Source organism: Enemella dayhoffiae (genome assembly GCF_002250625.1).
In the GTDB taxonomy this organism is placed as follows: domain Bacteria; phylum Actinomycetota; class Actinomycetes; order Propionibacteriales; family Propionibacteriaceae; genus Enemella; species Enemella dayhoffiae.
Genome location: NZ_NMVQ01000002.1, coordinates 55,726 through 111,337, shown reverse-complemented (window position 1 = coordinate 111,337; position 55,612 = coordinate 55,726). Strand labels below are relative to the sequence as shown.

Sequence of the window (55,612 nt, the reverse complement as noted above, 5' to 3'; positions counted from 1 at the left end):
GCGACCTGGCCGGTGTCCGCAGCCGGGCCGAACCGGTTGACGGCGGTTTCCGGGTCAGCGGGCAGAAGACATGGAGCACCCGGGGCGCGTTCTGCACCCACCTGTTCGGGCTCTTCCGCAGCGACCCGGAATCGCAGCGGCACAAGGGATTGACCTATCTGATGCTGCCGCTGGACGCCGACGGCGTGGAGGTGCGCGGCTTCGAGCGGCTGGACGGCGACGAAGGGTTCGCCGAGGTGTTCCTCGACGACGTGTTCGTCGGCTCCGACGACGTGATCGGCGAGGTCGGCCGCGGCTGGCAGGTAGCGATGGCGACCACCGGTTCGGAGCGGGGGCTGACCCTGCGCTCCCCCGGCCGGTTCCTGCAGGCGGCGGACCGGCTGATCACCGCCGCCCAGCAACACCCGGAGCTGCTCACCGCCTCGCTGGCCGAGAAGATCGCCGACGTGTGGTCCGACGCCCAAGCGTACCAGCAGTTCACGCTGCACCAGGTGACGCACATCGCCGACGGCACGCAAGTGGCCGCGGAATCCTCACTGAACAAGGTGTTCTGGTCCGAGATGGACGTGCGGCTGCACCAGGTGGCCCTCGAGCTGCTGGAGTCCTCGGCGGTCATCGACAACTCCTGGAGCCGCGGGTTCATGTTCTCCCTGGGTGGCACCATCTATGCCGGCACCAACGAGATCCAGCGCAACATCATCGCCGAGCGCGTGCTCGGCCTGCCGAGGAAGTGAACCCAGATGTACTTCGAGCTGACCGAGGAACAGCGCGAGCTCGCCGGCCTGACCCGCGAGGTGCTGAGTGACCAGGCGGGACCGGAGCTGTTGCGCCGACTTGACGGTGAGGACGGCCCCGCCGCTGCCGAGCGCCTGTGGCAGCAGGTGGTCGAGGTCGGGCTGACCGGCCTGCTGCTGGCCGAGGACGAGGGCGGGTTGGGCGTGGACGAGGTGTGCCTGGTCGCCGTGGCCGAGGAGTTCGGTCGCAGCTGCCTGCCGCTCCCGCTCACCGAGACGATCGCGCTGGCCCCCGAGCTCGGTGACGGCGAGCCCGCTCCTGCTGCCTGGGCAGGAGAACCGCGACCGGGCCACGGCGCCCTGACCGCCTGGCCGAACCTGGTCAAGCAGGTGGTGATCGACGATCGTCGGCACGACGCCGCAGCCGGTTCGTTCTCCCCCACCGCCTCGGTGGACCGGACCAGGCCACTGGCCGAGTTCACCCCCGGCTACGACGGCGTGGCCCTCGACGACGGGCCGCTGGCCAGGGCGCGGGCGACCGTCGGCACCGCCGCAGAGTTGATCGGCCTCTCCCGCGCCATGTTGGCGTTGGCCTGCGACTACGTGCCGCAACGCCAGCAGTTCGGCGTACCCATCGGTTCTTTCCAGGCGGTGAAGCACCACCTGGCCGACTGTCGGATTGCGATCGACTTCGCCGCACCCGCGGTCAACGAGGCCGCCTGGCTGCTCTCCGCGCGCGGCCCCGGCGACCCGCGGAGCCGACTCATCCTGGCCCAGGCCAAGCAGCGCGCCAACGAGGCCGCCCTGACCACCGCGCGCTGGGTGATCCAGTGCCACGGCGGGATGGGTTACACCACCGAATATGACCTGCACTTCTTCGCCAAGCGGGCCTGGGCGTTGGCCGTGCACCACGGCAGCTCCCGGCGGCACCGCCGCACCATCATCGACCACCTCGGGCTGGCCGGCGCCGGCCGCAACCTGGAAGGAAGCATCCGATGAGCGACACCGTCCTGCTGGAGAACCGTGAGGGCGTCTCCTGGATCACCATCAACCGTCCCGACAGCATGAACGCGCTGGATCCCGCCACCCACGAGAAACTGCGCGGGGCACTGCAGGCTGCCGACGTCGACCCGGACACCCGGGCGATCGTGCTCACCGGTGCCGGACACAAGGCGTTCTGCGCCGGCGGTGACGTGAAGGGGATGGTCGGCGAGACCAGTTTCGGTGGCGCGGACCGGGTGCTCTCGGTGGGTCGCGACCTGATCGACATCCTGACCCGGTTGGAAAAACCGATCATCGCCGCGGTGAACGGGGTGGCGGTCGGTCTCGGCGCGACCATCGCACTGATGTGCGACATCACCTATCTGGCCGACACCGCACGGATCGGTGACCGGCACGTCAACGTCGGGCTGGTGGCCGGGGACGGTGGAGCGGCGATCTGGCCGATGCTCATCGGTCCCTCGCGGGCCAAGGAGTTCCTGATGACCGGGCGGCTGATGCCGGCCGAGGAGGCCGAGCGGATCGGGCTGGTGTCGCGGAGCGTGCCCGCCGCCGAGCTGCTCGACACCGTCGCCGCCCTGGCGGGTGAGTTGGCGGCGTTGCCGCCGTACGCCGTGCGGGCTACCAAGCTGTCGATCAACAAGATGATGCAGCTGCAGGTGGCCCAGTTGATGGACCTGTCGCTGGCCTACGAACACCTGTCGATGAAGTCCGCCGATCACCAGGAGGCCCTGCAGGCGTTCCTGGAGAAGCGCCCAGGCACCTACACGGGGCGCTGAGAATGACCGACCCGGCCTCGCTGGCCCCCCTGCTCACCGCCCGGGCGATCGCCGTCGTGGGCGCCTCGGCCAATCCGTACAAGCCGTCGGGGCGGACGCTGCGTTACCTGCGCCGCTACGGTTTCCCCGGCAAAGTGTTCGGGGTGACCCGAGCCGGCGGGAGGTGCACGGCTATCCCTGTTTCAACTCGGTGGCTGAGCTTCCTGGGCCCGTGGACGTGGCGGTGATCGCCCTCCCCGCCGGGTGGGTGGCGGCCGCGATCGCCGAGTGCGGCGGGGCCGGGATCCCGGTGGCCGTGGTCTACGCCTCCGGCTTCGGCGAGGTGGGTGCGGCCGGTGCGCAGCTGGAACGGGAGCTGGCCGAGGCGGCGCGGGCAGCCGGCGTACGCCTGGTCGGCCCCAACTGCAACGGCGTGATCGTGGCCTGCAAACGGATGCCGCTCACCTTCATGTCCGGGGTGGACGACCCGGATCTCGAGCTGCGGGACCACGGTGCCGCCTTCGTCACCCAGAGCGGGGCGATGGGCGCCTTCGTGCTGCAGCAGGCCCAGGCCGCGGGGTTCGGGCTGGGCACCTTCGTCAGCACCGGCAACGAGACCGACACCGGCACCCCGGAGCTGATCGAGCTGCTGCTGGACCAGCCGGGGACCGAGGTGGTGCTCAGCTATCTCGAGGGCATCGAGGACCCGCCCGCACTGGCCGCCGCCTTCGACGAGGCGTCGCGGCGCGAGGTGCCGGTGGTGGTGATGAAGGTCGGTCGCAGCGCGGCCGGGGCCGCCGCGGCCGCCTCGCACACCGGTGCACTGGCCGGCGCCGACGAGGTGGTCGACGGGTTTCTCTCCCAGCACAGGGCGATCCGCGCCCACGATCTCGACGAGTTGCTCGACCTGGGCCGCATCTTCTGTTTCGCTCCCGCGCTGCGCGGGCGCCGACTGTCGGTGGTCACCCTCTCCGGCGGTGCCGGGGTGCTGGTCACCGACGCGGCCGAGGAACACGGCCTGCGGGTGCCCGGATGGTCCGCCGACTGGCGGGAGCGGATGGCGGCGGTGCTGCCGTCGTTCGCCTCCACCGGCAACCCAATCGACGTGACCGGCGCCCTGCTCGGTGACACCACGTTGCTGGCCAGGTCGCTCGACGTCGCGATCTCCCACCCCGACACCGACGCCGTCCTGGTCGTGCTCGGCAACATGCAGACCGAGGAGGACGAGGCCTGCGCGATGATCGCCGACGCCGCCCGGCGGACTGACAAGCCGGTGGTCACGGTCTGGGTGGGCGGCACCGGCCGGGTTCCCGGAATCCTCGCAGAGGCTGGACTCCCCGCCTTCACCGAGCCGGTTCGGGCGGTCCGGGCGATCGCCGCCCTGGCCGAGTGGCACCGACTACCCGCGCTGCCCGGGGCCCGGCGTACCCCCGCGGACGCCCCGGGGGCCGCGCCGGTCCAGCTGGACGAGGTGGCGGCCAAGCAGCTGCTGGCCGACGCGGGGATCCCCACTGCGCGGGAGCGAGCCGTGCACACGGTCGATGAAGCGATCACAGCCGCCGAGGAGCTCGGATTTCCCGTGGTGGTGAAGTTTCTCTCCGCCGAGGTGGGCCACAAGTCCGAGCTGGGACTGGTTCGGGTCGGGCTGCCTGATGCGGCGGCGGTTCGCGAGGCGGCCGGCCAGGTGCTGGACCGTGCGCCGTCGGACGTGGCCGACCGGCGCCTGTTGGTGCAGGAAATGGTGCTCTCCGACACCGAGCTGATCCTCGGCATGAAACGGGATCCGGTGTTCGGGCCGGTGGTGCTGCTCGGTATCGGCGGTGTGCTGACCGAGGTGACGGCCGACGCTCAGGTGCGGGTGCCGCCGCTGTCGGAGGCCGACGCCCACTCGATGATGGATTCGCTGGCGCTGAGCGCGCTGCTCGACGGCCCGCAGGGGCGTACGCCGGTCGACCGGGCGGCGCTGGCGCAGGTGTTGCGCCGCTTCGCCGACCTGGCCGCCGGCACCGATCTTGCCGCCCTGGAGGTGAATCCGCTGCTGGTCCGCGCGGACGGATCGGTGGTTGCGGTGGACGCGCTGGCGGTGATCAGGGAAGCTGGGTGATCATGTCCCGCCTGCCCAAAGCCTCCGATGTGGTGGTCACCGCGATCCGTGACCGGATCCTGCGGCAGCGGCTGCCGGTCGGGCACCGGTTGCCCTCCGAGGTCGAGCTGGCCGCGGAGCTGGGCGTGGGCCGGGTCGCCGTCCGCGAGGCGTTGCGGCTGCTCGAGCGCGACGGCCTGGTCGAGGTGCGCCGCGGAGTGACCGGTGGCGTCTTCGTCCGTCACCCCGAGCTGGGTCAGGTCAGCGACGTTATCTCGCTGCTGTTCGCGACGCGATCCACCACGATCGCCGAGTGGGTGGAGTTCCGGCTGCTGCTGGAGCCGACCGCCGCGGAACTGGCGGCCCGGCACGCGACCGCTGAGCAGCGGGAGGTGTTCGCCGTCCACGCCGCCGCGGCAGGAGTCGACCTGGCCTACGTGCCCGACCTGCATCTCGCGGTCGCGGAGGCGAGCGGCAACTCGGTTCTTGCGGTGTCGTTGGAATCCCTGCGCCGACCGTTCACCGAACACTTCCGTCCCCGGCTGATCTCCGAGGCCGACCTGGAGGCGACCTCCGCCGCCCACATCCGAATCAGTGAGCGGATCCTCGCGGGCGATGCTCCCGGAGCCCGGCGGGCGATGACCAGGCACCTGACCGGTTATCGCGACTACATGGAACAGCGGGGGTTGATGTCGGCGCCGCTGATCAATCTCGACCAGCGGTGAGCGCGCCCGTTTCGTTCAGCGGGGCAGGTTGCGCAGGTTGGAGCGCGCCATCGACACAGCCTCGCCCGCGCCGCCGTTGAGCACGATCCGACTCATCGCGGTGGCGAACCCGAAGATCTGCGCCGAGGTGATCTTCGGCGGCAGGGACAACGCCATGGGATCGGTGATCACGTCGACCAGTGCCGGTCCCGGGTGCGCCAACGCCTGCCTGAAGGCGGCCTCCAACTTCTTCGGGTCGTCCACCCGGATCGAGTGCCAGCCCATCGCCCGGGCGATCCCGGCATAGTCCACCGCGGGGACGTCGACGCCGAAGTCGGGCAGCTTGTCGACCAACATCTCGAGCTTGACCATGCCCAGGGTGGAGTTGTTGAATACCACCACGTTGAGGGGGAGGTCATACATCGCGACGGTGAGCATTTCCCCGAGCAGCATGGACAATCCGCCGTCACCGGACATCGAGATCACCTGGCGGCCCCGGTCGGCGAGCTGGGCACCGATCGCCTGCGGCAGGGCGTTCGCCATCGACCCGTGCAGGAAGGATCCCAGCAGCCGCCGCGAACCGAGCGGGTTGATGTAACGCGCGCTCCATACGTTGCACATCCCGGTGTCGGCGGCGAACACCGCATCATCGGCCGCCACCTGATCCAGGACCGAGGCGGCGTATTCGGGGTGGATCGGCTTGAGCTTCTCCACCTTGCGGGTGTAGGCGCCGACCGCCTTGTTCATCAGTTCGTCGTGTCGCTTCAGCGTCTTGTCCAGGAACCGACGGCTCTTCTTTCGCTGCACCAGCGGCAACAGCGCCCGCAGGGTGGCGCCGACGTCTCCGTGCACGGGCAGGTCCACCGAGGTACGCCGGCCGATCACGCTGGCGTCCCGGTCAACCTGCGCCGTGGTGACCTCGGGCAGGAACTGGTCATAGGGGAAGTCGGTGCCGAGCATCAGCAGCAGCTGGGCGTCCTCCATTCCTGCCGCCGCCGCGCCATAGCCGAGCAGACCGGTCATCCCGACGTCGAACGGGTTGTCGAACTGGATGTGCTCCTTGCCACGCAGGGAATGCCCGATCGGCGCACCGATCAACTCGGCCAACGCGACAACCGCGTCGTGTTCACCGGTGATGCCGGCCCCGACGAAGAGAGCCACCCGGTCGACAGCGTTGATCGCGTCGGCGAGCTGCTGGACCACCTCGACGGGTGGGGTGAGGATCCCTGTGCGCACAGAAACATAGCGAGGCGCCCCGGCCGCCACCGGTTCGTCGGCAATGTCACCGGGCAGGGTGACCACGGCGACTCCGGGTTCCGCGACGGCGTGCCGGATGGCCGAGTTGACGACCCGGGGTGACTGGGTCGGCGTGGAGATCAGTTCGGAATAGACCGAGCACTCGTTGAAGATCCGGTCGGGGTGGGTCTCCTGGAAATAGGACTCACCGATCTGCGCGGTCGGGATGTGGCTGGCAATGGCGATCACGGGCGCTCCGGACCGGTTCGCGTCATAGAGGCCGTTGATCAGGTGCAGGTTGCCCGGACCACAGGAACCTGCGCAGGCGGCGAGCTCTCCGGTCAGCTGGGCCTCCGCACCCGCGGCGAAGGCGGCGGACTCCTCGTGCCGGACGTGGATCCAGTCGATGCCGCCCTTCGCGGAGCCGCCGGTGCGGCGTACCGCATCGACGACGGGGTTCAGACTGTCCCCCACGATGCCATAGATGCGGCGTACGCCGGCAGCGCGAAGTTGGGCAACTACCTGGTCTGCAACTGTTTCGGTCATGACTCAACTAGACACCAGGGGTCGGATCGTTCAACACCGGGGGCCTTGCTCAGCGCGGTACTCGACGGCCCAGGTAGGCCATGATCCGTTCGGTTTCGTTGGCGTCGGCGGGCGGCTCGGTCTCGGGGCCGAACATCCCCGGGGATCGCATCCGCTCCGGCGGGATCCGGGAAACCGTGCTGTGCAGGAAATCCCGCAGTTCCTCGGGGAGTTCGAGGCGTACGCCCTGGGATGCGGCCACGTCCCAGGCGTGCACCGCCAGGTCGCAGGCGGGTACGGCGAGCTGGCGCCCGACCGGCCCCCGGCCATAGGCGGTCTGACGCTGGGTCGTCAGGTCGGCCTCGGCCAGTGCGTCGTGCACCTCGCTGGCTCGCTGCCCCCAGCGCGCCATCATGGTGAGCGGGGTGAGTCCGGCGTTGGCCGGGTCCGCGGGCGCGCTCGCGACGTCGCCGTCACCGAGCAGGGCCAGCACCTTGCCCATCGTGCCCACCACATGGCCGGCAACGTCGATGGCCCGCCAGTTGTCGCACGGGGTGATCGCGTTCGGATCCGTGGTGTGGGCCAGCACCTCGGTGAACTCGTCCAGCGCCAGTTCCAGCATCTCCGCGGGTGTGCTCATGCAGCCACCCTAGATCCCCCACGCTGGCTGAGCCTGTCGAAGCCTGCAGGCGATCAACAAGCGTGCCCCGCGCAGCCTGCTGATGCTGCCGCTGCTGGGCTCCGCAGCCGGGGGCGCACTGGTCGGCGTGCTCGCCGCCATCGACCGGGCAAAGGGCAACCGTCCCCTGCTCATCCTCGGCGCGGGTCTGGCCGTCGCCGCCTTCACCGTCACGGCGGCCTACCACGTGCCCTGCAACAACCAGTTGGCCACCCTGACCGCCGGCTCCGCCGCCGCAAAGGACTACTGGCTCAGCTATGCGCGCGACTGGACTCGGATGAACCACGTCCGCGTCGCCCTGCTGCTCGCCTCCGGCGCGTGCCTGGTCGCCGGCGCGCTCAACGACTGACCCACGACACCAACTGGACTAGAGGTGCCGCAGGAACCGCTGCGGGTCACCCAGAAAGTTCCGCTCCCCGACCACCAGCTCCAGATCACCCCACTCGGCCTCGTGCCAGCCGTCACCGTCCAGCTCCAGCAGCGTCGCCCCCGGCAAGGCCGCCAGCACCGGCGAATGCGTCGCCAGCACCAACTGCACGCCCGGCTCGGCCAACAGGTCGATCAGCGTCGCCAGCACCCGCAGCGACGACCCGAACGACAGCGCCGACTCCACCTCGTCGAACAGGTACAACCCGGGCTGCGGTGCGCCCAGACGGTCGAAGCACCGCCCCTCGATCACGTCCAGGAACGATTCCCCGTGGCTGCGCCGGTGATAGTTCGCCCCGCCGGCCGACTCCAGATAGCTGTACAGCCCGTGCATCGTCTCCGCACGCAGGAAAAATCCCGCGCGACTCGCCCCTGCACCCCGCACCAGGTGCAGCTCCCCGGCCAGCGCCGACTCGGTCTCGCTGGTTCGGTGCTGGTGCCCGGTCGAGCCACCCTCCACGTTCAGCCCGTACGCCCCAGCGATCGCCTCCACGACGGTCGACTTGCCCGAACCGTTCTCCCCGACCAGCACTGTGGCCTGCCCCAGTTCCAGCCCGTCGGTGAGCAGACTTCTGACCGCCGCAATGGTGTGCGGCCAGACCCCACCGGGCCGCACCCCCTGGCGCGCCTCGATCCGGCGTACCGGACGGGGGACCTGCCAACTGACCACGGGCTAGTGCGCCGCCTCGTGCCAGGACCGCCCGGTGCCCACCGACACGTCCAGCGGAACCGTCAGCTCGACCGCGTGACCCATCTTGTCCCGGACCAGCTCCTCGACCCGCTCCCGCTCCCCCGGCGCGACCTCGAGCACCAGCTCGTCGTGCACCTGCAACAGCATCCGCGAGGCCAGTTCCTCCTTGCGCAACTGGGATTCCACGTCCAGCATCGCCACCTTGATGATGTCGGCGGCCGAACCCTGGATGGGCGCGTTCAGCGCCATCCGCTCGGCCATCTCACGTCGCTGCCGGTTGGAACTCATCAGGTCCGGCAGATAGCGTCGCCGGCCCAGGATCGTCTCGGTGTATTCGGTGCGCCGGGCCTCCTTCACCAACCCCTGAAGATAATCTCGCACTCCGCCGAACTCCTCGAAGTATTCCTCCATCAGCCCCTTGGCGTCGGACACCTCGATGCCCAGCTGCTGGCTCAGCCCATAGGCGCTCAACCCGTAGGCCAGGCCGTAGTTCATCGCCTTGATTCGGGCCCGCTGCTCGACGGTCACCTCCTCGGCCGGGGTGTCGAACACCTTCGCCGCGGTCACCGTGTGGAAGTCCTTGCCCGAACGGAACGCCTCGATCAACGACTCGTCCGCCGATGCGTGCGCCATGATCCGCATCTCGATCTGCGAATAGTCCGCCGTCAGCAGCGTCTCGAACCCCTTGCCCACAACGAAAGCCTCCCGGATCCGTCGCCCCTCCTCGGTGCGGATCGGGATGTTCTGCAGGTTGGGCTCGGTGCTCGACAACCGACCGGTCGCGGCGATGGTCTGCAGATAGGTGGTGTGGATCCGCCCGTCATCGGCGACCGACTTGAGCAACCCCTCCACGGTCTGCCGCAGCCGGATCGCGTCGCGGTGGGCCAGCAGGTGCGCCAGGAACGGGTGCTCGGTCTTGGCGAACAGACCCTGCAACGCGTCGGCGTCGGTGGTCCACCCCGACTTGGTGCGCCGGGTCTTCGGCATCTTCAGCTCGTCGAACAGCACCACCTGCAGCTGCTTCGGCGAACCCAGATTGATCTGCTTGCCCAGCACCGCGTACGCCTGATCGGCGGCGCTGGTCACCTGCGCGTCGAAGTGCGACTCGAGTGACTCGAGGTGGTCCAGGTCAACCGCAACACCGAGCCTTTCCATCGAGGCAAGGGTTTCCTGCAGCGGCAGCTCCACCCCCGCCAGCAGGTCCGACTGGTGGCGCTCCGCGAGCTCGGCGTCCAGCGCCTCGGCCAGGTCGATCACCGCGCGGGCGCGTACCATCGCCGCCTGCTGGGCCGCCTGATCGGCACCCGGGTCGTCGAACAGCGCCTCCTGGGCGTCGTCGTCGACCGCGCCGGTCTCCTCCACGCGGAGCTCCCGCTTCAGGTGCCGGATGGACAGGTCGCCCAGGTCGAAGGTGCGCTGGTCCGGACGCAGGATGTACGCCGCCAGCTGGGTGTCGCAGTCGAGCCCGCGCAGCTCCCACCCGCGGGACCAGATCGCCAGCCGCGGCCCCTTGGCATCGTGCATCGCCTTCAGTCGTTCAGAATCCGCGAGCCACTCCGCCAGCGCCCGCTCGTCGTCGGGGCCGAGATCGGCCACCTCGACCCAGGCCGCGGCGCCGTCACTGGAGGCCAGCGCCACCCCGACCACGTCCCCGCTGCCGCTGGCCCACTGACCCACCACGTCGACCCCGGTGCGCTTCTGGCCGGTGGTGTGCTCGGCCAGCCACTGGGCCAGCTCACCGGCCCCCAGCACCGAGCCGGCCAGCTCGAAGCCGCCCTCAGGCTCGGTCTCCTCCGGCGGCAGGGTTTCCAGCAGCCGATCCCGCAGCACCCGGAACTCCAGCGCGTCGAACAGCTCGTGGGTGGCCTCGCGGTCCCACGCCCGCCGTTCCAGCTCCTCGATCCCGACCGGCAGCGGCAGGTCGCGTTTCAGCGCGTTGACCTCGCGGTTGATCCGCACCTGCTCCAGATGCTCGCGCAGGTTGTTGCCGGCGACCCCCTTGATCTGGTCGGCGTGCGCCAGCAGGTTCTCCAACCCCTCCCACTCGCCCAACCACTTGGCGGCGGTCTTCGGCCCGACCTTGGGCACGCCGGGCAGGTTGTCGGAGGTCTCCCCGACCAGCGCCGCCAGCTCGGGATAGCGGGCCGGCGCGACCAGATATTTCTCCTGCACCGCGTCCGGGGTCATCCGGGCCAGGTCGGAGACGCCCTTGCGCGGATAGAGCACGGTCACGTGCTCGGTGACCAACTGCATCGCGTCCCGGTCACCGGTGCAGATCAGCACGTCCACGCCCTGCTCGGGGGCGGTGGTGGCCAGGGTGGCGATGATGTCGTCGGCCTCGTACCCCTCCACCTCCACGTGGGTGATGTTCAACGCGTCCAACACCTCCTTGACCAGCTGCACCTGTCCCTTGAACTCGTCCGGGGAAGCGCTCCGGTTGGCCTTGTAGTCGGCGTACACCTCGGAGCGGAAGGTCTTGCGGGACACGTCGAACGCAACCGCGATGTGGGTCGGCTGCTCGTCGCGGAGCACGTTGATCAGCATCGAGGTGAACCCGAACACCGCGTTGGTGTGCTGCCCGGTGCGTGTGGCGAAGTTCTCCACCGGCAGCGCGAAGAACGCGCGATAGGCCACCGAGTGACCGTCGATCAGCAGCAGCCGCGGGGGGCGCTCCGCCTCGGTCGGCGCATCCTTGGGTCCAGTCGTCGCAGCAGGCACACCCCAGAGACTACCGAGAACGACCGACGCACCATGCCGGTCGCCCCGAGGACACCGCAGTGGCGGCGCCGGCATCACGCCGCCGGTAGGCTGGCCCGGATCGAAGGAGAGCCACCATGACCCTGCCCGACTGGTACCACCAGATGCGCTGCGCGCTGGACGAGAAGCTGGGCCTCGAGGTGCTCGAGATCAGCCCGGAGCGGACGGTCGGGCGGATGCCGGTCGAGGGCAACACCCAGCCCGTCGGCTATTGGCACGGGGGCGCCACCTGCGTGCTGGCCGAGTCGTTGGGGTCGCTCGCCGCCACCGCACACGCCCTGCCGAAGGGGCGGATCGCGCTGGGGGTGGACATCAACGCCACCCACCACCGGGCGGCCCGCAGCGGCTGGATCACCGGAGTGGCCACCGCCCTGGCCCTGGGCGGTCGGGTCGCCACCTATGAGGTGGTGCTGACCGACGACCACGACCACCGGATCGCCACCGCGCGGATAAGCTGCCAGCTGGTCGACCACACGGGCGTACGCCGGTGAGCCGGCCCTTCCTGTTCATCGGCACCCGTGCCGAGGACGAGGTAGCTGACGCCGAATTCACCGCTGTGGAACGGTTTCTCGGGACCGGCAGCGGCCGGCTGGACTGGATCCGGCTGGAACGGGACCCGATGCCCGCCATAGATCTGGACCGCTACGCCGGCTTCATCACCGGCGGCAGCCCGTTCAACTCCTCCGATCCGGTCGGGTCGAAGTCGGCGGTGCAGCGCCGCGTGGAGGCCGAGCTGGCCCGGTTGCTGGACGCCCTGGTCGAGCGCGATCTTCCCTTCCTGGGTGCCTGCTATGGCATCGGCACCCTGGGCAGCCACCAGGGCGCGCTGATCGACCGCACCTTCGGCGAGCCGCCGGGCACCAGCCGGATCGAGCTGACCCCTGAGGGTGCCCGGGATCCGTTGTGTGCCGGACTTCCCGACAGCTTCGACGCGTTCGTCGGGCACAAGGAGGCGGTCCGCGAGCTGCCCCGCGGTGCGGTGCTGCTGGCCACCTCGCAGCGCTGCCCGGTGCAAATGTTCCGCGTCCGGCAGAACCTGTACGCCACCCAGTTCCACCCCGAGCTGGACGCCGCCGGGCTGATCGGGCGGCTGGGGGCCTACCAGCACCACGGCTATTTCGCTCCCGAGGACCTGGACCGGCTGGTCGACGAGGCACACCGCAGCGACGTCAGCCACCCGCACCAGGTGCTGGCCAACTTCGGCGCCCGGTACGCTTGAGGTAAAGCGACCTTGACACATCTGTCAAGCCAGCTTTACATTCTAGGGGTGAACTCCCCCACCACCCACACCGAACGTCCCGTACTCCCCTCGGCACCGCTGCTGGTGATCCTCGCGATGCTGCTGCTGCGCACCGGGCTGCTGTTCGCCGGCAACCTGCTGCTCACCCCGCTCGTCGGCGGCTACCACCGGGCGCTCGCCTGGTCCAACGTGACCATCGTCGCGGTGGACCTGATCTGCCTGATGGCGGTCCGGGCCCTGCTGCACCGCCAGGGACGCAGCGTCCGCGGCGTCCTCGCGGCCCGGGCGCGCGACACGGGCTGGGCGCTGCTGTGCTTTGTCATCCTGGCCGTGGCGTTCTTCGCGGCCACCTTCCTCGGCAACCTGATCGCCTACCAGGGTGCCCCGCCGGCACCCGCCGGATCCGGCCATCCCCCGCTGTGGCTGGGAATCTGGGCGATCAGCATCATGCCGGTGACCATCGCACTGGCCGAGGAACTCGTCTATCGCGGCTATGCGATGGACTCCCTGCAGGGCCGGTTCGGGGCCGCCGGCGCACTGCTGATCAGTGCCGCGTTCTTCGGCCTGCAGCACTCCGCGCTGACCGCATGGGATCCCCGCGCGCAACTGGCCCGCTTCGTCGCGACGTTCCTCGGCGGCGTCGTGCTCGGACTGCTCTTTCGCTGGCGCAAGCGGCTGTGGCCGGTGGTCGTGGCGCACTGGCTGCTGGACGTGCTCGGGCTCGGCGTACCACTGCTGCTGGGCGCCCTCGGCTAGGCTCGCGAACCCCACGAGGAAAGGAAGTTCCGATGTCTCGACGCCGGGCCGGTGTCGCCTACGGCTGGCGCTTCGCCGCGGCCGCGGTGGTCTATTCGGTGTTGGTGCTGACCATGCTGCCACTCGCCCGAGGTCTGCCGGAGGGTACGCCGCAGCGCTATCTGGTGGCGAGCCTGCCCGCCCTCGGCGTACTCATCGGAATCTGGGCGCTGTGGCGCTATGTCCGCGAGGCCGACGAGTTCCAGTCCCGGAAACTGCTGCTGTCGCTGGCGTTCTCGGTGGCGGGCACGATCCTGGTCAGCATGGTCCTCGGGTTCTGCCAGAGCGTCGGCGCCCCGGCCCTGGACTGGACCTGGGTCACCCCGCTGTGGGCGGTGTTGTTCGCCCTCGGGACCGCCTGGACAGCCTGGCGGCACCGATGAGGAACCGGCTCAAGGAGCTCCGCACGCAGCGGCGCTGGACCCAGGCCGACCTGGCCCGCGAGCTGGACGTCTCCCGGCAGACGGTGAACGCGCTGGAGTCGGGACGCTATGACCCGAGCCTCCCGCTGGCCTTCACCATCGCCGCGGTGTTCAACCTGCGGATCGAGGAGATCTTCTCCCCCGATTGAGATTTCAGACGTTCCCGTAGCGCTGCGTGCTGGACTCCGGCGACAAGAACCGCAGCGACTCGTCATTCAACCAGACCCGCGAGCCGTCGGCCCGATCCCAGACATGGCCCTGGCCTGTCTCCAGCTCACCGATCTGGGGGTCGCTGCCGAGCAGGGCCGTCACCAGGTCTCGAAGGTGCTCGGCGCCTTGGAAACTCAGGTCCCGCAGCTTGGGGTGATCGACCTTCCACGAGGTGTGCCAGACCGTGATTCCGAAAGTCGTCCCAGCGGTTCGGAGGACCGTGGCCAGCACCCCGGCGGGCAGCCGCAGGGAACGCCGCCCCACGCGCTCCCACCCGAAGCGATCAACGAGCAGTTCCTCGGTCGCTCCCTTGCCCGCGGCCCAGTCGATCACGGAGGTCAGCCGAGAGAGATCCCGAACCTGACCGTCATCCACTGCGGTCTGTGCGCCGTCGATCGTCATCGCTGCATCACTTCCTCACGCCGGGATGCCCAACGGGTCAGGAACCCGCCGGCTCACTGACCGGTGGCCAGGGTGACCGGCAGCTCGACGGCCTGCCCGTCGCGCGCCACCTTGAGCGTCACCCGTTCCCCGACGTTGTGGTCACGGACCTGGGCGATCAACGCATCCGAACCGGGCACCGCCTCACCGTTGATCGCCAGCACCACGTCCCCGGTCTTCAACCCGGCCTGGTCGGCCGGTGAACCGGCCACCACCTGGCGTAGGCCGGCACCGGAGAAGGTGGCCTGACCGACCTTGCCGGTGGCGTCGACCGCCGACACCCCGAGGTAGGCGTGCCGGGCCGCGCCCCCGGAGATCAGCTGATCGACCGTCGAGCGCACCTCGTTGGCCGGGATCGCGAAACCGATCCCGATGTTGCCCGACTCCCCCTGCCCCGAGCCGAGCGTCGCGATCGAGGAGGTGATCCCGATCAGGCGCCCGTTCACGTCGACCAGCGCGCCACCGGAGTTGCCGGGGTTGATCGCCGCGTTGGTCTGGATGGCGTTGGTCACCGACTGCTCGGCCGCGGTCCGGCTCGCCGCCCCGGCGGTACCACCGGACTGCTGGGTGATCACCGGACGATCCAGCGCCGAGATGATGCCGGTGGTGACCGTCTGCGACAGGCCCAGCGGATTGCCCAACGCCATCACCGGCTGTCCGACGGTGAGCTGCCCCACGTCACCGAAGTTGATCGGCTGCAGGTCGGCGGGCGGATCGGTCAGCCGGATCACCGCCAGGTCGGTGGACGCGTCGGCGCCGACCAGGGTGGCGGCGTACACCTGCTGGTTCGCCAGCGTCACCTGCAACCGGGCGCCGGTACCGACGCCGTTGACCACGTGGTTGTTGGTCACCACCAGGCCGCTGGCGTCATAGAGCACCCCGGACCCCTCGGCGCTGCCGGTACGCCCCTGCACCGCGATCGCCACCACCGACGGCGCGGCGACCTTGACGGTCTGCGACCAGTCCGGGTTGGCCGGGCTGCCCTGGACGACGGTGTTCACCGTGCTGGTCGACCCGGCGGTGGCGGCCGGGGTGGTCGCGTGCAACCCGGCAACCGTCAGCCCCGAGGACGCCAGCGCTGCCAGCAGTGCGGCGGGGAGGACCAGCAGCGCGGCCCCGCGCCGCTTCCGGGTCACCTGCGGGGCAGGCTGGGCAACCGGGGGCGCCCAGGCCTGCTGGGGCATGGTCGGCGGGGTGTAGTGGGGTCCGGTCCAGTTCGTGGTCATGTGCCGATTGCAGTCCGCGGACCTGTGTGTTGTCTGTGCGCGTCGCCTGTGCCGGCTGAGAGTTGGGGCTAGGCTGGCGGAGGTGAACCTCGAGAAGGTGGTCTTCGGCTTCTTCGTGCTGCTCGCCGCGACCCTGAACTTCGGCTACGTGATCGGTGACCTCACCGACGTGCACCAGCACAACCCCTACGAGCTGTACGCCGCGGTGGTGGTCAACGTGATCGCCACCATCCTCAAGTTCGGTGACCGGACCCAGATCGGTGCGGTGCACCTGGCCACCTCACTGGTCGCCAGCATCCAGCTGATCATCGCGGCCGCGGTGTGGGTGTACGCCGACCAGGTCACCCCCGGCATCACCACCGCCGAACTGTCCAGCACCGTGTCCCTGGCCATCGGCGCCTGCCTGGCGAACTTCGTCTCCCTGGTGCTGCTGGTCGTCGAGACCGTCTCCTACCGCCGACGCTGATGGACCATTCCACGCTGCGGCCCGGGTCGGGTCCAGGGAGCGGACGCCTGGGGCGCCCGCTGCGCCGCCGCGTGGTCCGGGTGCCCACCGAGATCCCGGGTAGCGAGGCGGTTTTCCTTGTGCTGCGGCGGATGCGGCTGCCGCTGATCGTGCTGGTCACCATCTTCGCCGTCTCGGTGACCGGTCTCAGCCTGATGCCCGGGATGGACGACAACGGCAACCCGCACCGGCTCACCCTGTTCGACTCGTTCTATGTGATGAGCTACACCGCCACCACGATCGGGTTCGGTGAGATCCCGTACGCGTTCAGCTACGCGCAGCGAATGTGGGTCACCCTGTCGATCTATCTGACCGTGATCGGCTGGGCGTACGCCATCAGCGCCCTCTTCTCGCTGGTCCAGGACGCCCCCTTCCGGGAGGCGATCAGCGTCCAGCGGCTGCGCCGCAAGATCCGCGACATCGGTGAACCGTTCCTGATCGTCACCGGCTATGGACAGGCCGGACGGGCGGTCTGCCGCACCCTGGACGACCTCGGTCGACGGTTCGTGGTGATCGACGACGACCAGCGCCGCGTGGACGCCCTGGCGGTCGATCAGCACCGGGTGGACGTCCCCGGAATCGACGGTGCGGCGGACAATCCGGCGCTGCTCGGCCTGGCCGGGCTCGGCCACCCGCGCTGCGAGGGGGTGCTGGCGCTGGCCAGCGACGAGGTCAACCTGTCGGTGGTGATGACGGTGCACCTGCTGCGCCCCGAGATCCCGGTGCTCGCCCGGGCCGAGGATCGGCGTACCGCCAACCGGATGCTCGATTTCGACCCGGTCGCGGTGATCAACCCGCTGGACCGCTATGGCAGCTATCTGGTGCTGGCGCTGCAGCGCCCGGTCACCTTCCAACTCGCCACCTGGTTGATGGACGCCGAAGGCAGCACACCGCCGGAGCGGATGCGACCGATGCGCGACGGACGCTGGGTGGTGATCGGCGACACCCGCTTCGCCACCGAGGTGGCCCACGACCTGGAGAACGCGGGGTTGACCGTCGAGGTGTGCGACGTCGCCGAGGGAAACCCTGACGTGACCGGAGCGGTCGGCCTGGTCGCCGGCGCGGAGAGCGATGTGGAGAATCTGGCCCTGGCCGCCCACGCCCGGCTGCAGAACCCCGAGCTGTTCATCAGCCTGCGCCAGCGCTCGGTGCTGCAGTCCGCCGCGGTCAAGGCGTTCGACGCCGACTCGCTGTTCGTGCCCAGCGACCTGGTCGCCCGCGAGATGCTCGCCCGGGTGATCTCCCCGGCATACTGGTCGTTCATCGATCACGTGCTGCACAGCGGCGATGACCGGGCCGGGGAGATCATGGCCCTGCTCGTCGAGCGGTTCGGCAGGCGTACGCCCGCCAGCACCGAGATCACCCTGGACCACACGGAGGCGCCGGCCGTGGCCCGCTGGCTGGGGGCCGGGCGTACGCTCACCGTCGGCCAACTGCTGGCCGACCCGGACGACCGTTCGGTGCCGGTCTCGGCCCTGGTCATCGCCCTCGTCCGCGACGGCGAGACGCGCCATCTGCCCGCCGACGACACCGAGCTGCACGCCGGCGACGTGCTGCTGGTCGCCGGCCGGCAACGCGCCCTGGACGAACTGAACCAGACGCTGTTCTATGACCACACCGTGGAATATTCGGCGACCGGGGAGACCGTCCCGGAGACCTGGCTGTGGCGGGTGATCAGGAACCGACGTCAGTCGGCGCCCAGGTAGGTCCGCTTCACCCGATCGTCGGTGAGCAGGGCCCGCCCGGTGTCGGAGAACATGATCTGCCCCACCTCGAGCACATAGCCGAAGTCGGCCAGCGACAGCGCCGCCTGGGCGTTCTGCTCCACCAGCAGGATGGTGACGCCCTCGGACTGCAGCTCGTTGATGGTGTTCATGATCGTCTGGGTCATGATCGGTGAGAGACCCATCGACGGCTCGTCCAGCATCAGCAGCTTCGGCCGGCTCATCATCGCCCGCCCGATGGCCAGCATCTGCTGCTCGCCGCCGGAGAACAGGCCCGCCGGCTGGCTGCGCCGCTGGCCCAGCACCTCGAACAGGTCATAGACCCGCTGCACGTCCTTGCGGAGGTTGCTGGTGTCCTTGCGGGCGAACGCGCCGAGCATCAGGTTGTCCTCGACGCTCATCCGCGGGAACAACCGCCTGCCCTCCGGGGACTGGGCGATGCCGCGGGTGACCACCTGGTGGGCGGGCGTGCCGTCGATCCGCTGCCCCTCGAACCAGATCTCGCCGGCGACCGGCTTGAGCAGGCCCGAGATGGTGCGCAGGGTGGTCGTCTTGCCGGCGCCGTTGGTGCCCAGCAGCGACACGATCTGACCCTGGTCGACGGTGAAGGAGATCCCCTTGACCGCCTTCACCCGACCGTAGGCGACCTCCAGGTCCTTGACCTCAAGCATCGTTGCCTCCCTGCTGGTCGTCGGTGACGACCGGCTCGCCCAGGTGCTCCGGCGGCGTACCGATGTAGGCCTCGATCACCCGCGGGTCGGACTGCACCTCGTGTGCCGTCCCCTCGACCAGCACCTCCCCGCGGACCAGGCAGCACACCCGGTCACACAGGTTGAAGATGAACCGCATGTCGTGCTCGATCACCAGCACCGCCAGCCCGAGGTCGCGGATCTTGAAGATCAGCTCCTCGGCCTGCCGGGTCTCCTGCGGGTTCATGCCCGCGGTCGGCTCGTCGAGCAGCAGCAGCTTCGGATCGGTGGCCAGCGCCCGGGCGATCTCGAGGCGACGCTGGTCGCCGTAGGCCAGGTTGCGCGACAGGTTGTCGGCCACCTTGCCCAGGCCGACGAACTCCAACAGCTCGTGCGCCTTCTCGCGCACCTGCCGTTCCTCCTTGCGGTGCCGCGGCAACCGGAAGATCGCGTCGAACGCGTTGGCGTGGGTCCGCGAATAGGTGCCCACCATCACGTTCTCCAGGGCCGTCATGTTGTGGAACAGCCGGATGTTCTGGAAGGTGCGCGCCATCCCGGCCATCACCACCTTGCGCGGCTTCGGCGGCAGCACCGACCCGTTGAACATGACCCGCCCGGAGGTGGGCTGATAGAGCCCGGTGAGGCAGTTGAAGAAGGTGGTCTTGCCGGCCCCGTTGGGGCCGATCAGCCCCATGATCTCGCCGGAGTGCACCTGCAGGTCGACACTGTTCACCGCGGTCAGACCGCCGAACTTCATGGTCACCTGCTCGGCGGAGAGCAGGGTCTCCCCCGTCGGTCCTGTCGTCGTCGCCGCTTCGGTCGCGGTGCTCATGCCGTGGTCTCCTTCGGTGCGCTCGCCGGGGTGGCCGATTCGGCGGCCGGCGGCAGCTCCTCGTCATCGTGCAGCTCGAGCTGGTGCCGCTTGTCGGGGATCAGCCCCTCCGGCCGGAAGCGCATCATCACCACCAGCAGCAGACCGAAGATGAGCAGGCGATAGTCGCTCACCGCCCGCAGCTTCTCCGGCAGCAGCTTCAGCATGGTGGCACCGGCGAGTACGCCGACGATGGTGCCCATGCCGCCCAGCACGACGGCCGCCAGCAGGAAGGCCGACTCCAGGAACATGTACTGATCGGGGGTCACCGACACGTCGGCGTGCGCCTTCACCGAGCCGGCCACACCGGCCAGGAAGGCGCCACCGGCGAAGGCCAGCAGCTTGAGCCCGAACACGTTCACGCCCATCGCCTCGGCGGCCTTCTCGTCCTCGCGGATGGCCACCCAGCCGCGCCCGATCCGGGAGCGGTTCAGGTTGGCGAAGACCAGGATGATCAGCGCGAGCACCAGCAGCATCAGCCAGTAGTAGTTGGCGAAGCGGCCGATCTCCACCCCGAGGATCTCGTGCGACTCCTTGAAGTTGAACGCACCGACCTCGAGATCCGGGATGTTCGGGATGCCGTTCGACCCGTGGGTGATGTCCGGGCCGTCGGAGCCGTCCAGGTTGAGCATGCCGAGCCGGAAGATCTCACCGAAGGCCAGGGTGACGATGGCCAGATAGTCACCGGACACCCGCAGCGTCGGCGAGCCGATGATCAGGCCGAGGATCGCGGACACGCAGCCCGCGATCAGCACCACCACGATGAACGGCGGCTTCCAGGCGAAGAAGGTCGCGAACATCGACTTGGACAGCACCGCCGCGGTGAAGGCGCCGGCACCGAGGAAGGCGATGTAGCCGAGGTCGAGCAGTCCGGCCAGACCGACCACGATGTTCAGTCCGAGTGCGGTCGCGGCAAAGATCAGCACCTGGGAGGCGATGGACATGTTGGCGTCCGACCCGTCCTGGGTGAACGGCAGCGCGAAGGCGACCACGAACGCGGCCAGCACCAGCACCTTGCGGTTCTCCCGGGCGGCGCGACCGAGCCAGCCGGACACGCCCAGGCGCAACATCCACAGCACGATCGCGAACACGAACACGATGAACAGGATGAAGGAACCGCCGTCGTCCTGGTTGAGGCCGAACGCGACCCCGACCAGCCCGACACCGAGCAGCACCACGATCGCCAGGATCTGAAGCCAGGAAGGGCTCCTCACCGACTTCAGCGTGGACACCTCACCCAACGGCAGCATCCGGGTGCCGACGAAGGCGATCAGCGCCCCGGCCAGGGCGACCCAGGCGCCGGGCTCCAGGTTGACCAGGCCGCCGAGTTCGAGCGCGATCGCGACGATCGCGACCACGACCCAGATCAGCCCCAGCGTGGCCGCCACCTTCGCCGCCCGATTCCAGGCGAACCGGCGCAACGGGCGTACCCGGCCGACCAGGAAGTGCCCGACCAGCGCCACCAGCAGCAGCACCGAGATGATCAGGAACAGCATCTGCAGCGGCGAGGGGCCGCCCCAGTAGGTCATGTCGTCGAGCGCGTCCGCACCGTAGGACCAGGCCAGATAGGGCGAGACGATCATCAGCACCGCGCCCACCAGGGCGAGGATGCGGCCGGGGCCCTGCAGCCGTTCCTGCTGCTCCGGCTTGAAAATCTGCAAGCTACTCATGCGCGATCCACCACCCTTGCTCCGAGCAGCCCCTGGGGCCGGAACACCAGCACCAGGATCAGGATGATGAAGGCCCAGACGTCCTTCCAGGCCGAGGAACCGAAGGTGCCGGGGATAAAGGTGGTGGCGAAGGTCTCCACCACGCCCAGCACCAGGCCACCGACGACGGCACCGTTGATGTTGCCGATGCCGCCGAGCACGGCCGCGGCGAACGCCTTCAGACCGGACAGGAAGCCCATCCGGAAGTCGATGTTGCTATAGCGCAGACCGTGCGCCATGCCGGCGACCGCGGCCAGGGCCGCGCCGACGGCGAAGGCCACCATGATCACCTTGTCCACGTTGATGCCCATCAGGCGCGCGGTGTCGGGGTCCTGGGAGGTGGCCTGCATCGCGCGGCCCATCTTGGTCCGGTTCACGAACCACCACAGGAAGAGGGTGCAGACGACCAGGGCGCCGAGGGTGAACAGGGCCGAGTTCTGCACACGTATGCCGAGCAGGTCAACCGACTTGCCCGAGATCCCCTCGATCGCGGGGAACCGCAGCGCACTCTTCGCCCCCGGATAGAACAACCGCACGATTTCCTGCAGAGCAACGGAAATTCCGATTGCGGAGATCAGTGGCGCGAGTCGGGGGGCATTGCGCAGGGGTCGGTACGCCAGCCGCTCGGTAAGCAGCGCCACCGCGACCGCGGCGATGATGCCACCGACGATCATCAGCGGCAGCAGCACGAACAGGGCCATCGGCAGGGACCACTCGGTGGGTGAACCCAACGCGGTCCAGGTGGCCAGGGCGCCGAACGATCCGATCATGAAGATCTCGCCGTGGGCGAAGTTGATCAGCTGCACGATGCCGTACACCACGGTGTAGCCGACGGCGATCAGGCCGTACAGCGCACCGAGCGAGAGCCCGTTGATCAGCTGTTGCAGGAACAGGTCCATGGAGGTTTGTTACTCCTTTCGACCGGCTGCCGACCGACCAAAGCGAGGGCGAAGAGGATCGCTCCCCGCCCTCGCTGGCGTGGTCTGCTGACCGATCAGGCCTACTTGAAGTCCTCGGTCTTGTCAGCGGCCCACTGGCCGCCGCTGACCTTGTAGACGGTGAGGATGCGGGCCTTGGAGTCACCGAACTCGTCGAAGGCGACCTTGCCGGTGGCGCCGTTGAAGTCGACCTTGCCGACCGCGGCGATGGTGTCCTTGCGGGCCGACTTGGCGTCCTTGGCGTCCTTCATCGAGGTCTTCAGGCCCTCGATGATGGCGTTCGCGGCGTCATAGGAGTAGGCACCGTAGGCACCGTAGGGCTCCTTGAAGCCGGCAGCCTTGTAGGCGTCGATGAACTTCTTCGCCGAGTCGAGCTTCTCGGTCGGGGCACCGACCGAGGTGGACAGGTCACCGTTGGAGTTCGGGCCGGCCAGCGAGATGTACTTCGGGTCGTAGATGCCGTCGCCGCCCATCAGCGGCACGTTCAGCCCGGCGCCCTTCATCTGCTGCGACAGCGGGCCGGCCTGCGGGTATTCGCCGCCGTAGTAGACACCCTTCGGGTTGGACGCCTTCACCTTGGAGATGACCGCCGAGAAGTCCTTGTCGTCGGGGTTGATGGTCTCCGCGGCGGTGACCTTGCCACCACCGGCGGTGAACGCCTCGGTGAACGCGGAGACGAGGCCCTGGCCGTAGGACTTCTTGTCGTGGATGGTGGCGACTTCCTTGATCCCGGCGCCGAGCAGATACTTGGCCGCGAACGGACCCTGGATCGCGTCGGTGGTGCAGGTGCGGAAGTAGTTGTCGTAGGTCCGCTTCGGGCTCTTCAGGTCCGCACCCTTGGTCAGGGTCGGGTTGGTGTTGGCCGGCGAGATCAGGGTCACGCCCGCGCTCTGGAAGACCGGCTGCACGGCCTGGCCGACCGAGGAGTTCAGCGGGCCGACGGCGGCAACGACCTTTTCGTCACTGGTCAGCTTGGTTGCGGCGTTCTTGCCGGTGTCGGGCTTGGCCTCGTCGTCCTCGGCGGCCAGCTCGAGCTTCACACCGGGAATGGTGCCGTTCTTGTTCGCCTCCTGGATGGCCAGGTCGACGGAGTTGCGGATTCCAAGGCCCAGTGCGGAGAGGTCGCCGGACAACGGTGCGATCACGCCGATCTTCACCGTCTTGCTCGCTCCCCCGCCGCCTCCGGTGTTGCCGCCGCCCCCGGTCTCGGCGCGGTTCCCGCACGCGGTCACGGCGAGCGAGGCCGCCAGCAGGGTTGCCCCTGCGATCATCATCCGACGGTTCACGTGTGTCCTCCTGGTCTGAGCCCCGCGACGCTGGCGGGCGCTGTTTCGAGACGTGAGAACAGTAGGACCCATAAACGGGTCTGAGGCGAGGGACGCGACGGGGTTGATACGCAGTCGTTACCTATTCGGACAAATTGTCACAACGGTTGCGCAAACCGATGCGCAATCGTGTCCGAACGCGGTTGAGGTATTGAGCGGACCGACTACTTCTTCTTGTTCTTGTTGGCCAGGTCGATGACGCCCTCGGCGACCTCGCGCATCGACTTGCGCATGTCCATGGCGCTCTTCTGGATCCAGCGGAACGCCTCGGGTTCGCTCATCTTGAACTGCTGCTGCAACAGCCCCTTGGCCTGGTCGACCGCCTTGCGGGAGGCGAGCCGCTCCTCGAGGTCGGAGACCTCCTCCTCCACCGCGCGGATCTCGGCATAGCGGGCCATCGCGATCTCGATCGCCGGCACCACGTCGGAGGCGTCGAACGGCTTCACCACGTAGGCCATCGCCCCGGCCTCGCGCGCCCGCTCCACCAGCTCGCGCTGGCTGAACGCGGTCAGCATGACCACCGGCGCGATCCGCTCCTCGGCGATGATCTGGGCGGCGGTGATGCCGTCCTGCTTGGGCATCTTGACGTCCATCACCACCAGGTCCGGTTTGAGTTCGCGGGCCATCTCCACCGCGGCCTCGCCGTCGGCGGCCTCGCCGACGATCTGGTAGCCCTGCTCGTCGAGCAACTCGACCAGGTCCAGGCGGATCAACGCCTCGTCCTCGGCCACCAGGACCCGGGGGCGGGAGGATGCCCCGGAGGGCGTGGACTTCTCTGCGGAGCTGTTCTCGGTCACCTTGTGATTCTCCCCTGTCGATGGACGCTTGCGCAAAGCACGACGGGTCGCCGGCCCCTGGTTTCAGGATGAGATTTCGGAACCGACCCGCTAGAGTGGATCAGCACCTTGCCGAGGTGGCGGAACGGTATACGCGGACGGCTCAAACCCGTCTGGCCTTGATCGGCCTTAGGGGTTCGAATCCCCTCCTCGGTACTCACTCATCCGGCGGCGTACGCCCGCCTCAGATCGCCCGGGTCAGATCTCCCCGTCCCAGTCGTCCTTCCCACCGGTCATCTCGGCCGTCGGCGGCTGGATCTTGTGCACCCGCAGGGCGTTCGTCTTGCCGGGGATGCCGACCGGTGAACCGGCCACGATCACCACCTTGTCCCCAAAGGCGACGCGACCCGACTCGACCAGCGCCTTGTCGACCAGGCGCACCATCTCATCGGTGGTGTCCACCTCGGGGATGTGGAAGCTCTGCACCCCCCAGACCAGGGTGAGCATCTGCCGGGTCTTGTCCTCGGGGGTGAACACCAGCACCGGCAGCGGCGAGCGGAGCCGGGCCAGCCGTCGGGCGGTGTCCCCGGACTTGGTGAACGCGACCAGGAACTTGGCGCCGAGCCGCTGCCCGACCTCCATCGCCGCCTTGGAGATCACCCCGCCTGTGGTGTGCGGATCCCAGTCGATGGTGGCGATCCGCTCCATCCCGGTGGACTCGGTCTTCACCACGATCCGGGCCATCGTCTGCACGGCCACGATCGGGAAGTGCCCGACCGAGGTCTCCCCCGACAGCATCACCGCGTCGGCCCCGTCCAGGACCGCGTTGGCCACGTCGGAGGCCTCCGCCCGGGTGGGTCGGGGGGCGTCGATCATCGACTCCAGCATCTGGGTGGCGACGATCACCGGCTTGGCCAGCTTTCGGGAGGTGGTGATGATGTGCTTCTGCACCAAGGGCACGTCCTCCAGGGGCAGTTCCACGCCGAGGTCACCGCGGGCGACCATGATCGCGTCGAAGGCGTGCGCGATCTCGTCGATCGCCGCGACGGCCTGCGGCTTCTCGATCTTGGCGATGACCGGGACCCGGCGGCCCTCCTCGCGCATCACCTGGTGCACCAGTTGCACGTCGTCGGCGGAACGGACGAACGACAGCGCGACCATGTCGAAGCCGTTGCGCAGGGCCCAGCGCAGGTCGGCGACGTCCTTGTCGGTCAGCGCCGGCACGTTGACCGCCACCCCCGGCAGGTTGATCCCCTTGTTGTTGCTCACCGCGCCGCCGGTGGTCACGCGGGTGACCACCTCGGTGTCGTTCACCGACTCGGCCCGCAGCTGGATCCGACCGTCGTCGATCAGGATCGTGTCGCCGGGGTTGACGTCGTCGGGCAGCCCCTTGAAGGTGGTCGAGCAGCGCGCCGCGTCGCCCTCGACGTCCTCGGTGGTGATGGTGAACCGGTCGCCGTAGCCCAGGGTGACCTTGCCCTCGGCGAACCGGCCGAGTCGGATCTTCGGCCCCTGCAGGTCGGCCAGCAGCCCGACCGGGCGGCCCACATTCTGCGCCGCTCGCCGCAGGTCGGCCAACGTCCGCGCGTGGTCGGAATGGTCGCCGTGGCTCATGTTGAAGCGGGCCACGTTCATGCCGGCCTGGACCAGCTCGGTCAGTCGCTCGACGCCCGCGGTGGACGGGCCCAGCGTGCACACGATCTTTGCTCTCCGCACAGACCCGACCCTAGCAATGTTGACCTTTCGGTCAGCGGCGCGGGGGGCTCAGCTCGCGCGGAGCAGGTGCAGCGCCTCGGCCAGGTCGTCGGGATACGCCGAGGAGAACTCGGCGTACTCCCCCGTGCCGGGATGGGTGAAGCCCAGGCGTACCGCGTGCAGCCATTGCCGCTGCAACCCGAGCCGGGCCGCCAGCCGTGGATCCCCGCCGTAGGTGGGGTCGCCGACGCAGGGGTGCTTGATCGCGGCCATGTGGACCCTGATCTGGTGGGTCCGTCCGGTCTCCAGGTGGATCTCCAGCAGGGTTGCCCCGACCATCGCCTCGAGGGTCTTGTAGTGGGTCACCGAGTGGCGCCCACCGGCGGTGATCGCCATCTTCCAGTCCGCCCCGGGATGGCGGCCGATCGGCGCCTCGATCGTCCCGTCGAACGGGTCCGGGTGCCCCTGCACCACGGCGTGATAGGTCTTGTCGACCGTGCGGTCGCGGAAGGCCTGCTTGAGCACCGTGTACGCCTGCTCGCTCTTGGCCAGCACCATCAGCCCGGAGGTGCCCACGTCGAGGCGCTGGACCACCCCCTGGCGTTCCGGGGCGCCGGAGGTGGAGATCCGGAAACCCGCCCCGGCCAAATGTTCGGTGACCGAGGGGCCGTGCCAGCCCAGGGAGGGGTGTGCCGCGACCCCGACCGGTTTGTCCACCACCACGATGTCGGCGTCGTCGTGCACGATCCGCACCCCGGCCACCATCTGCGGGGTGACGGGTACGCCGGGGTTCGCGTCCGGCAACTCGACCTCGAGCATCGCGCCCGCGTGCACCCGGTCGGATTTCGAGACAGGTACGCCGTCCAGGCGTACCTGCCCGTCGGCGGCCAACTCTGCCACCCGGCTCCGGGACAGACCCAGCATCCGCGCCGCGGCGGCGTCGACGCGCTCACCCTCCAGCCCGTCGGGCACCAGCAGCACCCGGTTCTGGCCGCTCACGGCCGAGGTTCCCGGGCCGCGTCCTCGCCCCCGATCGGCGACTTCCGGGTGCCCCGCTGCTCGACGGTGCCGTCGTGGCCGACCCCGCGGACCACCCAGATCAGCAGCACCAAGATGGCGCCGCCGACCACGCACATGTCGGCGACGTTGAACACCGGCCAGTACGGCAGCATCAGGAAGTCCACCACGTGCCCCCGGGCGAAGCCGGGCGGGCGGACCAGCCGGTCGATCAGGTTGCCGGTGATGCCGGCCACCACCAGGCCCAGCCCGACGGCCCAGCCGCGGTGGCGTACCGCCGGGACGACGAAGCGGAGCAACCCCGCCAGGACCAGTACGGCCAGGCAGGTGAAGATCCAGGTGAACCCCTCGCCGATCGAGAAGGCGGCACCGGGGTTGCGGATCAGATAGAGCTGCAGCACCTGACCGAGCAGCGGGACCGGCTCCCCCGGTTGCAGGGTGCGGACCGCCAGCACCTTGGTCAGCACGTCCAGGGTCAGTCCGCCCAGCGCGACGGCGGTGAAGAGGATCCGCACCGACCGCCGGGAAACGGGTTCAGGGGTCATCGCCGCTCGTGGCGCTGCTTGCACGCCACGCACATGGTCGCTCGCGGATAGACCTGCAGTCGCCCCTTGCCGATCGCGTCACCGCAGCTCTCGCAGCGGCCGTAGAGTCCCTGGTCGATCAGTCGCAGCGCCTGCTCGGACTGGTTCAGCATCTCCCGGGCGCTGGCCGCCAGGGACATCTCCTGGTCGCGTTCGAAGTTGGCCGATCCGATGTCGGCGGCGTCCCGGCCCGCGCCGTCGGCGCCGTCGGAGAGCAGGGCGCGCAACTCGGCCTCGGCCTGTTCGATCGCCCGGCGGTGCTTGACGATCTCGTTGGCCAGATCCTGGCGCACCTCATCGAGCTCGGCCTTGGTCCACTTGTCCTCGCCGGGGCGTACCGGGAACTCCGAGGGCTTGCTGGCCACCTTGCGCGGGGTGTCCTCCGCCGGTGCGGGGGCGGCGGGTGCCGCGGCCTTCCTGGCCGGTGCCTTCCTGGCGGCGGGCGCCTTCTTGGCCGGGGTCTTCTCCGCGGCGGGCGCCTGCGTCGCCGCGGCCTTCTCGGTGGGCTGCTCGGCGCTCTTGGCGGTGCTCGATCTGGCGGTGCTCTTCTTCTTGGTGGTCCCCTGTCCGTTGGCCGCGCCACTGGTCTTCTTGGCCGTCGTCGTACCGGCTGCTGCGGCCTTCTTGGCAGTGGGCATCGATGGCTCCTTGGAACGGTCGGGGGCTCAGTGTCCGGTGAAGAGTACACGAAGGGGCCCCGCGTCGCGGGGCCCCTTCACGAATGTGTTGTGGCGTTGAGATCAGCTGTTGCGCTGCTGCCCGTTGTCGCCGAGGAGGGCGTCCAGTCGGGGGGTGCTGGAGGACTGCTGACCCTGACCCTGCTGACCCTGCTGGCCCTGGCTCTGCTGGCTGAGTCCCTGTCCCTGCTGGTGCTGTCCCTGCTGGTGCTGTCCCTGCTGGTGCTGTCCCTGCTGGTGCTGTCCCTGCTGGTGCTGTCCCTGCTGGTGCTGTCCCTGCTGGGCGTGGGCGTGCTGGGCCTGACCCTGCGGGGACTGCTGCTGCGGCCGGGAGTCCTCGACGTGCCCGCGGCGGGCCTGCCCCTGCGGCTGGTCCAGGCCAGCCGGCTTGTCCTCGGGCTCCACGTTGCCGGACTCGATCGCCTGGATCTGCTGGCGCAGCTGGGCGGTGAAGTTCTGCCGGTAACGCTGCTCGAAGGTGCGCAGCTGGGCGACCGACTGCTGCAGCTGGGTGCGCTCGGTCTCCAGGCCGGCGAGCAGCTCGGTACGCCGGCTGCCCACCTGGCGATCCAGGTCGGCGGCCCTGGCCTGCGCCTCGTTGGTCATCTTCTCGGCGTTCACCCGGGCCTCGGACTCGACCCGCTCGGCCCGCGTGCGGGCGTCGGTGGTGAGCTGGTGCGCCTTCTGGTTGGCGTCGTCCAGCTTGCGCTTGGCGTCGGCCTCTGCCTCGTTGACCAGGCTCTCCGCCTGCTCGGTGGCGAGCTGGACCAACCGGACCACGGCCGGGCTGGCCTCGGCGCTGGTGGTGACTACGATCTTCTGGCCGTCCTTGCCGCCGACGGGCTGCTGGCTCTGCTGCTGGGCGGCGAGCTGCTGCTGCTGTTGCTGCTGCTGACGACGCAGGTCGTCGTTGGAGGGCTCGGAGCGGTCCTCGTTGCGCTGCTGGCTCTGGGCGTTCTGCTGGGCCTGCTTGAGCGCCTCGACCTGCTGCTTGAGGGACTGGTTCTCCTCGGTCAGCTGGGCGAAGGATGCCTCGACCCGGTCGACGAAGAGGTCCACCTCGGACACCTCGTAACCGGTCCGGCGGGCCATGTGGAACTTCGTCTTGCGAACCTCGTCCAGGGTCAGGGTCATCGTTCACCTCAAAGAGTCAGAGCCGGCACTCACCGAACAGGCGGGTGGGCAGGAGCAACACACTGGTACCTCGAGAACCGAGCGTATCAGCAACCCCAACACGTCGAACAACCCTCGAACCGGTCCTCGCAACGCCGGTGCGGCACTCCTCCGGCGCCCCTCAGGCGAAGAAGATGCGGGCGTTCGCCGCGCGCAGCAGGATCACGCCCAGCCAGAGCACCATGAAGCCGAGGTCGAGCATCGCGTTCCCGATGCGTACCGGTGGGATCACCTTGCGCAGCGCCCGCAGCGGCGGGTCGGTGACGGTGTAGATCGCCTCCGCCACCACCAGCAGCGGCCCCCTGGGCCGCCAGTCCGGGGCGAACATCGGCACCCAGCTGAGCACCATCCGGGCCAGCAGCACCGCGATGTAGGCAAGCAGCACGAAGTCGATGATCTGACCGATCACAACCATCTTGGGGCACTCCCTGGCGTCGGGGCCGGGGGTCAGCTCTGGTTGAAGAACCCGCCGGCGATGCGTTCCTTGTCCTCCGCCGTCACGTTCACGTTTTGCGGAGAGAGCAGGAACACCTTGCTGGTGACACGCTCAATGGTGCCACGCAGGCCAAAGATGAGTCCCGCGGCGAAGTCGACCAGGCGCTTGGCGTCGGCGTCCTCCATCTCGGAGAGGTTCATGATCACCGGGACGCTGTCGCGGAAGTGCTCACCGATGGTGCGGGCCTCGTTGTAGGTGCGCGGGTGCACGGTGATGATCCGGGAGATGTCGGCGGTACGCGGCCGCGGCGCGGCCTCCCGCGCCTCCGGCGCGGCCGGGCGGGTCTGGCTGCGACGGTGCTCAAGGTCATGCACGCTGGCGGAATCCTCCGTGCCCCGGTCCACGTTCTCGGTCAACTCGACATCCGCATCGTAGTCGTAGGAGCGGTCGTAACGCTCGGACGTGGTGAGACCCAGCCACTCGGCTGCGCCCCGCAATCTTCCGGCCATCGATTCGCCCTCCCGCAATGTCGGGGACTCTCCCCAGGTGTGGACCTACGCGTCCGAGGGTACCCGCGCCGGCCACCTCCCACGCGGCCGACACGCGGGCCGGATCAGGCCCGCGGGGTGCGCTCGTCGGCGCGCTCGGTCCGCTGGTCGGCCAGCCAGATCAGCCCGCCGAGCCGTCCGGCGTACGCCTGGTCGCGGCGGTGGCTGTGCAGCGACTCGTCGGTGCGGGTGCACGGGTCGAGGCGGTGCACCCGGCAGCCGAGTTCGCGGAGCTGATGCTCGGCCGCGGCGCCCAGATCCAGTCCGGGCGTCCCGGAGGCGGTGCGGCAGCTGGCACCGGGCAGCACGGCCCCGACCTCGGCCTGCATCTGCGCGGGCACCTCATAGCACTCACCGCAGATGTGCGGGCCGATCCAGGCGGTCAGCCGGTTGGCACCGAGCGCGGTGAGCGCGGTGACGGTCTCGGGGAGTACGCCGGCGGCCAGCCCGACCCGGCCCGCGTGGGCGGCCCCGATCACCCCGGCCGCGGCGTCGGCGAACAGCACCGGCAGGCAGTCGGCGACCCGGATGCACAGCGCCACCCCGGGCTCGCTGCTGACCATCGCGTCGGCGACCGGCAGGCGCTCCCGCCCCCCGTGCGACCCCAGCGGACTGGCCGGTGACCAGCCGGCCACCTGCGCGGTGTCCACCCGGTGCACCGCGGTCCCGTGCACCTGGCTGACGGTGAGCACCGCGCGCAGGCCGAGCTCGCGGCGTACCAGCTCGAAGTTCTCGGTCACCGCGGCCGGGTCGTCGACACCGGTACGCCCGAGGTTCAACGAACCCAGCGTCCCGGCCGAGACCCCGCCGTGCCGGTCGGTGAACGCAACGCCGACCCCACCAGTGGCGGGGTCGGCGCGCTGCAGGTGGGTGAACACCCGCTACTTCAGGAAGTCCGGAACGTCCAGCTCGTCGTCGCCGCCACTGGGCTGGCCGGACAGCGGCCCGGCGGGGGTGGTCCGCTGGGAACCGCCCTGCGGGTGCCCGGGAGTCGGCTGGGCCGGCTCTGGCTGGGAGAGGCTCGGCTGCTGGGACTGCTGACCCTGCTGGGACTGCTGACCCTGCTGGGACTGCTGACCCTGCTGGGGCTGCTGCTGGCCCTGGCCGCTGCGGGTCTGTCCCTGGCCGCGGTCCCCCACCCCGAACGGGGACTGGGAGGCCTGGGTGCTGGCGGGACGCTCCTGCTGCGCCTGGCCGAGACCGCGGTCGCGGTCGGTCTGCCGGGACACCCCGGGCTGGCGGCGCGGCGGCTCACCGCCGGCGAACCCGGCGGCGATCACGGTGACCCGCACCTCATCGCCCAGTGCGTCGTCGATCACGGTGCCGAAGATGATGTTGGCGTCGTCGTGGGCCGCCGCCTGGATCAGGTTGGCCGCCGAGGACACCTCGAACAGGCCCATGTCCGAACCACCGGCGATCGACAGCAGCACGCCCTGGGCGCCGTCGATGGAGGCCTCCAGCAGCGGGCTGGAGACGGCCATCTCGGCGGCGGCGCGGGCGCGGTCCTCACCGCGCGCCGAACCGATGCCCATCAGCGCGGAACCCGCGTTGGACATCACCGACTTCACGTCGGCGAAGTCGAGGTTGATCAGGCCGGGGGTGGTGATCAGGTCGGTGATACCGGAGACACCCTGCATCAGCACCTGGTCGGCCTGCTTGAACGCGTCCAGGATGGCGACCTGATGATCGGTCATCTGCAGCAGCTTGTCGTTCGGGATGACGATCAGCGTGTCCACCTCCTCGCGGAGCTGGCCGATGCCGGTCTCTGCCTGGGTGGAGCGGCGCTTGCCCTCGAAGCCGAAGGGGCGGGTCACCACACCGATCGTCAGCGCACCGAGGGAGCGTGCGATCCGGGCCACCACGGGGGCGCCACCGGTTCCGGTGCCACCACCCTCACCGGCGGTGACGAAAACCATGTCGGCCCCCTTGAGGACCTCCTCGATCTCCTCGGAGTGGTCCTCGGCGGCCTGGCGTCCCTTGTCCGGGTCGGCGCCGGCGCCGAGGCCGCGGGTCAGTTCCCGGCCGATGTCGAGCTTGACGTCGGCGTCCGACATCAGCAGCGCCTGGGCGTCGGTGTTCACGGCAATGAACTCGACCCCGCGCAGGCCGGCCTCGATCATCCGGTTGACGGCGTTGACGCCGCCGCCGCCGACACCAACGACCTTGATGACGGCGAGGTAGTTCTGGGATGGATTGACCACGGAGGTTCCGCCTCTTTCCTGCGTTCGGACAATGATGTCGGCCAGGTCTGCTTGACCCGCGCGCGGGGAAGCCACGGCTCGATCCGGCTTCGGCACAGGCTATGAGACCGCTGAGACCGGAGGCAACAAATGGGCCTCCGGGGGCGTGTTGGTCTCAAGTTGTACTTGACCCTCAGGGTTGTGGTGGCTCACCGGGTGGCCGGATGGCCGGGGGCGCTCACGTCGATCCACTTCGCCTTGGTGGCCCGCAGCAGCGCTCCCGCCACCTGGGTCTTCAACTCGGCGTCGGCGCCCGAGCCGAAGAAGATCTCCCGCTCCTCGCGCAGCACCAGCTTGATCGCGTCGGGGCGGGGCGCCTCCACGTGGACGAGCTGGTCCTGGATGTCCTCGGGCAGGCTCCCGGTCACCCTGGCGAGCAGGGCGAGGTCTGCGGGGTTGCTGATCGGGGTCCGCACCTCGATCAGCTTCTCCGGGCGTTCGGCCAGGCTGACGAAACCGGTGCCGGAGCCGTCCACCAGCAGCCAGCGCCCCTCGCGCGCGATGGCGTACGCCGGTCGACGCTCGGTCACCTCGATCGCCAACCCGTTGGGCCACCTGCGCTGCACGTGCACCGACTCCACCTGCGGCAGTTGGGCCACCCGGTCGGCGATCGGCTGTTCGGCCACCCGGACCAGCGGTCGCCCGATCGGGGCGGCGGCCTGCCGGGCCACCTCGTCGGTGGTGAGCAGCGAGGCGCCGGTCACCGACACCTGCTTCAGCGCCAGCACCGGTGACAACCAGACCAGCCAGCCGGTTGCGCCCAGCACGAGCACGACGGCCGCGACGATCGCGATCAGCCGCAGTCGGCGCCGCCGTGTGGCCCGTGCCCGCCCCTTGCGCAGCCTGGAGAGATCACCGACGCTGCTCAAGGGCGGCCACCACCTCCGGCGCGATCCGGGTGACGTCACCGGCGCCCAGGGTGAGCACCACGTCCGAGGCCCGGGCCAGCTCGGCCACGGCCCCCGGCACCGCGGCCCGGTCGCTGACCAGGCGCACCGAACCGCCCGCCGCCGCACAGTGCTCGGCGAGCAGGGCGCTGTTCACCCCAAGGAAGTCCGCCGCCCGCTCGCGGGCGGGATAGACCTCCATCAGCACCACCTCGTCGGCGGCGGCCAGCGCGGTGCCGAACTCGGCGGCGAAGTCGCGGGTCCGGGAGAACAGGTGCGGCTGGAAGCAGGCGATCAGCCGGCCGTCGGTGCCGGCCAGCCCGGCCCGGGCCGCGGCCAGCGTGGCACGCAACTCGGTCGGGTGGTGCGCATAGTCGTCGAAGACGCGTACGCCCGCCGCCTCGCCGACCGCCATGAACCGGCGGTGGGTGCCGCGGAAGCCGGCCAGCGCGGCGCAGGCGGCGTCAAGGTCGACCCCGACGCAGTGCGCGGCCAGCACCGCCGCCGCGGCGTTGGCGACGTTGTGCGCACCGGGCACCCGCAGCTCCAGGGGTACGCCGGACAGCAGCGCCCGGGAACCGAAGCCGGCCAGCTCCACCCGCTCGATCCGCAGCGCCGCCTGTTCGGCCAGCCCGAAGCCGAGCCCGTCGGCGGGCAGCAGCCGCACCACCTGCGGGTCGTCGAGGTTGCCGACGACCCGGTCGGCCCGTGCGGCGAAGTCGCGGAAGCCGGCCAGATAGGCCTCCACGCTCCCCCAGTTGTCCAGGTGGTCGGCCTCGATGTTGGTGATCACCGACACCGCCGCCGGGTACTGCAGGAAGGAACCGTCGGACTCATCGGCCTCCACCACGAACGGCGCCGTGGCGGCGCCGATCGCCGAGGAGCGACCGGAGGCCAGCGGGGCGCCGACCACGAATCCGGGCTGGCGACCGCACTCGGTGAGGATGTGCGCGACCATCGCCGAGGTGGTGGTCTTGCCGTGGGTACCGCCGACGGCGATCCCCGGCCGGCCGAGCAGCAACGCCGCCAGCGCGGCCGACCGGTGCCAGATCCGCAGCCCGCGCTCCCGGGCGGCGAGCAGTTCGGGGTTGTCGGCCGTGATCGCCGAGGACACCACCACGGTCTCGGCATCGCCGAGCTGTTCGGCCGCATGCCCGACGAACACCCGAGCCCCCTGGCCCCGCAGCTGGTCCAGCTGCGGCGAGGCGGCCTGGTCGGATCCGGACACCGGTACGCCCAGCTCGGCGTACAGGCTGGCGATCCCGCTCATCCCGGCGCCGCCGATGGCGATGAAGTGCACCGGTCCCAGCCGGTCGACGGGTTCCAGTTCGACCGGCGGGACGAGGGCGCCGAAGACACTGCTCAACTGCAGCTACTCACTTTCTGCTGCCGGCGACGGCCAGGATTCGGCTGGCCAGCACATCGGCGGCGTTGGCCGGCATCAGGTCACGACCGGCGCGCGACATCCGCTCCAGCTCCTCGGTGTCGTTGATCAGGCGCGGCACCTCGGCGGTCAGCCAGGTCGCGCTCAGCCCCGAGTCGGCCAGCAGCCGCGCGCCGCCGGCCTCGACCAGGGTCTCGGCGTTGCGGGCCTGCTCCCCGTTGCCGTGCGGCAGCGGGACCAGGATGCTGGGCAGGCCGACCACGGCCACCTCGGCGACGGTGCCGGCGCCGGCGCGGCCCAGCATCAGGTCGGCCGCGGCGTACGCCTGCTCCATCTTCTCGACATAGGCGATCGGGCGATAGACGGTGCCGGTCTCCTCGTCGGTGACCGACATCATCTCCTCGCTGAAGTTCTTGCGGCCCAGCACGTGCAGCACCTGGATCCGCTGCTCGAGCAGCCGACCGAAGGCCTCGCGGACGGCGTCGTTGATCGACTTCGCGCCCTGCGATCCCCCGCTGACCAGCAGCACCGGACGCTGCGGATCGAGGTCGAAACGCCGGCACGCCTCCTCGTGCTCGGCCGCCCGATCGAGGCCGGTGATCTCACGGCGCAACGGCAGCCCGATGAACGAGGCGCCCTTGAGCCCGGTCTCCGGATAGGCGGTGTAGAGCTCGTCGGTCAACCGGGCGGCCACCTTGTTGGCCAGCCCGGCCACCGAGTTCTGCTCGTGCACCACGATCGGCACCTTGAGCTGCTTGGCGGCCAGATAGGCCGGGGTCGACACATAACCGCCGAAGCCGACCAGCACGTCGGCCCGGCGGCGCTGCAGCACCCGCTTGGCCTCGCCGACCGCCTTGGCCATCCGCGGGCCGACCAGCAACAGGTCGACCGACGGCTTCCGGGGCAGCGGGACGGGCGAGATCATGTCCAGGTCCAGCCCCGCGGCCGGGATCACGCGCGCCTCCAGGCCCTTCGGCGTACCGATCGCGGAACGCTGACCGTCGGGGTCGAGACCCGCCAAGGCCTCCGCGGTCGCGATCAGCGGGGACGTGTGCCCGGCGGTACCACCGCCGGCAAGGACGACGTTGACCATCTGGTCCTACCTTCTGCTCGGTGCTGTGTGGACTGCGGGCGGGTCAGCCCCGCCGGCTACCGACCACCGTAGTCATCCGGGGCTGCGGACGTCGCCTCCGGGTGGCCAACAGCTCACGGGCCTGCGGTTCGTTGCGGGCGCAGGCGATCAGCAGGCCGAGCGCCATGATGTTCGCGGTCAGCGCCGACCCGCCATAGGACAGCATCGGCAGCGGTACGCCGAGCACCGGCAGCATGCGCAGCACCACGGCCAGGTTGACCAGTGACTGGAACATGAACCAGGTGGTGATCCCGGTGGCGAGCAGCCGGGTGAACAGCTCGTCACTGCGCAGCGCGATCCGGATGCCGGCATAGCCGAGCACCAGCAGCAGCGCCAGCACCGCCAACGCCCCGAACAGCCCGAGCTCCTCACCGATCACCGCGAAGATGTAGTCGGTGTGCGCCTCCGGCAGCGAGCCCCACTTCTGCCGGGAGGCGCCCAACCCGACCCCCCACCAGCCGCCGGTGGCCAGCGCGAAGACGCCGACGGTGGCCTGCATGTTGGTGCCCTGGACGTCGTGGGTGGGGTTCAGGAAGGCCATCAGCCGCCGCAGCCGCGACGGCCGGCTGATCGTCATCACCGCGGTCGCCGCCGCCGCCAGCCCGGCCATGGCGACCAGGATCCGCAGCGGCGTACCGACCGCCCACAGGATCCCGGCCAGGATGCCGATCATGATCATCGCGGTGCCCATGTCGCCCTGGAAGACGACCAGCAGGATCAGCAGCAGCGACACCGGCAGGAACGGCACCAGCAGGTGCTTGGGCTGATCGAGCAGGCGTTCCTTGCGGGCCAGGATGTCGGCCCCCCACAGGATCATCGCGATCTTGGCGAACTCCGAGGGCTGGCCGATGCGCTGTCCGCCGATGCTCAGCCAGTTCTGGTTGCCGTTGACGTTGGCGTGCAGGCCGGGCAGATAGGTGAGCACCAGCAGCCCGACCGCCAGGAACAGCCCGACCCAGGACAACGACCGCAACCGGCGTACGCTGCTGCGCGCCAGGACGACCGCGAAGACCAGGCCGAGCCCGCAGAACATCATCTGCCGCTTGACGAAATAGTAGGAGTCGTCGGTGTTCACATAGGCGTACACGCTGGAGGCCGACAGCACCATCATCATCCCCAGCGCGATCAGCAGACCGGCCGAGACGAGGACGAGATAGAAGCTGGCCAGCGGGGTGTTCAACAGCGAACGGATCATGTCCCCGAAGGAGTTGGACGCCGAACCGACACCGCGTCCGGGGTCGACGGCGCTTCCTCGGGCACTGCGCCCGCGTCGCCAGGCTTGGGATCCCGGGGAAGGAAGGACCGCCACCTGCACCTCCTAGTGCTATTCGTTCCCGTCTGCGGCGGCCGCGTCGAGCCGCTGCCGCACCGCGTCGGCGAAGGCGTCACCCCGGGCCCCGTAGGAGCTGAACATGTCCAGGCTGGCGCACCCCGGCGCCAGCAGCACCGTGTCCCCCGGCCGGGCCAGCTCCGCGGCTGCGGCGACCGCCTCCACCATTGCCTCAGTCTCGGCGTTGTCGACCACGATCACCGGGACATCGGGGGCGTGTCGGTGCAACGCCTCGCGGATCTGCTCACGGTCGACCCCGAGCAGCACCGCGCCGCGCAACCGCTCGGCCACCGCGGGCACCAGCTCGTCGAAGGAGGTGCCCTTGGCCTGGCCGCCGGCGATCCAGACGATCGGGTCGAACGCCTGCATCGAGGTGGCGGCCGCGTGCGGGTTGGTGGCCTTGGAGTCATCGACCCAGGTCACCCCGTCGGCGGTGGCGACGGTCTCGATCCGGTGCCCGTCCAGGCGCAGGGAGTTGAGTCCGTCGCGGACCGCGGTCGCGGGTACGCCGTAGCTGCGGGCCAGCGCGGCGGCGGCCAGGGCGTTGGCGATGTTGTGCGGGGCGTTCGGCTGGACGTCGTCGAGGCGGGCCAGCTCCAGGGCGGAGGTCTTGCGCTGCTCGATGAACGCCCGGTCCACCAGCAGGTCGTCGACCACGCCGAGCATGGACATCCCGGGCGCGCCGAGGGTGAACCCGATCGCCCGTGCCCCCTCGGTCACGTCGGCCTGCTCCACCATCTGCTCGGTCGCCGGATCCTGCACGTTGTAGACGCAGGAGTGGGTGACCCGCTCGAAGATGGAGGCCTTGTCGCGGGCGTACTCCTCCAGCGAGGCGTGCCACTCGAGGTGGTCGGGGGCCAGGTTGAGCACCGCCGCCGAGTGCAGCTGCAGGCTGTGGCTGGAGTGCAGCTGGAAGCTGGACAGCTCGACGACATAGACGTCGTAGCGGGTGTCGGTGTCCAGCACCGCCTCCATCACCGGGCGGCCGACGTTGCCGACCAGGGCGACGCGGTTGCCGGCGGCGGTCAGCATCGAGGCGAGCATCTGCACCGTGGTGGTCTTGCCGTTGGTCCCAGTGACGCCCAGCCAGGGCGTACGCTCGGGCGCCGGCAGGGGCGCGGCGGACAGCTGCCAGGCCAACTCGACCTCCGACCAGATCGGCACCCCGGCCGCGGCCGCCGCGGCCAGGATCGGGGTGGCCGGCCGCAGGCCCGGTGAGGTGATCACCAGCTCGGTGCCGGCCGGCAGCTCGGCGGTGGAGCCGGGCCCCAGGCGTACCTCCGCCCCCAGGGTGCGCAGGATCTGCGCCTTCTCCCGGTTGGCCTCGGTGTCGGCGTCGTCGACCACGACCACGCGCGCGTCGCACTCCAGCAGCCCGTCGGCCGCGGCCATCCCGGAGCGGCCGAGGCCGACCACCAGCACCGCGCGGCCGCTCACCGCGTCGCCGAACAGGGTGGGTCGGGCCGCGCTCACAGCCCGGCCACCCACTCGGTGTAGAAGATGCCCAGGCCGAGGGTGACGAAGATGCCGCAGACGATCCAGAACCGGACCACGATCGTCGACTCACCCCAGCCCATCAGTTCGAAGTGGTGCTGCAGCGGCGCCATCTTGAACAGCCGCTTGCCCTTGGTCGCCTTGAAATAGCCGACCTGCAGGATCACGGACAGGGTGATGATGACGAACAGCCCGCACAGGATCGCCAGCAGCAGCTCGGTGCGGGTCATGATCGCCAGCCCGGCCAGCGCACCACCCAACGACAGCGACCCGGAGTCGCCCATGAAGATCTTGGCCGGCTTGGCGTTCCACCACAGGAAACCGAAGCAGGCCGCGGCCAGGGCGACGGCCACCACGGCCAGGTCGTGCGGGTCGCGGACCTCATAGCAGCGGGCGTTCACCGTCGACAGCGAACCGCAGTACTGGTTGTACTGCCAGATGTTGACCAGGGTGTACGCCCCGAAGACCATCGTGGACGCCCCGGTGGCCAGGCCGTCGAGCCCATCGGTCAGGTTCACCGCGTTGGAGGCGCCGGCGATCAGCAGCATGATCCAGATCACCGCCAGCGGCAGCGCCAGGGTGAGCATCGGGATGTCGCGCAGGAAGGAGATGGCCGGGCTGGCCGGGGTGACGCCGCGCTCGTTGGGGAACTGGAAGGCGAGCAACCCGAAGGAGCCCGCGACCACGGCCTGCCCGATCAGCTTCGCCTTGGCGTTCAGCCCCAACGATCGCTGTTTGGAGATCTTGGTCCAGTCGTCGAGGAAGCCGACCAGCCCGGTCCCGACGAAGAGGTAGAGGACCAGGATCGCCGACATCGACGGGGCACGCCAGGTGATCAGATGGGCCAGGATGTACGCCGCCACCACGGCGATGATGATCACGATCCCGCCCATGGTGGGCGTACCGCGTTTGGTGTGGTGCCCGGTCGGACCGTCGTCGCGGATGAACTGGCCGTAGCCGTGCTTGACCAGGATGCCGATCGCCACCCGTGTGCCGAGCAGGGTGAAGACCATGGCGGCGGTGGCCGCCAGCAGGATCGTCTTCACGCGCACTCTCCCGTCGTCGAATCGGCCGCGAGCAGCGCCTCCGCGACCCGCTCCAGCCCCATGGCCCGGGATGCCTTGACCAGCACCACGTCCCCGGCTCTCGGCTGTACCCGTTTGATGGCCTCTTCAGTCTCCACCGCAACCACCGCATCTGGACAACCCGCCACGCGGGCACCCTCGCTCATCACCTCGGCGTGGTCACCGACCGCGACCAGGTGTGCCAGCCGGAGCTGTCCGACCGCCCGGCCCACCGCCCGGTGCTCGTCGTCGGCGGTCTCCCCGAGCTCGAACATGTCGCCGAGCACCGCCCAGCCCTCGGCCCCCTCAAAACCGGGCCGCTGGCGGCGGCGCCGGACGACGGCGGCCAGCGATTCGATGGCGGCCATCATCGAGTCCGGGTTGGCGTTGTAGGCGTCGTTCACCACCACGACCTGATCGGACCGCTCGGTCACCTCCATCCGCCACCGGGACCGCGTCTCGGCCGCCGACAACGCGTGGGCGACCTGGTCCCCGGTCAACCCGCAGACCAGGGCGGCGGCCGCCGCGGCCGCGGCGTTGGCGACCTGGTGCCGGCCGACCAGCCGCAGCCGCACCGGGTGCCGCTCGGGCGCACCGGGTTGCTCGGGGCGCTCCACGACCAGGGTGAACGAATAGCGGTCGAGGTCGTCGGCCTCCGGGGCCTCCGCCCAGACGAGCAGGTCGGCCGGCTCCACGGCCCGGGCCCCCACCGAGAAGAGCGCGATCCGGGCGCGGGTCCGCCGAGCCATCGCCGCCACCCGATGATCGGTCCCGTTCAGCACCGCCCAACCCTCCGGCGGCAGCGACTCGACCAGCTCTCCCTTGGCCTGGGCGATCGCCTCCCGGCTGCCGAACTCCCCCACGTGGGCCTGGCCCACGTTGAGCACCACACCCACGCTGGGCGGGGTGAGCCCGCACAGGTAGCGGATGTGCCCGACCCCGCGCGCGCCCATCTCACTGACCAGGAAGCGGGTGGATCCGTCGACCTGGGTGGCGGTCAGCGGGACCCCGATCTCGTTGTTGAACGAGCCCTGCGGGGCGACGGTGGCGGCCTCGGCGGCGAGCAGCTGGGCCAGTAGGTCCTTGGTGGAGGTCTTGCCCTGGGAGCCGGTGATCCCGACCACCGTCAGCCCCGGCAACCCGTCGACCAGGTGCCGGGCCAGCCGGCCAAGCGCGTCGGCCGGATCGTCCACCAGCACGCACCCGGCGCGCTGCTGCTCGGTGAGCCCGTCGGGCACACGCTGGCACAGGTACGCCGCGGCGCCGGCCTCGGCGGCGGCGGCGATGTAGTCGTGTCCGTCGACGTGCTCCCCGGCGAAGGCCACGAAGAGTGCGCCCGGGGTGATCCGCCGGGAGTCGAGCTGCACCTCGGGACCGACGCGGCGTCCGTCGTCGGCGGCCGCCAGCCGGCCCCCGGTGGCGGCGGCCAGTTCGGTCAGGCTCACCGGCTTCATCGGTCTCCCTCCCCGGCGACGGCGGCGCTGAGGTCACGCCACTGCGCGGCCAGGACCGTCGCGTCGTCGAACGGGGTGAGCACCCCGGCGACCTCCTGACCCTGCTCGTGTCCCTTGCCGAGGACGACCACGATGCCGTCAGGTCCGGCCAGCCGCAGCGCCTGCCGGATCGCGGAGCGTCGGTCTCCCCCGTCGACCACCTCGGCCGCGGCGGCCTCGCGGGCGCCGGCCAGCGCCTCGGCGCGAATGGCGGCCGGGTCCTCGGTGCGCGGGTTGTCGTCGGTGATGACCACCAGGTCCGCCCCGCGGGCGGCGGCCGCCCCCATCGGCCGGCGCTTGCTGGCGTCGCGATCGCCGCCACAGCCGAGCACGGCGACGACACGGCGTCCGGCCCGCCGGGCGGTGGCGAAGGCGGTGAGCGCGGCCTGGATCGCCTGCGGGGTGTGGGCGAAGTCGACGTATGCCTCCGGTGCCCCGGGACCGAGCGCCACCGGCTGCATCCGGCCGGGCACCGACAGCGTCGCGAACGCCGCGGCCGCGGCGCGGGCGTCCAGGCCGGCGGCCTCCAGCATCGCCAGCGCCAGCACGGCGTTGCGGACGTTGAAGTCACCCGGCAGGGCCGAGTCGAAGGACCACTCGCCGCGGGGTGTGGCGACCCGGATCCGCCCCTGTTCGACCGAGGTCACCCGATAGTCGGCGGCCGGCCGGCCCGCCAGTTGCTCGGTGGCCCAGCTGACGGTGCGCAGCGGCACCTCGCCACCCTCCGCGATGCGGGCGGCCAGGCGTACCCCCCACTCGTCGTCGACGACGACCACCGCCGCCCGACAGCGTCCAGGAGTGAACAGGCTCGCCTTGGCCTCGAAGTAGTTCTCCATCGTCTGGTGGAAGTCGAGGTGGTCCCGGCCCAGGTTGGTGAACCCGGCGACGTCGAACCGCACCCCGTCGGTACGCCCCAGGGCGAGCGCGTGCGAGGAGGCCTCCATCGCCACCGCCGCGGCACCGCGCTCCTTCATCAACCCGAGCAGCCCGTGCAGGTCGACCGACTCGGGGGTGGTGACCGTGGTCCGGGGCCCGACCAGGGGCTCGTCGTCGACCCGGAAACCGATGGTGCCGATGGTGCCGACGCTGAGGCCGAGCTCGCGCAGCGCCGCGGCGAGCAGATAGCTGGTGGTGGTCTTGCCGTTGGTACCGGTGACCGCGAAACAGCGCAGCGCCTCGGCCGGGTGGCCGTACACCCCGGCGGCCAGGCCGCCCATCAGCGCCCGCGGGTCGTCGACCACCAGCACCGGCACCCCGGCGGGCACCTCGGCCCGCCGGGCACCCTCGGCGTCGGTCAGCACGGCCACCGCGCCGGCGCGGACCGCGTCGGCGGCGAAGTCGGCGCCGTGGGCACGGGCCCCGGACAGCGCCAGATAGAGGTCACCCGGTGCCACGATCCGGGAATCGAGGGTGAGCCCGCCGATCCGCAGGTCCGCGGGGACGTCGGGATCGCCCGGCAGCAGCCGGGCCAGCGGCACAGGGGACGGCGCGGGCCGCAGCAGGGCCCGCGCCTGACTCGGGACGCTCACCGGAACGAACCTACCGAACCCGGCTGTGGATCGTCGCAACCGACACCGCGGCCCCGTCGGGTCAGCGCCACGTGAGCTCCGATTCGGTGGGGCGCTTGCCGGTCGAGGGCAGCACGCCATAGCGCGGCAGCGCCACCCGCATCACGTCGTAGGCCACCGGACCGGCGATCGCGCCGCCGGTGTGTCCGGCCTTCGGCTGGTCCACCACCACATAGGTGAGCAGCTGCGGGTCCTCGGCCGGGGCCATGTTGACGAACGAGGACACATAGCCGTCATATCTGCCGAGCTGCGGATTGTACACCTCGGAGGTGCCGGTCTTGGCGCCGAGGCGATACTCCGGGAAGTTCATGTCCTGGGCGAAACCGCCCGGCCCGACCACCGACTCCATCATCGACGACATCGACTTCGAGGTCTGCTCGGACACGATGCGGCGGGACTCCTTGCGCGGCACCGCGATCGGGTGACCGTCGGCGTCGGTGGCCGACTTGATGATGGTCGGCGGGTTGTACACCCCTCCGTTGAGGATGCCGGCGATCGCCGCGGCGTTCTGGATGGCGGTCACCGACAGGCCCTGACCGAAGGCGATCTGATCGCGGGTGTAGCTGGGCATGTCCGCCGGGGGCAGGAAGCCGGTGGCCTCGCCGGGCAGTTCGATCCCGGTCGGCTGGCCGAGGCCGAACCGGCTGAGCGCCTCACGATAGGCCGGGGTGTCCATCTTCCGGGTCATCATGATGGTGCCGATGTTGGAGGAATAGGCGAGCACCCCGCGGGCGGTGACGTTGGCGTACCCGTGGGCCCAGACGTCCTTGATCACGCCGTCGCCGGACTTCAGGCTGGGCGGCACCACCAGCCGGGTGTCGGGGGCGATCAGCCCGGCGTCCATCAGTGCCGAAAGGGTGAGCACCTTCTGCACCGAGCCCGGCTCGTAGGCCTGGGTGACGGCCCGGTTGAACAGGTCCTCGCTGCGCGCCGAGGCGGCGTTGTTGGCGTCGAAGGTCGGCACATTGGCCATCGCCAGCACCTCGCCGGTCTTGATGTTGATGGTGATCGCCGTGCCGGACTTGGCCTTCGCCTCCTCCACCGCCTGGGCCAGCTTGCGCTCGGCGATCATCTGCAGCTCGGTGTCCAGGGTGAGCTGGTAGTTGTTGCCGTTGCTGGCCGGGCTGATCATGTTCGCGCCCAGCGGGATCCGGTAGCCGCTCGGGGAGGCCTCGTACATCTCCTTGCCCGCGGTCCCGGACAACTCGCGGTTCATCGAGTATTCGATGCCGCCCTGCCCCTTGGAGTCGGCGCCGACGAAGCCGACGACGGCGGCGGCCGAGGACTTCTCCGGGTAGGTCCGGATCGGGTCGGACTCGCGGAAGACGCCATAGATCCTGGCCGCACTGAGGTCCTGCGCCAGACGGTGGTACGCCGCGGCGGGCACCTTGCGGGCGACGACCGAATATCTGGTGTCCGGCTTCGTCAGCGCCGCGCGGTAGTCCTCGCGGGTTCCGCCCACGTGGCGGACCAGCAGGTCGGCCACCTCCTCGACCCGGTTCTTCCTGGGGTCGTTGATCAGGGTCGGGTCGGCGGTGACCAGCACGGCCGCGGCGGTGTCGGCCAGGACGGCCCCGTTGCGGTCGGTGATGGTGCCCCGGCTGGCCGGGACGGCAACGGTGCGGGTCATCTGCTCGGCCGCCTTCGCGGCGTACGCCTTGGAGTCGAACGCCTGCAGCTGCAGCAACCGGCCGGCGCAGACCGAGACCACGATGGCCATCACGATCAGCGCGACCCGGATCCGCAGGTCGCCGCGGCCGAGCGGGATCCGCAGGGGTGGGCGGTACGCCGCAGCGGGGCGGCGGCCGGTGGCGGGCCGGCGCTGGGACGGGCGCCGCTGGGCGGGCCGCCGGCGGGCCCCAGCCTGCTGGGCCGCTCGGCCGGTGCTGGCGCTGGTCCGCGGACGGCGGCGTGGCTGGTCGGCCATCATCGGCTCCCCTGGGTCGGCTGCGGCTGGTTCGGTCGGGCCTGATTGTTCTGGGCCGGGTTCGGCTGGGCGGGGTTCGGGGCCGGGGGGCGGGCAGCGGCGTCGCGGGCCGCCTGCTCGGCGGCCGCCTTCTCGGCCGCGGCCTTCTGCTTGGCCTGCTCGTCGCGCAACCGCTGTTGGTTCGCCTCCAACTTCTTGCGCTCCTCGGCGACCCGCTTCTGCCCGTCGGCCACGGCCTTCTCGGCCCGCAGCTGCGCCTGCTCCTCCTCGGTCCGGGTGACCGCGCTGGGCAGGTACCGCTGGTCGGCCGCCTTCGGATCACCGACGATCCGACCTTCGGGCAGCAGCACGAAACCGATGAAGAAGTTGGGTCGCATCCCCTGCTCGGACGCCTTGCGGGTCAGCTCCCGGGCCGAGGACGCGTCGATCACCCGCTGGTCGAGCTCCACCTCGGCATAGTGCAGTTCGGCGGCCTGGCGGCGCAGCTGGCTGGCCTCGAACGCCTGGTTCTGCAGGCTGGTGTTCAACAGCAGCAGCCCGATCATGCCGGCCCCCAGCACCGCCGCCAGCACGACGACGAACGGGATCGTGGACAGCCGCCGTTGCGGTGGCGCCACCACCTCCAGGCGGGGCCGTCTGGACCGCCGCTCCGGCTGGGGCGCGGTGACGGTGGTCTGGGCGCTCATCGGGCCTCCTCGATCCTGCGGGCGGCGCGCAGCCTGGCCGAGGCGGCGCGCGGGTTGTCGGCGATCTCGGCGGCGGACGGCTTCTCTGCCCCCCGGGTGAGCAGTTCGAGTTCCGGTCCCAGACCGGCGGGCACCACGGGCAGGCCGCGCGGGGCCCGGGACTCGCTGCCGGTGCGCAGCACCTGCTTCACCGCCCGGTCCTCCAGCGAGTGGTACGCCAGCACCGCGAGCCGTCCGTCCACCGCCAGCGCGGAGACGGCCGCCGGCAACATCACCTCCAGCGCGTTCAGCTCCCGGTTCACCTCGATCCGCAGGGCCTGGAAGGTGCGCTTGGCGGGATGGCCGCCACCGCCGTGGCGTACCGCGGCCGGCATCGCCGCGACGATCGTCTCGACCAGTCGGGCCGAGGTGTCGAACGGGGCGCCCTCGCGGGCGGCGACGATGGCACGGGCGATCCGGTCGGCGAACTTCTCCTCGCCGTAGCCGCGCAGGATCCGGGTCAGCTCGGCCTGCGGATAGGTGTTCAGCACCACCGCGGCGGTGAGCGGCTGCTGGGCGTCCATGCGCATGTCGAGCGGCGCGTCGACCGCGTACGCGAACCCGCGCTCGGTGCGGTCGATCTGCAGCGAGGACAGCCCGAGGTCGGCGACGATCCCCTGCACCCGCGGGGTCCCGTGCTCGGCCAGCACCTCGGCCAGCTCGTCATAGACCGCCTCGAGGAAGGTGGTCCGCTCGGCGAACGGGGCCAGCCGCTCGGCGGCGTACGCCAGCGCCTGCGGGTCCCGGTCGATGCCGATCAGGCGGAGCTCGGGGACACGGCTCAGGAACGCCTCGGCGTGCCCGCCCAGGCCGAGGGTGCAGTCGACCAGGACGGGCGGTTGACCGGCGGGGGTGGGAGTGAGTGCGGGGGTGAGCAGGTCGACGATCCGGTCGCGCAGCACGGGGACGTGGCGAGCGTTCTGCAACACCTGCGTCCTCCCCTCAGCTCGACCCGGGACTTCGTCTGGACCGCCCGGCTGCTCCGGGCGGCGAACGTGTCGCCAGGTTTCGTCCCGAAAGGCGTTCTTGGGGAAGCCGCGGACGCAGATCCGCGGTGGTGATCGCCTGGCACCGGGGAAGGTGCGCCAGCCGATCCGCCTCTCGGGCCGAAGCCTCACGACACGTGCGGCTCCCCGACTCACTGGGTGAGGCCGGGGAAGACCTCGTCGTTCATCTCGGCAAAGACCGATTCCTGCTCGGTGGAGTACTTCTCCCAGGCCGCCGCGTCCCAGATCTCCACCCGGTCGATGGCGCCGACCACGACGATCTCCTTGTCCAGCCCCGCATATCTGCGCAGCTGGGGCGGGATCGTGACCCGGCCCTGCTTGTCCGGCACCTCGTTGCTGGCCCCGGCCGCCAGCATGCGCTGGAAGTCGCGGACCTGCTTCACGGTCGAGGGACCGGACGCCATCTGTCGGGCGATCTCTGCGAAAGCCGCCTCGGGATAGATGGTCAGGCAGTGGTCCTGTCCCCTGCTGATCACCAGACCCTCGGCCAGCTCCTCACGGAACTTCGCCGGCAGAAAGAAGCGGCCCTTCTCGTCGAGCTTCGGTTGGTGGGTCCCCAGAAACATCGCTGAGGCCCCCTCCCTCGCTCCCGAATCGAACCGATTCGCTCCACTGCGCTCCACTCTACTCCACTACGCCCCACTTGCGGCAAGTTTCCCTCCACATTTCTCCCCGTTCCGTGCCCAGAGGTTCCGGAAATCGGCTCTGGCAAGGGGTTTCACCCGGTGGCGGGGGCGGACTCGGGTGATCGACCCGACAGCTTGGCCGCGCCTTCCGGCGTGTCTGCTGTGGCTCGAGTCACCCCCTGAGGCCCCTGTGGCGTCTGATCGGCGGCCCGGGGAGCACAGTGGGGAGGAAACAGTGGGGAGGAAAGTGGAGCGACTGGGCCGACCGCACAACTCCGGTCTCTCGGTGGCCACCGGGCCGCAGACCCGCGTCCGCTCGGGGGCGCCCTGGCGTGCGGCCGGAGTTGTGCGGGCCGGTCCGCGGGGCCGCCCCTGCCGGCGCCGATCGGGCACCCCTGCTCGTTGCCGAATCGTGATCTTTCGGCCGACCGCGTAAGGTGAACCCTCGGGTGAGTGCGGCCAGCGCCAATCCCCGATCCACTCGCGGGATGAAACGGGGCCGGGCCGCGCCCCGACGACGACTGAACGGACCAGACGGAGGACGAGTTGAGCTCCTACTACGACGAGGATCGCGACGGCCCGATGACGGGCTCGAACCCGGTCATCGGGCGCCGGGGGGCCGGCCCCAACCGCAGCTACGGCGTCGACGATGTCGTGGAGACCGTCGGCAAGGTGCGCGGGGCCATCGAGTCGGTGATCGAGGGCAAGCGGGAGCCGATCGACATCGCTCTGGTCGTGCTGCTGGCCGAGGGCCACCTGCTGCTGGAGGACGTGCCCGGCGTCGGCAAGACCATGCTGGCCAAGGCGATCGGCAAGTCGATCGACTGCTCGGTCCGCCGGATCCAGTTCACCCCCGACCTGCTCCCCTCCGACATCACCGGTGTCTCGGTGTTCAACCAGGAGCGTCGTGACTTCGAGTTCAAGCCCGGTGGCGTGTTCGCCAACATCGTGGTGGGCGACGAGATCAACCGCGCCTCACCGAAAACCCAGTCGGCGCTGCTGGAGTCGATGGAGGAGCGTCAGGTGTCGGTCGACGGCACCACCTATGAGCTGGAACTGCCGTTCATGGTGGTCGCCACCCAGAACCCGATCGAGATGGAGGGCACCTATCCCCTCCCCGAGGCCCAGCGGGACCGGTTCACCGCGCGGATCCAGATGGGTTATCCGACGGCCAAGTCCGAGCTGGACATGCTCGACCACCACGGCTCCCGCGACCCGCTGGACGCCCTGCAGCCGGTCACCGACGCAGCCACCGTGCGCGGGCTGATCCAGGCTGTCAAGGAGATCTACGTCGCGCCGGCGGTGAAGGAATACCTGATCGCGGTGGTCACCGCCACCCGGAACTTCCCCGACCTGCGCCTCGGTGCCTCCCCGCGTGCCTCGCTGCAGCTGCTGCGCGCCGTGCGGGCGTACGCCGCGATGGCGGGCCGGGACTACGTCTCCCCCGACGACGTGGCCGCCCTGGCCAGCGCAGTGCTCGCCCACCGCGTGCTGCCCTCGACCGATGCCCAGCTGGCCCGGCGTACGGTCGGCGACATCATCGACGGCGTGCTGCGCTCGGTGCCCGTCCCCGACAAGTGATCGGCGGAGCGGAGCGACGTTGAGACGTAATCCCTGGAGCCTGCTCACCCCGCGGGGAAAGATGTTCCTGCTCGGTGGGCTGGCGGTCACCATCGCCAGCATCCTGCTCGGCCAGAACGACGTGCTCTGGCTGGGGCTGCTGCTGGTGCTGCTGCCCGCCATCTCGCTGCTGTTCATCGCCCGCACCCGGCTGCGGCTGTCCTGTGAGCGCGGTTTCGATCACGGCGAGATGCCGATCGGCGACACCCTGGAGGCCACCCTGCGGCTGGAGAAGCAGGGCAACCTGCCGGCGGGCCTGCTGCTGTTCGAGGAGCACGTGCCCTCGGCGCTGGGCCGGCGGCCGCGGTTCGGGGTGAACAACGTGGCGGGCACCTGGCGGCGCGACGTCAGCTATCCGCTGGTCGGCAACCAGCGCGGCCGCTTCACCGTGGGCCCGCTGCTGGTGCGTTCCCGGGACGCGTTCAACCTGGTCAAGTTCGACCGACAGTTCACCGCTACCTCCGAGGTGCTGGTCACCCCGCGGATCCACCCGCTGCCCCCGATGGCCAACGTCACCGGCGGCGGTTCGACCGGCGAGTCGCGGCCGCAGCGGCTGGGGGTGATCGGCTCCGACGACGTGCTGGTCCGCGAATACCGACAGGGTGACGACGTCCGCCGGGTGCACTGGCGTTCGACGGCTCGCCGCGGCGAGCTGATGGTGCGCCGCGAGGAGCAGGCGTGGGACCCGAGCGTGACGCTGATCCTCGACTCCCGGGCCGGGGCGCACGGCGGTCCGGGCCGCGAGTCCTCCTTCGAGTACGCCGTCTCGTGCGCCGCGTCGATCGCGATGCACTTCGTCGACCACGGCTTCTCGGTCGACCTGCACGACGCCCAGGGGAACATGCTGCCGCGCGACACCGACCGCACCTTCACCACCACCGGTCAGCACGTGCTGCACTGCTTCACCGACGTCCAGCCGACCCGCTCCCGAGACCTGTCGGAGGGGCTGCAGTCCTCGCTGCTCGGCCAGCAGGGCCAGGTGATCGTGGCGATCACCGGCCGGCTCACCCCGATCGATGCCGAGGCGCTGCTGCGCACCCGACGCAACCGCGCCCAGGGGCTGGCCGTGGTGATCGACGTCGACTCCTTCGTCTCCCGCAACGACCGCGCCGAACGCGAGGACCGGGAGGCCCACGAACAGGCCGTGCAGATGCTGCGCAACCAGATGTGGCGGGTCGCCGAGGTGAAGCGGACCACTCCGGTCAGCGACGCCTGGAAGGACCTCGAGCGGCTGGGAGAACTCGTCTGATGGCGACCCGATCCACGAACGGCTTCCGACTGCTGGTCTCCGACCGCTACGCCATCGCGATCATCATCGCGGCGCTGCTGGCCTCGGCGACCCTGCTGCCGCTGTCCGCCGACCGCAGCTATCTGCCACTGGCCGCGATCGGCGTGGTCGCGCTGGGCCTGGTCGGGCTGGTGCTGCGCCGACTGCGGCTGGGTGAAGGAGTGGTGCTGGCCGCCGAGGCGGTGGTGCTGATCGGCTACGTGTTCGCGGTCTCGCTCGGGCTGGGCGGGGACGGCAACCCGTTCACCCGCTTCACCAGCCTGTACGCCGAGGGCGTGCGACACATCCAGACCCAGCCCGCGCCGATGGCCCCCAACCCCGGGGTGACCCTGCTGTTCGTCACCGCGGTCGGGGTGATCGCGTTCCTCACCGACGTGATGGTGCAGGGCATCGACCGTCCGATGTGGGCGATCGCCCCGCTGGCCGCGCTGTTCCTGGTGCCGGCCCTGGGCCTGGTCGATCAGGTGCCGGTGTGGGCCTTCCTGGCGATCGCCGCCGGCTATCTCGGCGTCCTGCTGGCCGAGGGCATCAACACCTCCGAACGCTGGCCCAGAGGCGTACGCCGCAGCGAGCACGACCGCGGGTCGGCACCGCTGGCCTGGCAACTGGCCGTGCTGGTCGGCGTACCCGCCGTCGTGCTGTCGATCGCGCTGGGCAGCATCGCGCCGACGGTGCCGTTCGCCGGGTGGGGCGGCTCGCGAGCCAAGGGCGACGGTCCGTTGCAGATGGCCGATCCGACGTTGGACCTGCGCCGCAACCTGAACCAGCCCGAGGACCGGCAGGTGATCAGCTATCAGACCGACAAGCCGCAGGGCACCTATCTGCGGATGGCGTCGCTGCCGATCCTGGACAAGTCGGGCTGGCACAACGCGGGGCTTCAGCTGACCACCGGCCGCGACCTGCCCCCGGCGCCGGGTTATCGCTCGGTGCCCGGTCAGCAGACCCGGACCACCCGGATCCAGATCTCCGACTTCCGCTCGGAATACCTCCCGCTGCCGTTCGCCCCCGACGCGTTCGAGGCGCGCGGTGACTGGGCGTACGACCGGGATTCGCTGGTGGTGCTGGCCACCGGGGCGGACCGCGCGGATGCCACCCGCGGGCTGCAGTACACGGTGCGCAGCATCGACATCGAGCCGGACGGCCCGGGCCTGTCGCGGGCTCAGGTGTCGAACCCGCCGGATGCCCCGTATACGGTGCCGGTCCCCCAGGACGTGCCGAACGACATCGTGAACAAGACCATCGAGGTCACCAACGCCGCGCCGACCCCGGCGTTGAAGGCGGCGGCGATCCAGAAGTACCTGCGCAGCGACGGCGGGTTCACCTACTCCACCGAGCCGCAACCGGGATCGGGTTATCAGGCCCTGCAGAACTTCCTGTTCCGCGACAAGAAGGGTTACTGCGAGCAGTTCGCCGCCTCGATGGCGTTGATGGCCCGCGTGGTCGGCATCCCGTCGCGGGTGGCGGTCGGTTTCCTGCCCGGGGAGAGGATCGGCGACAACTACCAGGTGTCGATCCGCGACATGCACGCCTGGCCCGAGCTGTGGTTCGAGGGTTATGGCTGGGTGCGTTTCGAGCCCACCCCGAACATCGCCTCGGCGCCGGCGTGGACGGTGCAGAGCCCCAGCACCGCCGGCCAGCAGCCGGGTGCCAGCGCCACCCCGGAGCCGGCGCCGAGCTCTGCTCCGCCGGAGGAGCCGACTCCGACCCCGGAGCCGACCCCCGAGGTCGCGCCGCCGCCGGCACCGACCGGCTTCGCCGGGTTCCTGCGCCTGAACGGGCTCTATCTGGGCGCCGGGCTCGGGCTGCTGATCCTGGTCGGCGCGCTGGCGTGCACGCCGATGCTGCTGCGCAGCCGCAGACGGAAGACCCGACTGTCGGGCAGCGGTGACCTGACCCGACAGGTGGAGGCCGCCTGGGCGGAGGTGCGCGACTCGGTGGTCGACCTCGGCGAGAACTGGCCGGCCGGTTCACCGCGGGTGATCGGCAACCAGGTCGCGCACGGGCTCGACCCGAGCTCGGCGAAGGCGATGACCGTGCTCGCGCTGATGGTGGAGCGCGCCCGCTATGCCCGCCGGCACAGCGTGAACGCCGACCTGTCGGCGATCACCCACCAGGTACGCCGGGGCCTGGCCAGCCGGGTCGGCCGCGGCACCCGGGTGCTGGCCGACTGGTGGCCGCGGTCGCTGTTCACCCGCTGGCGCTGAGGCGTGCCAGCACTGCCAGTGCGCCAACTGCAACGACACCTGCCAGAACTGCCGATGCGGCAACTGCGACTGCCCCACCTGCTCACACTGAGCCCGCTGCGGCGGCAGCGGACAAGAAGAAAGGCACCCGATTCGGGTGCCTTTCTTCTTGTCAGGAGATCAGAGGCCGTCATCCTGACGGCGGCGCCAACGCTCCTCCATCTTGTCCATGAAGGTGGAGTCGAAGGTCTGCTGCTTGTCGGAGCCGGCCGGCCTGGCGGGCGCCTCCTTGCGGCGGTAGGCGGTGACCGCGGTGACAGTTGCGGTCAGCATGATCACGAACCCGAGCACCGACACCAGCCAGTGCGAACGCATCCCGGCGACCAGCAGCACGCAACCGGCCACGAAGACCACCCCGGCGAAGGCCGCTCGTTTGCGCCGCAGCGTGCGCGGGGTGCGGGTGCCGCGCAGCGTGTGGGCCAGCTTGGGGTCCTCGGCCGCAAGGGCAGCCTCCATCTGCTCGAGGAGCTTCTTTTCCTCTTCCGACAGAGCCACCGTGTCACCTCCGTGTGGGGAACGGTTCCACCCCGGAGCCGAGGTGGCTTGGGCAAGTCTAGTTCGCGCGCTGGGTCAAGGAAACCCGCAGATTGGAGGGCTCAGCGGGTGGACGGCGAGTCGGGCGACTTTCTCACCATCTTCTTTGGTAGTGGGCTTCTGGATGGCCGGGTTCAGCCGAGTGCGGCCCGGCGTACCGCCCGCGGACCGAACCGGGCGATCGCGGCGTCCATCGCCCGCTCGGCGTCGCGCCAGCCGTGCTCGGGCTCGGTCAGTTCGGGTTGGCAGTACGCCTCGGCGGCCGGCACCAGCCCGGCCACCCGGACCCCGACCTTGCGCACCCGGGCCCGGGCCAGGCCGAGGGATTCCCACAGTGCGATCGCCCGGGCGTACACCTCCTTGGTGCCGTCGGTCGGAGTGCGCAGGCTACCGGTCCGGGTGAGCTGGCTGTAGTCGGCGAAGCGGACGGTGATCACCACGCTGCGCCCCAGCATCCCGGCGGCGCGCATCCGGGAGGTGGTCCGGTCGGCCATCCGCAGCAGCTCGCGGCGGACCACCTCGGCGTCGTCGGTGTCGCGGCCGAAGGTGTGTTCGGAGCCGATGCTGCGTTCGGCCGGCCGGGCCGTCACGGCACGGTTGTCGCGGCCCCAGGCCAGGTCGGCGAGCAGCCCGCCCAGGTGTACGCCGAGTCCGCGCTGCAGGGTGGTCTTCGGCAGGTAGGCCAGGTCGGCGACGGTGCGCAGGCCGAGTCGGTGCAGCTTTTCGGCGGTGGCCTCCCCCACTCCCCAGATCGCGGTCACCGGCAGCGGGTGCAGGAATTCGACGACCCGGTCCGGGGCGACCTCGTGCAGCCCGTCGGGCTTGGCGGCCGAGGAGGCCAGCTTGGCGACGAACTTCGACGGCCCGATCCCGACCGAGCAGGTGATGCCCTGCTCGTCGAACACCTTGGCCCGGATCAGCTCCCCGATCCGGGCCGGGCTGCCCAGCAGTCGCGTTGAGCCGGACACGTCGAGGAAGGCCTCGTCGATCGACATCGGCTCCACCCCCGGGGTGATCGCCTCGAAGATCGCGAACACCCCACGCGAGGTTTCGGCGTACGCCTCGAAGTCCGGTGGCAGCACCACCGCCTGCGGGCACAACCGCCTGGCCCGGGTCATCGGCATCCCACCCTCGACCCCCGACTCCCTGGCCTGATAGCTCGCCGACAGCACCACCCCCCGCGTCGCCCCACCGACCAGCACCGGCCGCCCCACCAGCTCCGGCCTCCGCCGCAGCTCCACCCCCACATAGAACGCATCCATGTCCACATGCAGAACCGTCGACCGTACGCTCATGTCACCCCCTCGCGAGGGTTTCGACGGCTGCGCCCGAAGAGCGGGGTTACCGCGCGCTGCGCGCGAGCGCGGACAAAACGTGCAACTTGGGTGCCGCCTCGAGCAGCTCGGGGCGGGCCGAGGCGGCGGTCTCCAGCTCGAGCAGTTTCTCGGAGCGGCCCTCGGCCACGGTGGTGGGGACCTGGTCGGCGATCACCCCGATACCGTGCTCGGCGAGCAGGTCCCACCCGGTCTCGGTCAACAGCTCGTGCAGGGCGGTCCGGTCGAGCAGTTCCGGGTCGGACAGCAGGTGGCCGGCGGCCGCGAAGTTGCCGGCCTCGGCCTGCTGCAGCACCCGCGGCAGTCGCTGCCCGATCAGCACGCTGAGCAACCCCTCGGGGGCGACCGCCCCGGCGATCGCCCGGAGCGCCTCGGCGGTCCCGGCCCGGCGCTCCAGCACCAGGTGGCAGAGCACCACGTCGGCGGATCCGGCGGGTACCACCTCGGCCAGGGTGGTGGTGTCCCCCTGCACGGCCCGCATCCGATCGCCCAGCCCGGACTCCGCGGCGCGACGGGAGGTCGCGGCCAGCGCATCCGGTGACGGATCGACGACCAGCACCCGGTGCCCGGCCTCGGCCAGCGCGGCGGCCAGCCCGCCGGTACCGCCGCCGAGGTCGACCACCTCCAGCCCGGATCCCCGGTGCTGGTTGAGCTGGTCGACCAGCAGCCGCACCAGCAGGCGGTGGGAGACCGATCGACGGCGCTGGGCCGGTCTGGTCGGCGCCGGATTCCGGCTCGGACCCGTCTGCTGCTTCTCGCTCATCTGCCCTCCTCGGTCTGGAGCCTATCGGCCCACCCGCGGCCTGTCCGCCGGGCTGAGGCGGTTTGCCCGGGGTCAGCGGGGCACCTAGGTTGATCGGCAGCGATCCCCGACCAGCAGGACCTCGATGCCACAGCTCCGTTCCACCGCGATCACGCTCGCGCTCTGCACCCTGCTCGTCACCGGGTGCAGCGGCCGGCCGGCCGATGCGCCCAGCCAGGCCCCGGTCGTTGCGCCGGTCAGCACTGCGGTGCCCAGTGCCTCGACGACGCCCTCGGCCACCCCGGCCGCGACCGGCAGCGCCAACCCGTCGGCGACCCCGCCGATGAACGAGGTCCGACCGGTGCAGCTGGACGGGCTGGT

General features: G+C 70.2%; 54 protein-coding genes, 1 tRNA gene and 1 pseudogene (2 of these 56 running past the window's edge). 20 read left to right on the top strand and 36 right to left on the bottom strand.

Annotation, left to right across the window (positions count from 1 at the left end; genetic code table 11):
- From CGZ93_RS03100 to CGZ93_RS03080, 7 genes and pseudogenes are all read left to right on the top strand, one after another.
- Positions 1–734: the 3' portion of an acyl-CoA dehydrogenase family protein gene (locus CGZ93_RS03100; RefSeq protein ID WP_094362688.1), read on the top strand. Its footprint begins 397 nt before the window's first position; 734 of the gene's 1,131 nt are visible here — the last part of the coding sequence; its start codon lies off the left edge, out of view; it ends in the stop codon at positions 732–734.
- Positions 735–740: 6 nt separating this feature from the next.
- Positions 741–1,733, top strand: a complete 993-nt coding sequence (locus CGZ93_RS03095; RefSeq protein WP_094362687.1) for an acyl-CoA dehydrogenase family protein — start codon at positions 741–743, stop codon at positions 1,731–1,733.
- Positions 1,730–2,512 (top strand): enoyl-CoA hydratase/isomerase family protein, encoded by a 783-nt coding sequence (locus tag CGZ93_RS03090; RefSeq protein WP_094362686.1) that lies wholly within the window; start codon positions 1,730–1,732, stop codon positions 2,510–2,512. The genes CGZ93_RS03095 and CGZ93_RS03090 overlap by 4 nt, the downstream gene beginning before the upstream one ends.
- A gap of 2 nt (positions 2,513–2,514) precedes the next feature.
- The gene (locus CGZ93_RS20005) at positions 2,515–2,739 is read left to right on the top strand and encodes a CoA-binding protein (RefSeq protein WP_407643917.1); all 225 of its coding nucleotides are present in this window, start codon (positions 2,515–2,517) and stop codon (positions 2,737–2,739) included.
- Positions 2,673–2,918: pseudogene (locus CGZ93_RS20000) on the top strand (CoA-binding protein); the annotation flags it as partial. The gene CGZ93_RS20005 and the pseudogene CGZ93_RS20000, both read left to right, overlap by 67 nt.
- A gap of 27 nt (positions 2,919–2,945) precedes the next feature.
- Positions 2,946–4,595 carry an acetate--CoA ligase family protein gene (locus CGZ93_RS03085; RefSeq protein WP_407643921.1) on the top strand — a complete coding sequence of 550 codons (1,650 nt, stop codon included), beginning with the start codon at positions 2,946–2,948 and terminating at the stop codon, positions 4,593–4,595.
- Between the two features lie 2 nt (positions 4,596–4,597).
- Positions 4,598–5,299: a FadR/GntR family transcriptional regulator gene (locus tag CGZ93_RS03080; RefSeq protein ID WP_094362684.1), complete on the top strand. Its 702-nt coding sequence runs from the start codon at positions 4,598–4,600 to the stop codon at positions 5,297–5,299.
- A 15-nt stretch (positions 5,300–5,314) separates the two neighbouring features.
- Here the strand turns inward: CGZ93_RS03080 and CGZ93_RS03075 are convergent, their stop codons facing one another.
- Entirely contained in the window at positions 5,315–7,060 is a 1,746-nt protein-coding gene (locus CGZ93_RS03075) for a pyruvate dehydrogenase (protein ID WP_094362683.1), read from the bottom strand.
- Between the two features lie 49 nt (positions 7,061–7,109).
- Positions 7,110–7,679, bottom strand: a complete 570-nt coding sequence (locus CGZ93_RS03070; RefSeq protein ID WP_094362682.1) for a TIGR03086 family metal-binding protein — start codon at positions 7,677–7,679, stop codon at positions 7,110–7,112.
- Positions 7,680–7,761: 82 nt separating this feature from the next.
- Here CGZ93_RS03070 and CGZ93_RS03065 point away from each other — a divergent pair, with 82 nt between their 5' ends.
- Entirely contained in the window at positions 7,762–8,067 is a 306-nt protein-coding gene (locus tag CGZ93_RS03065) for an anthrone oxygenase family protein (protein WP_094362681.1), read from the top strand.
- A gap of 18 nt (positions 8,068–8,085) precedes the next feature.
- On the opposite strand, the gene CGZ93_RS03060 is transcribed toward CGZ93_RS03065, so the two are convergent.
- Together CGZ93_RS03060 and polA are read right to left on the bottom strand one after the other, a co-directional pair.
- A complete protein-coding gene (locus CGZ93_RS03060; protein ID WP_094362680.1) occupies positions 8,086–8,814 on the bottom strand; it encodes an AAA family ATPase in 729 nt (242 codons plus the stop codon).
- 3 nt (positions 8,815–8,817) lie between these two features.
- Complete coding sequence (polA, locus tag CGZ93_RS03055; protein WP_229117165.1) at positions 8,818–11,553, bottom strand: DNA polymerase I; 2,736 nt, start codon at positions 11,551–11,553, stop codon at positions 8,818–8,820.
- A 116-nt stretch (positions 11,554–11,669) separates the two neighbouring features.
- On the opposite strand from polA, the gene CGZ93_RS03050 reads away from it, so the two are divergent.
- The 5 genes from CGZ93_RS03050 to CGZ93_RS03030 are packed head-to-tail and all read left to right on the top strand — an operon-like array spanning position 11,670 to position 14,198.
- Positions 11,670–12,083 (top strand): PaaI family thioesterase, encoded by a 414-nt coding sequence (locus tag CGZ93_RS03050; RefSeq protein WP_094362678.1) that lies wholly within the window; start codon positions 11,670–11,672, stop codon positions 12,081–12,083.
- Entirely contained in the window at positions 12,080–12,811 is a 732-nt protein-coding gene (locus tag CGZ93_RS03045) for a glutamine amidotransferase (protein WP_094362677.1), read from the top strand. The genes CGZ93_RS03050 and CGZ93_RS03045 overlap by 4 nt, the downstream gene beginning before the upstream one ends.
- Positions 12,812–12,859: 48 nt before the next feature.
- A complete protein-coding gene (locus tag CGZ93_RS03040) occupies positions 12,860–13,588 on the top strand; it encodes a CPBP family intramembrane glutamic endopeptidase (protein ID WP_229117164.1) in 729 nt (242 codons plus the stop codon).
- Between the two features lie 32 nt (positions 13,589–13,620).
- A complete protein-coding gene (locus CGZ93_RS03035; protein WP_094362676.1) occupies positions 13,621–14,010 on the top strand; it encodes a hypothetical protein in 390 nt (129 codons plus the stop codon).
- Positions 14,007–14,198, top strand: a complete 192-nt coding sequence (locus CGZ93_RS03030; protein ID WP_094362675.1) for a helix-turn-helix transcriptional regulator — start codon at positions 14,007–14,009, stop codon at positions 14,196–14,198. Before CGZ93_RS03035 ends, CGZ93_RS03030 begins: the two co-directional genes overlap by 4 nt.
- Positions 14,199–14,202: 4 nt before the next feature.
- On the opposite strand, the gene CGZ93_RS03025 is transcribed toward CGZ93_RS03030, so the two are convergent.
- Complete coding sequence (locus CGZ93_RS03025) at positions 14,203–14,661, bottom strand: hypothetical protein (protein ID WP_094362674.1); 459 nt, start codon at positions 14,659–14,661, stop codon at positions 14,203–14,205.
- Positions 14,662–14,714: 53 nt separating this feature from the next.
- Positions 14,715–15,926, bottom strand: coding sequence for a S1C family serine protease (locus CGZ93_RS03020; RefSeq protein WP_094362673.1), 1,212 nt, complete (start codon positions 15,924–15,926; stop codon positions 14,715–14,717).
- An 82-nt stretch (positions 15,927–16,008) separates the two neighbouring features.
- Between CGZ93_RS03020 and CGZ93_RS03015 the strand changes: the two genes are divergently transcribed.
- Both CGZ93_RS03015 and CGZ93_RS03010 read left to right on the top strand, forming a co-directional pair.
- Complete coding sequence (locus CGZ93_RS03015; protein ID WP_094362672.1) at positions 16,009–16,392, top strand: DUF6394 family protein; 384 nt, start codon at positions 16,009–16,011, stop codon at positions 16,390–16,392.
- On the top strand, positions 16,392–18,137 hold the full coding sequence (locus tag CGZ93_RS03010; protein WP_094362671.1) for a potassium channel protein: 1,746 nt from the start codon (positions 16,392–16,394) through the stop codon (positions 18,135–18,137). Before CGZ93_RS03015 ends, CGZ93_RS03010 begins: the two co-directional genes overlap by 1 nt.
- Here CGZ93_RS03010 and CGZ93_RS03005 read toward each other — a convergent pair.
- The 6 genes from CGZ93_RS03005 to CGZ93_RS02980 all read right to left on the bottom strand — a co-directional run bounded on the left by CGZ93_RS03005 (position 18,119) and on the right by CGZ93_RS02980 (position 24,484).
- Positions 18,119–18,826 carry an ABC transporter ATP-binding protein gene (locus tag CGZ93_RS03005; protein ID WP_094362670.1) on the bottom strand — a complete coding sequence of 236 codons (708 nt, stop codon included), beginning with the start codon at positions 18,824–18,826 and terminating at the stop codon, positions 18,119–18,121. The genes CGZ93_RS03010 and CGZ93_RS03005 overlap by 19 nt on opposite strands.
- Positions 18,819–19,676, bottom strand: a complete 858-nt coding sequence (locus CGZ93_RS03000; protein ID WP_094362669.1) for an ABC transporter ATP-binding protein — start codon at positions 19,674–19,676, stop codon at positions 18,819–18,821. The genes CGZ93_RS03005 and CGZ93_RS03000 overlap by 8 nt, the downstream gene beginning before the upstream one ends.
- Complete coding sequence (locus tag CGZ93_RS02995; RefSeq protein ID WP_094362668.1) at positions 19,673–21,385, bottom strand: ABC transporter permease subunit; 1,713 nt, start codon at positions 21,383–21,385, stop codon at positions 19,673–19,675. Before CGZ93_RS02995 ends, CGZ93_RS03000 begins: the two co-directional genes overlap by 4 nt.
- Positions 21,382–22,323, bottom strand: a complete 942-nt coding sequence (locus tag CGZ93_RS02990) for a branched-chain amino acid ABC transporter permease (RefSeq protein WP_094362667.1) — start codon at positions 22,321–22,323, stop codon at positions 21,382–21,384. The genes CGZ93_RS02995 and CGZ93_RS02990 overlap by 4 nt, the downstream gene beginning before the upstream one ends.
- A 101-nt stretch (positions 22,324–22,424) precedes the next feature.
- Complete coding sequence (locus CGZ93_RS02985; RefSeq protein WP_229117163.1) at positions 22,425–23,648, bottom strand: branched-chain amino acid ABC transporter substrate-binding protein; 1,224 nt, start codon at positions 23,646–23,648, stop codon at positions 22,425–22,427.
- Positions 23,649–23,851: 203 nt separating this feature from the next.
- Positions 23,852–24,484 carry an ANTAR domain-containing response regulator gene (locus CGZ93_RS02980; protein WP_094362666.1) on the bottom strand — a complete coding sequence of 211 codons (633 nt, stop codon included), beginning with the start codon at positions 24,482–24,484 and terminating at the stop codon, positions 23,852–23,854.
- 110 nt (positions 24,485–24,594) lie between these two features.
- Between CGZ93_RS02980 and CGZ93_RS02975 the strand changes: the two genes are divergently transcribed.
- Positions 24,595–24,679 (top strand) — tRNA-Leu (locus CGZ93_RS02975).
- 42 nt (positions 24,680–24,721) lie between these two features.
- On the opposite strand, the gene pyk is transcribed toward CGZ93_RS02975, so the two are convergent.
- From pyk to mraZ, 21 genes are all read right to left on the bottom strand, one after another.
- Complete coding sequence (pyk, locus tag CGZ93_RS02970; RefSeq protein WP_094362665.1) at positions 24,722–26,179, bottom strand: pyruvate kinase; 1,458 nt, start codon at positions 26,177–26,179, stop codon at positions 24,722–24,724.
- Between the two features lie 48 nt (positions 26,180–26,227).
- Positions 26,228–27,157 (bottom strand): RluA family pseudouridine synthase, encoded by a 930-nt coding sequence (locus tag CGZ93_RS02965; RefSeq protein ID WP_229117162.1) that lies wholly within the window; start codon positions 27,155–27,157, stop codon positions 26,228–26,230.
- Complete coding sequence (lspA, locus tag CGZ93_RS02960; RefSeq protein ID WP_094362664.1) at positions 27,154–27,720, bottom strand: signal peptidase II; 567 nt, start codon at positions 27,718–27,720, stop codon at positions 27,154–27,156. The genes CGZ93_RS02965 and lspA overlap by 4 nt, the downstream gene beginning before the upstream one ends.
- On the bottom strand, positions 27,717–28,397 hold the full coding sequence (locus CGZ93_RS19850; RefSeq protein WP_094362663.1) for a TraR/DksA family transcriptional regulator: 681 nt from the start codon (positions 28,395–28,397) through the stop codon (positions 27,717–27,719). The genes lspA and CGZ93_RS19850 overlap by 4 nt, the downstream gene beginning before the upstream one ends.
- 102 nt (positions 28,398–28,499) lie before the next feature.
- Entirely contained in the window at positions 28,500–29,570 is a 1,071-nt protein-coding gene (locus tag CGZ93_RS02950) for a DivIVA domain-containing protein (RefSeq protein ID WP_094362662.1), read from the bottom strand.
- 160 nt (positions 29,571–29,730) lie between these two features.
- A complete protein-coding gene (locus CGZ93_RS02945; protein ID WP_094362661.1) occupies positions 29,731–30,024 on the bottom strand; it encodes a YggT family protein in 294 nt (97 codons plus the stop codon).
- A 32-nt stretch (positions 30,025–30,056) separates the two neighbouring features.
- Complete coding sequence (locus CGZ93_RS02940) at positions 30,057–30,554, bottom strand: cell division protein SepF (protein ID WP_094362660.1); 498 nt, start codon at positions 30,552–30,554, stop codon at positions 30,057–30,059.
- A 104-nt stretch (positions 30,555–30,658) separates the two neighbouring features.
- Positions 30,659–31,471 (bottom strand): peptidoglycan editing factor PgeF, encoded by an 813-nt coding sequence (gene pgeF, locus CGZ93_RS02935; RefSeq protein ID WP_094362659.1) that lies wholly within the window; start codon positions 31,469–31,471, stop codon positions 30,659–30,661.
- Between the two features lie 3 nt (positions 31,472–31,474).
- Positions 31,475–32,794, bottom strand: a complete 1,320-nt coding sequence (gene ftsZ, locus CGZ93_RS02930) for a cell division protein FtsZ (protein ID WP_229117161.1) — start codon at positions 32,792–32,794, stop codon at positions 31,475–31,477.
- Between the two features lie 188 nt (positions 32,795–32,982).
- Positions 32,983–33,702, bottom strand: coding sequence for a cell division protein FtsQ/DivIB (locus CGZ93_RS02925; protein WP_176451605.1), 720 nt, complete (start codon positions 33,700–33,702; stop codon positions 32,983–32,985).
- Complete coding sequence (gene murC / locus CGZ93_RS02920; RefSeq protein ID WP_229117160.1) at positions 33,686–35,086, bottom strand: UDP-N-acetylmuramate--L-alanine ligase; 1,401 nt, start codon at positions 35,084–35,086, stop codon at positions 33,686–33,688. The genes CGZ93_RS02925 and murC overlap by 17 nt, the downstream gene beginning before the upstream one ends.
- Before the next feature lie 10 nt (positions 35,087–35,096).
- A complete protein-coding gene (murG, locus tag CGZ93_RS02915) occupies positions 35,097–36,197 on the bottom strand; it encodes an undecaprenyldiphospho-muramoylpentapeptide beta-N-acetylglucosaminyltransferase (protein ID WP_094362657.1) in 1,101 nt (366 codons plus the stop codon).
- Positions 36,198–36,240: 43 nt separating this feature from the next.
- A complete protein-coding gene (gene ftsW, locus CGZ93_RS02910) occupies positions 36,241–37,545 on the bottom strand; it encodes a putative lipid II flippase FtsW (protein WP_229117159.1) in 1,305 nt (434 codons plus the stop codon).
- Between the two features lie 15 nt (positions 37,546–37,560).
- Positions 37,561–39,054: a UDP-N-acetylmuramoyl-L-alanine--D-glutamate ligase gene (gene murD, locus CGZ93_RS02905; protein WP_094362655.1), complete on the bottom strand. Its 1,494-nt coding sequence runs from the start codon at positions 39,052–39,054 to the stop codon at positions 37,561–37,563.
- Positions 39,036–40,106, bottom strand: a complete 1,071-nt coding sequence (mraY, locus tag CGZ93_RS02900) for a phospho-N-acetylmuramoyl-pentapeptide-transferase (RefSeq protein WP_094362654.1) — start codon at positions 40,104–40,106, stop codon at positions 39,036–39,038. The genes murD and mraY overlap by 19 nt, the downstream gene beginning before the upstream one ends.
- Positions 40,103–41,578, bottom strand: a complete 1,476-nt coding sequence (locus CGZ93_RS02895) for a UDP-N-acetylmuramoyl-tripeptide--D-alanyl-D-alanine ligase (protein ID WP_094362653.1) — start codon at positions 41,576–41,578, stop codon at positions 40,103–40,105. Before CGZ93_RS02895 ends, mraY begins: the two co-directional genes overlap by 4 nt.
- The gene (locus CGZ93_RS02890) at positions 41,575–43,146 is read right to left on the bottom strand and encodes a UDP-N-acetylmuramoyl-L-alanyl-D-glutamate--2,6-diaminopimelate ligase (RefSeq protein ID WP_229117157.1); all 1,572 of its coding nucleotides are present in this window, start codon (positions 43,144–43,146) and stop codon (positions 41,575–41,577) included. The genes CGZ93_RS02895 and CGZ93_RS02890 overlap by 4 nt, the downstream gene beginning before the upstream one ends.
- A 61-nt stretch (positions 43,147–43,207) precedes the next feature.
- On the bottom strand, positions 43,208–44,905 hold the full coding sequence (locus CGZ93_RS02885) for a peptidoglycan D,D-transpeptidase FtsI family protein (protein ID WP_407643919.1): 1,698 nt from the start codon (positions 44,903–44,905) through the stop codon (positions 43,208–43,210).
- Positions 44,906–45,111: 206 nt separating this feature from the next.
- Positions 45,112–45,798 carry a hypothetical protein gene (locus CGZ93_RS19705; RefSeq protein WP_094362650.1) on the bottom strand — a complete coding sequence of 229 codons (687 nt, stop codon included), beginning with the start codon at positions 45,796–45,798 and terminating at the stop codon, positions 45,112–45,114.
- Positions 45,795–46,766, bottom strand: a complete 972-nt coding sequence (rsmH, locus tag CGZ93_RS02875; RefSeq protein ID WP_229117156.1) for a 16S rRNA (cytosine(1402)-N(4))-methyltransferase RsmH — start codon at positions 46,764–46,766, stop codon at positions 45,795–45,797. The genes CGZ93_RS19705 and rsmH overlap by 4 nt, the downstream gene beginning before the upstream one ends.
- 209 nt (positions 46,767–46,975) lie before the next feature.
- Entirely contained in the window at positions 46,976–47,410 is a 435-nt protein-coding gene (gene mraZ, locus CGZ93_RS02870; RefSeq protein ID WP_094362649.1) for a division/cell wall cluster transcriptional repressor MraZ, read from the bottom strand.
- Between the two features lie 642 nt (positions 47,411–48,052).
- Here mraZ and CGZ93_RS02865 point away from each other — a divergent pair.
- From CGZ93_RS02865 to CGZ93_RS02855, 3 genes are read left to right on the top strand one after another with little or no spacing between them, the layout of a single operon-like run.
- The gene (locus tag CGZ93_RS02865) at positions 48,053–49,051 is read left to right on the top strand and encodes an AAA family ATPase (RefSeq protein ID WP_094362717.1); all 999 of its coding nucleotides are present in this window, start codon (positions 48,053–48,055) and stop codon (positions 49,049–49,051) included.
- 19 nt (positions 49,052–49,070) lie between these two features.
- Positions 49,071–50,339, top strand: coding sequence for a DUF58 domain-containing protein (locus CGZ93_RS02860; RefSeq protein ID WP_141211053.1), 1,269 nt, complete (start codon positions 49,071–49,073; stop codon positions 50,337–50,339).
- Entirely contained in the window at positions 50,339–52,582 is a 2,244-nt protein-coding gene (locus CGZ93_RS02855; RefSeq protein WP_094362647.1) for a transglutaminase family protein, read from the top strand. The genes CGZ93_RS02860 and CGZ93_RS02855 overlap by 1 nt, the downstream gene beginning before the upstream one ends.
- Before the next feature lie 159 nt (positions 52,583–52,741).
- On the opposite strand, the gene CGZ93_RS02850 is transcribed toward CGZ93_RS02855, so the two are convergent.
- From CGZ93_RS02850 to CGZ93_RS02840, 3 genes are all read right to left on the bottom strand, one after another.
- Positions 52,742–53,116: a DUF3040 domain-containing protein gene (locus CGZ93_RS02850; RefSeq protein ID WP_094362646.1), complete on the bottom strand. Its 375-nt coding sequence runs from the start codon at positions 53,114–53,116 to the stop codon at positions 52,742–52,744.
- Positions 53,117–53,289: 173 nt separating this feature from the next.
- Positions 53,290–54,450, bottom strand: a complete 1,161-nt coding sequence (gene dinB / locus CGZ93_RS02845) for a DNA polymerase IV (protein ID WP_094362645.1) — start codon at positions 54,448–54,450, stop codon at positions 53,290–53,292.
- A 46-nt stretch (positions 54,451–54,496) separates the two neighbouring features.
- Positions 54,497–55,252 (bottom strand): class I SAM-dependent methyltransferase, encoded by a 756-nt coding sequence (locus tag CGZ93_RS02840; protein ID WP_094362644.1) that lies wholly within the window; start codon positions 55,250–55,252, stop codon positions 54,497–54,499.
- A 124-nt stretch (positions 55,253–55,376) separates the two neighbouring features.
- On the opposite strand from CGZ93_RS02840, the gene CGZ93_RS02830 reads away from it, so the two are divergent.
- Positions 55,377–55,612, top strand: partial view of a carboxypeptidase-like regulatory domain-containing protein gene (locus tag CGZ93_RS02830; protein ID WP_141211052.1) — the start only. It continues 628 nt past the right edge of the window; 236 of the gene's 864 nt are visible here — the first part of the coding sequence; its start codon is at positions 55,377–55,379; its stop codon lies off the right edge, out of view.

What these genes read in the sequence shown, in the direction of transcription:
- murG (WP_094362657.1), bottom strand. Translation starts at nt 36,197, where the DNA reads ATGGTCAACGTCGTCCTTGCCGGCGGTGGTACCGCCGGGCACACGTCC.
- CGZ93_RS02855 (WP_094362647.1), top strand. Translation starts at nt 50,339, where the DNA reads ATGGCGACCCGATCCACGAACGGCTTCCGACTGCTGGTCTCCGACCGC.
- CGZ93_RS03075 (WP_094362683.1), bottom strand. Translation starts at nt 7,060, where the DNA reads ATGACCGAAACAGTTGCAGACCAGGTAGTTGCCCAACTTCGCGCTGCC.
- CGZ93_RS02990 (WP_094362667.1), bottom strand. Translation starts at nt 22,323, where the DNA reads ATGGACCTGTTCCTGCAACAGCTGATCAACGGGCTCTCGCTCGGTGCG.
- CGZ93_RS03085 (WP_407643921.1), top strand. Translation starts at nt 2,946, where the DNA reads ATGCCGCTCACCTTCATGTCCGGGGTGGACGACCCGGATCTCGAGCTG.
- CGZ93_RS03025 (WP_094362674.1), bottom strand. Translation starts at nt 14,661, where the DNA reads ATGACGATCGACGGCGCACAGACCGCAGTGGATGACGGTCAGGTTCGG.
- CGZ93_RS02945 (WP_094362661.1), bottom strand. Translation starts at nt 30,024, where the DNA reads ATGGTTGTGATCGGTCAGATCATCGACTTCGTGCTGCTTGCCTACATC.
- CGZ93_RS02840 (WP_094362644.1), bottom strand. Translation starts at nt 55,252, where the DNA reads ATGAGCGAGAAGCAGCAGACGGGTCCGAGCCGGAATCCGGCGCCGACC.
- CGZ93_RS02895 (WP_094362653.1), bottom strand. Translation starts at nt 41,578, where the DNA reads ATGAAGCCGGTGAGCCTGACCGAACTGGCCGCCGCCACCGGGGGCCGG.
- CGZ93_RS03020 (WP_094362673.1), bottom strand. Translation starts at nt 15,926, where the DNA reads ATGACCACGAACTGGACCGGACCCCACTACACCCCGCCGACCATGCCC.
- mraZ (WP_094362649.1), bottom strand. Translation starts at nt 47,410, where the DNA reads ATGTTTCTGGGGACCCACCAACCGAAGCTCGACGAGAAGGGCCGCTTC.
- CGZ93_RS19705 (WP_094362650.1), bottom strand. Translation starts at nt 45,798, where the DNA reads ATGAGCGCCCAGACCACCGTCACCGCGCCCCAGCCGGAGCGGCGGTCC.
- CGZ93_RS02950 (WP_094362662.1), bottom strand. Translation starts at nt 29,570, where the DNA reads ATGACCCTGACCCTGGACGAGGTTCGCAAGACGAAGTTCCACATGGCC.
- CGZ93_RS02995 (WP_094362668.1), bottom strand. Translation starts at nt 21,385, where the DNA reads ATGAGTAGCTTGCAGATTTTCAAGCCGGAGCAGCAGGAACGGCTGCAG.
- CGZ93_RS03070 (WP_094362682.1), bottom strand. Translation starts at nt 7,679, where the DNA reads ATGAGCACACCCGCGGAGATGCTGGAACTGGCGCTGGACGAGTTCACC.
- lspA (WP_094362664.1), bottom strand. Translation starts at nt 27,720, where the DNA reads ATGACCCCTGAACCCGTTTCCCGGCGGTCGGTGCGGATCCTCTTCACC.
- CGZ93_RS03065 (WP_094362681.1), top strand. Translation starts at nt 7,762, where the DNA reads ATGCTGCCGCTGCTGGGCTCCGCAGCCGGGGGCGCACTGGTCGGCGTG.
- CGZ93_RS03090 (WP_094362686.1), top strand. Translation starts at nt 1,730, where the DNA reads ATGAGCGACACCGTCCTGCTGGAGAACCGTGAGGGCGTCTCCTGGATC.
- CGZ93_RS02940 (WP_094362660.1), bottom strand. Translation starts at nt 30,554, where the DNA reads ATGGCCGGAAGATTGCGGGGCGCAGCCGAGTGGCTGGGTCTCACCACG.
- CGZ93_RS03080 (WP_094362684.1), top strand. Translation starts at nt 4,598, where the DNA reads ATGTCCCGCCTGCCCAAAGCCTCCGATGTGGTGGTCACCGCGATCCGT.
- CGZ93_RS03005 (WP_094362670.1), bottom strand. Translation starts at nt 18,826, where the DNA reads ATGCTTGAGGTCAAGGACCTGGAGGTCGCCTACGGTCGGGTGAAGGCG.
- CGZ93_RS03050 (WP_094362678.1), top strand. Translation starts at nt 11,670, where the DNA reads ATGACCCTGCCCGACTGGTACCACCAGATGCGCTGCGCGCTGGACGAG.
- CGZ93_RS02865 (WP_094362717.1), top strand. Translation starts at nt 48,053, where the DNA reads ATGACGGGCTCGAACCCGGTCATCGGGCGCCGGGGGGCCGGCCCCAAC.
- CGZ93_RS03095 (WP_094362687.1), top strand. Translation starts at nt 741, where the DNA reads ATGTACTTCGAGCTGACCGAGGAACAGCGCGAGCTCGCCGGCCTGACC.
- CGZ93_RS03000 (WP_094362669.1), bottom strand. Translation starts at nt 19,676, where the DNA reads ATGAGCACCGCGACCGAAGCGGCGACGACGACAGGACCGACGGGGGAG.
- CGZ93_RS19850 (WP_094362663.1), bottom strand. Translation starts at nt 28,397, where the DNA reads ATGCCCACTGCCAAGAAGGCCGCAGCAGCCGGTACGACGACGGCCAAG.
- CGZ93_RS03010 (WP_094362671.1), top strand. Translation starts at nt 16,392, where the DNA reads ATGGACCATTCCACGCTGCGGCCCGGGTCGGGTCCAGGGAGCGGACGC.
- CGZ93_RS03035 (WP_094362676.1), top strand. Translation starts at nt 13,621, where the DNA reads ATGTCTCGACGCCGGGCCGGTGTCGCCTACGGCTGGCGCTTCGCCGCG.
- CGZ93_RS20005 (WP_407643917.1), top strand. Translation starts at nt 2,515, where the DNA reads ATGACCGACCCGGCCTCGCTGGCCCCCCTGCTCACCGCCCGGGCGATC.
- dinB (WP_094362645.1), bottom strand. Translation starts at nt 54,450, where the DNA reads ATGAGCGTACGGTCGACGGTTCTGCATGTGGACATGGATGCGTTCTAT.
- CGZ93_RS02885 (WP_407643919.1), bottom strand. Translation starts at nt 44,905, where the DNA reads ATGGCCATCGTGGTCTCGGTCTGCGCCGGCCGGTTGCTGCAGCTGCAG.
- CGZ93_RS03030 (WP_094362675.1), top strand. Translation starts at nt 14,007, where the DNA reads ATGAGGAACCGGCTCAAGGAGCTCCGCACGCAGCGGCGCTGGACCCAG.